General features: G+C 62.7%; 54 protein-coding genes and 3 tRNA genes (2 of these 57 running past the window's edge). 42 read left to right on the forward strand and 15 right to left on the reverse strand.

Translation table 11 applies throughout. The annotated features are described in order from the left end of the window. The 3 genes in view from AAFF19_RS09840 to AAFF19_RS09850 are tightly spaced (at most 21 nt apart) and all read right to left on the reverse strand, a layout consistent with a single transcriptional unit that may run on beyond the window. On the reverse strand, positions 1-588 hold the 5' portion of the coding sequence (locus AAFF19_RS09840; protein WP_038201664.1) for an FAD-dependent oxidoreductase. The gene continues 615 nt to the left of window position 1, outside the view; only the first 588 of its 1,203 coding nucleotides appear in the window; it begins with the start codon at positions 586-588; its stop codon lies beyond the left edge, outside the window. Positions 589-609: 21 nt separating this feature from the next. Next, the gene (locus AAFF19_RS09845; protein WP_245610635.1) at positions 610-948 is read right to left on the reverse strand and encodes a non-heme iron oxygenase ferredoxin subunit; all 339 of its coding nucleotides are present in this window, start codon (positions 946-948) and stop codon (positions 610-612) included. A 15-nt stretch (positions 949-963) separates the two neighbouring features. After that, positions 964-2,106 (reverse strand): aromatic ring-hydroxylating dioxygenase subunit alpha, encoded by a 1,143-nt coding sequence (locus AAFF19_RS09850; protein WP_038201668.1) that lies wholly within the window; start codon positions 2,104-2,106, stop codon positions 964-966. A gap of 110 nt (positions 2,107-2,216) precedes the next feature. Between AAFF19_RS09850 and AAFF19_RS09855 the strand changes: the two genes are divergently transcribed. Beyond that, positions 2,217-3,518 carry a citrate synthase gene (locus AAFF19_RS09855; RefSeq protein WP_038201670.1) on the forward strand — a complete coding sequence of 434 codons (1,302 nt, stop codon included), beginning with the start codon at positions 2,217-2,219 and terminating at the stop codon, positions 3,516-3,518. 89 nt (positions 3,519-3,607) lie between these two features. On the opposite strand, the gene AAFF19_RS09860 is transcribed toward AAFF19_RS09855, so the two are convergent. From AAFF19_RS09860 to AAFF19_RS09870, 3 genes are all read right to left on the reverse strand, one after another. Then, positions 3,608-3,892: a DUF2798 domain-containing protein gene (locus AAFF19_RS09860; protein WP_038201673.1), complete on the reverse strand. Its 285-nt coding sequence runs from the start codon at positions 3,890-3,892 to the stop codon at positions 3,608-3,610. Further along, positions 3,889-4,332 carry a hypothetical protein gene (locus AAFF19_RS09865; RefSeq protein WP_038201674.1) on the reverse strand — a complete coding sequence of 148 codons (444 nt, stop codon included), beginning with the start codon at positions 4,330-4,332 and terminating at the stop codon, positions 3,889-3,891. The genes AAFF19_RS09860 and AAFF19_RS09865 overlap by 4 nt, the downstream gene beginning before the upstream one ends. A gap of 1,212 nt (positions 4,333-5,544) precedes the next feature. Further along, positions 5,545-6,435, reverse strand: a complete 891-nt coding sequence (locus tag AAFF19_RS09870; RefSeq protein ID WP_038201676.1) for a LysR family transcriptional regulator — start codon at positions 6,433-6,435, stop codon at positions 5,545-5,547. Between the two features lie 92 nt (positions 6,436-6,527). Here AAFF19_RS09870 and AAFF19_RS09875 point away from each other — a divergent pair, with 92 nt between their 5' ends. Both AAFF19_RS09875 and AAFF19_RS09880 read left to right on the forward strand, forming a co-directional pair. After that, the gene (locus AAFF19_RS09875) at positions 6,528-8,144 is read left to right on the forward strand and encodes an FAD-dependent oxidoreductase (RefSeq protein ID WP_342721728.1); all 1,617 of its coding nucleotides are present in this window, start codon (positions 6,528-6,530) and stop codon (positions 8,142-8,144) included. 45 nt (positions 8,145-8,189) lie between these two features. Beyond that, a complete protein-coding gene (locus AAFF19_RS09880; RefSeq protein ID WP_038201683.1) occupies positions 8,190-9,179 on the forward strand; it encodes a tripartite tricarboxylate transporter substrate binding protein in 990 nt (329 codons plus the stop codon). A gap of 363 nt (positions 9,180-9,542) precedes the next feature. Here AAFF19_RS09880 and AAFF19_RS09885 read toward each other — a convergent pair whose 3' ends face one another. After that, entirely contained in the window at positions 9,543-10,433 is an 891-nt protein-coding gene (locus AAFF19_RS09885; protein ID WP_060984521.1) for a LysR family transcriptional regulator, read from the reverse strand. A 113-nt stretch (positions 10,434-10,546) separates the two neighbouring features. Here AAFF19_RS09885 and AAFF19_RS09890 point away from each other — a divergent pair, with 113 nt between their 5' ends. From AAFF19_RS09890 to AAFF19_RS09955, 14 genes are all read left to right on the forward strand, one after another. Then, positions 10,547-11,449 carry an NAD(P)-dependent oxidoreductase gene (locus AAFF19_RS09890; RefSeq protein ID WP_038201698.1) on the forward strand — a complete coding sequence of 301 codons (903 nt, stop codon included), beginning with the start codon at positions 10,547-10,549 and terminating at the stop codon, positions 11,447-11,449. Between the two features lie 7 nt (positions 11,450-11,456). Continuing rightward, positions 11,457-11,771 (forward strand): NIPSNAP family protein, encoded by a 315-nt coding sequence (locus tag AAFF19_RS09895; protein ID WP_060984522.1) that lies wholly within the window; start codon positions 11,457-11,459, stop codon positions 11,769-11,771. Positions 11,772-11,780: 9 nt separating this feature from the next. Next, positions 11,781-12,704: a VOC family protein gene (locus AAFF19_RS09900; RefSeq protein ID WP_038201701.1), complete on the forward strand. Its 924-nt coding sequence runs from the start codon at positions 11,781-11,783 to the stop codon at positions 12,702-12,704. 1 nt (position 12,705) lies between these two features. Further along, positions 12,706-13,080, forward strand: a complete 375-nt coding sequence (locus AAFF19_RS09905) for a YciI family protein (RefSeq protein ID WP_060984523.1) — start codon at positions 12,706-12,708, stop codon at positions 13,078-13,080. Positions 13,081-13,152: 72 nt separating this feature from the next. Continuing rightward, a complete protein-coding gene (locus AAFF19_RS09910; RefSeq protein WP_038201704.1) occupies positions 13,153-14,106 on the forward strand; it encodes a fumarylacetoacetate hydrolase family protein in 954 nt (317 codons plus the stop codon). 19 nt (positions 14,107-14,125) lie between these two features. Beyond that, the gene (locus AAFF19_RS09915) at positions 14,126-15,115 is read left to right on the forward strand and encodes a tripartite tricarboxylate transporter substrate-binding protein (protein ID WP_038201707.1); all 990 of its coding nucleotides are present in this window, start codon (positions 14,126-14,128) and stop codon (positions 15,113-15,115) included. A gap of 133 nt (positions 15,116-15,248) precedes the next feature. Next, on the forward strand, positions 15,249-16,421 hold the full coding sequence (locus AAFF19_RS09920) for an ABC transporter substrate-binding protein (RefSeq protein WP_245610636.1): 1,173 nt from the start codon (positions 15,249-15,251) through the stop codon (positions 16,419-16,421). Positions 16,422-16,956: 535 nt separating this feature from the next. After that, positions 16,957-17,853 carry a LysR family transcriptional regulator gene (locus tag AAFF19_RS09925; RefSeq protein WP_038201712.1) on the forward strand — a complete coding sequence of 299 codons (897 nt, stop codon included), beginning with the start codon at positions 16,957-16,959 and terminating at the stop codon, positions 17,851-17,853. A 294-nt stretch (positions 17,854-18,147) separates the two neighbouring features. Next, positions 18,148-18,221 (forward strand) — tRNA-Cys (locus tag AAFF19_RS09930). A gap of 172 nt (positions 18,222-18,393) precedes the next feature. Beyond that, a tRNA-Gly gene (locus tag AAFF19_RS09935) sits at positions 18,394-18,469 on the forward strand. Between the two features lie 156 nt (positions 18,470-18,625). Continuing rightward, positions 18,626-18,718, forward strand: a tRNA-Leu gene (locus tag AAFF19_RS09940). A gap of 13 nt (positions 18,719-18,731) precedes the next feature. Further along, positions 18,732-19,370 carry a DUF6806 family protein gene (locus AAFF19_RS09945; protein WP_034695104.1) on the forward strand — a complete coding sequence of 213 codons (639 nt, stop codon included), beginning with the start codon at positions 18,732-18,734 and terminating at the stop codon, positions 19,368-19,370. A gap of 167 nt (positions 19,371-19,537) precedes the next feature. Next, positions 19,538-20,074 carry a M48 family metallopeptidase gene (locus tag AAFF19_RS09950; RefSeq protein ID WP_342721729.1) on the forward strand — a complete coding sequence of 179 codons (537 nt, stop codon included), beginning with the start codon at positions 19,538-19,540 and terminating at the stop codon, positions 20,072-20,074. Between the two features lie 147 nt (positions 20,075-20,221). Continuing rightward, complete coding sequence (locus tag AAFF19_RS09955) at positions 20,222-21,463, forward strand: ISL3 family transposase (protein ID WP_342721730.1); 1,242 nt, start codon at positions 20,222-20,224, stop codon at positions 21,461-21,463. A 64-nt stretch (positions 21,464-21,527) separates the two neighbouring features. Here the strand turns inward: AAFF19_RS09955 and AAFF19_RS09960 are convergent, their stop codons facing one another. Together AAFF19_RS09960 and AAFF19_RS09965 are read right to left on the reverse strand one after the other, a co-directional pair. Next, positions 21,528-22,400, reverse strand: a complete 873-nt coding sequence (locus AAFF19_RS09960) for a glutamate racemase (RefSeq protein ID WP_342721731.1) — start codon at positions 22,398-22,400, stop codon at positions 21,528-21,530. A 102-nt stretch (positions 22,401-22,502) separates the two neighbouring features. Continuing rightward, positions 22,503-24,059: a fumarate hydratase gene (locus tag AAFF19_RS09965; protein ID WP_342721732.1), complete on the reverse strand. Its 1,557-nt coding sequence runs from the start codon at positions 24,057-24,059 to the stop codon at positions 22,503-22,505. 170 nt (positions 24,060-24,229) lie between these two features. Here AAFF19_RS09965 and fumC point away from each other — a divergent pair, with 170 nt between their 5' ends. Then, the gene (gene fumC, locus AAFF19_RS09970) at positions 24,230-25,639 is read left to right on the forward strand and encodes a class II fumarate hydratase (protein WP_342721733.1); all 1,410 of its coding nucleotides are present in this window, start codon (positions 24,230-24,232) and stop codon (positions 25,637-25,639) included. A gap of 146 nt (positions 25,640-25,785) precedes the next feature. Continuing rightward, the gene (locus tag AAFF19_RS09975) at positions 25,786-26,751 is read left to right on the forward strand and encodes an IS30 family transposase (protein WP_342721581.1); all 966 of its coding nucleotides are present in this window, start codon (positions 25,786-25,788) and stop codon (positions 26,749-26,751) included. Between the two features lie 126 nt (positions 26,752-26,877). Here the strand turns inward: AAFF19_RS09975 and AAFF19_RS09980 are convergent, their stop codons facing one another. Continuing rightward, the gene (locus AAFF19_RS09980) at positions 26,878-27,663 is read right to left on the reverse strand and encodes a Crp/Fnr family transcriptional regulator (protein ID WP_008906205.1); all 786 of its coding nucleotides are present in this window, start codon (positions 27,661-27,663) and stop codon (positions 26,878-26,880) included. A gap of 115 nt (positions 27,664-27,778) precedes the next feature. Next, complete coding sequence (locus tag AAFF19_RS09985; protein WP_034695101.1) at positions 27,779-28,354, reverse strand: TIGR00645 family protein; 576 nt, start codon at positions 28,352-28,354, stop codon at positions 27,779-27,781. Positions 28,355-28,578: 224 nt separating this feature from the next. Between AAFF19_RS09985 and acs the strand changes: the two genes are divergently transcribed. Both acs and AAFF19_RS09995 read left to right on the forward strand, forming a co-directional pair. Further along, on the forward strand, positions 28,579-30,573 hold the full coding sequence (gene acs, locus AAFF19_RS09990) for an acetate--CoA ligase (protein ID WP_342721734.1): 1,995 nt from the start codon (positions 28,579-28,581) through the stop codon (positions 30,571-30,573). A gap of 189 nt (positions 30,574-30,762) precedes the next feature. Next, positions 30,763-31,245 (forward strand): hypothetical protein, encoded by a 483-nt coding sequence (locus AAFF19_RS09995; RefSeq protein WP_008906202.1) that lies wholly within the window; start codon positions 30,763-30,765, stop codon positions 31,243-31,245. Between the two features lie 122 nt (positions 31,246-31,367). Here AAFF19_RS09995 and AAFF19_RS10000 read toward each other — a convergent pair whose 3' ends face one another. Then, positions 31,368-31,673, reverse strand: a complete 306-nt coding sequence (locus tag AAFF19_RS10000; RefSeq protein WP_008906201.1) for a c-type cytochrome — start codon at positions 31,671-31,673, stop codon at positions 31,368-31,370. 112 nt (positions 31,674-31,785) lie between these two features. Here AAFF19_RS10000 and AAFF19_RS10005 point away from each other — a divergent pair, with 112 nt between their 5' ends. Then, a complete protein-coding gene (locus AAFF19_RS10005) occupies positions 31,786-32,028 on the forward strand; it encodes a TIGR04438 family Trp-rich protein (protein ID WP_008906200.1) in 243 nt (80 codons plus the stop codon). Between the two features lie 107 nt (positions 32,029-32,135). Here the strand turns inward: AAFF19_RS10005 and ilvD are convergent, their stop codons facing one another. Next, entirely contained in the window at positions 32,136-33,842 is a 1,707-nt protein-coding gene (gene ilvD, locus AAFF19_RS10010) for a dihydroxy-acid dehydratase (protein WP_008906199.1), read from the reverse strand. 121 nt (positions 33,843-33,963) lie between these two features. On the opposite strand from ilvD, the gene AAFF19_RS10015 reads away from it, so the two are divergent. From AAFF19_RS10015 to AAFF19_RS10045, 7 genes are all read left to right on the forward strand, one after another. Continuing rightward, on the forward strand, positions 33,964-34,890 hold the full coding sequence (locus AAFF19_RS10015; protein WP_034695098.1) for a LysR family transcriptional regulator: 927 nt from the start codon (positions 33,964-33,966) through the stop codon (positions 34,888-34,890). 28 nt (positions 34,891-34,918) lie between these two features. Next, on the forward strand, positions 34,919-35,740 hold the full coding sequence (gene lgt / locus AAFF19_RS10020; protein ID WP_008906197.1) for a prolipoprotein diacylglyceryl transferase: 822 nt from the start codon (positions 34,919-34,921) through the stop codon (positions 35,738-35,740). A 363-nt stretch (positions 35,741-36,103) separates the two neighbouring features. Continuing rightward, the gene (locus AAFF19_RS10025; protein ID WP_008906196.1) at positions 36,104-36,772 is read left to right on the forward strand and encodes a GntR family transcriptional regulator; all 669 of its coding nucleotides are present in this window, start codon (positions 36,104-36,106) and stop codon (positions 36,770-36,772) included. Continuing rightward, on the forward strand, positions 36,772-38,256 hold the full coding sequence (locus tag AAFF19_RS10030; protein WP_034695134.1) for a malonyl-CoA decarboxylase: 1,485 nt from the start codon (positions 36,772-36,774) through the stop codon (positions 38,254-38,256). The genes AAFF19_RS10025 and AAFF19_RS10030 overlap by 1 nt, the downstream gene beginning before the upstream one ends. Before the next feature lie 87 nt (positions 38,257-38,343). Beyond that, complete coding sequence (locus AAFF19_RS10035; RefSeq protein ID WP_008906194.1) at positions 38,344-39,339, forward strand: tripartite tricarboxylate transporter substrate binding protein; 996 nt, start codon at positions 38,344-38,346, stop codon at positions 39,337-39,339. 140 nt (positions 39,340-39,479) lie between these two features. Further along, the gene (locus AAFF19_RS10040) at positions 39,480-40,283 is read left to right on the forward strand and encodes an enoyl-CoA hydratase/isomerase family protein (RefSeq protein WP_342721735.1); all 804 of its coding nucleotides are present in this window, start codon (positions 39,480-39,482) and stop codon (positions 40,281-40,283) included. A gap of 62 nt (positions 40,284-40,345) precedes the next feature. After that, the gene (locus AAFF19_RS10045) at positions 40,346-41,920 is read left to right on the forward strand and encodes a malonyl-CoA synthase (RefSeq protein ID WP_342721736.1); all 1,575 of its coding nucleotides are present in this window, start codon (positions 40,346-40,348) and stop codon (positions 41,918-41,920) included. Between the two features lie 138 nt (positions 41,921-42,058). Here the strand turns inward: AAFF19_RS10045 and AAFF19_RS10050 are convergent, their stop codons facing one another. After that, the gene (locus AAFF19_RS10050; RefSeq protein ID WP_008906191.1) at positions 42,059-42,502 is read right to left on the reverse strand and encodes a universal stress protein; all 444 of its coding nucleotides are present in this window, start codon (positions 42,500-42,502) and stop codon (positions 42,059-42,061) included. 102 nt (positions 42,503-42,604) lie between these two features. On the opposite strand from AAFF19_RS10050, the gene AAFF19_RS10055 reads away from it, so the two are divergent. From AAFF19_RS10055 to AAFF19_RS10095, 9 genes are all read left to right on the forward strand, one after another. After that, positions 42,605-45,046, forward strand: coding sequence for a cation-translocating P-type ATPase (locus AAFF19_RS10055; protein ID WP_342721737.1), 2,442 nt, complete (start codon positions 42,605-42,607; stop codon positions 45,044-45,046). Then, positions 45,046-45,183 (forward strand): cbb3-type cytochrome oxidase assembly protein CcoS, encoded by a 138-nt coding sequence (gene ccoS / locus AAFF19_RS10060; RefSeq protein ID WP_008906189.1) that lies wholly within the window; start codon positions 45,046-45,048, stop codon positions 45,181-45,183. Before AAFF19_RS10055 ends, ccoS begins: the two co-directional genes overlap by 1 nt. Positions 45,184-45,247: 64 nt before the next feature. Then, a complete protein-coding gene (ccoN, locus tag AAFF19_RS10065; protein WP_182119047.1) occupies positions 45,248-46,687 on the forward strand; it encodes a cytochrome-c oxidase, cbb3-type subunit I in 1,440 nt (479 codons plus the stop codon). A 20-nt stretch (positions 46,688-46,707) separates the two neighbouring features. Next, positions 46,708-47,340, forward strand: a complete 633-nt coding sequence (gene ccoO, locus AAFF19_RS10070; RefSeq protein WP_008906187.1) for a cytochrome-c oxidase, cbb3-type subunit II — start codon at positions 46,708-46,710, stop codon at positions 47,338-47,340. 11 nt (positions 47,341-47,351) lie between these two features. Continuing rightward, positions 47,352-47,489 carry a CcoQ/FixQ family Cbb3-type cytochrome c oxidase assembly chaperone gene (locus AAFF19_RS10075; protein WP_008906186.1) on the forward strand — a complete coding sequence of 46 codons (138 nt, stop codon included), beginning with the start codon at positions 47,352-47,354 and terminating at the stop codon, positions 47,487-47,489. Positions 47,490-47,513: 24 nt separating this feature from the next. Beyond that, entirely contained in the window at positions 47,514-48,431 is a 918-nt protein-coding gene (ccoP, locus tag AAFF19_RS10080; protein ID WP_182119048.1) for a cytochrome-c oxidase, cbb3-type subunit III, read from the forward strand. A 79-nt stretch (positions 48,432-48,510) separates the two neighbouring features. After that, positions 48,511-49,956, forward strand: a complete 1,446-nt coding sequence (ccoG, locus tag AAFF19_RS10085; RefSeq protein WP_342721738.1) for a cytochrome c oxidase accessory protein CcoG — start codon at positions 48,511-48,513, stop codon at positions 49,954-49,956. Between the two features lie 61 nt (positions 49,957-50,017). Continuing rightward, positions 50,018-50,299 (forward strand): FixH family protein, encoded by a 282-nt coding sequence (locus tag AAFF19_RS10090; protein ID WP_008906183.1) that lies wholly within the window; start codon positions 50,018-50,020, stop codon positions 50,297-50,299. 56 nt (positions 50,300-50,355) lie between these two features. Beyond that, the gene (locus tag AAFF19_RS10095) at positions 50,356-50,649 is read left to right on the forward strand and encodes a hypothetical protein (protein ID WP_034695093.1); all 294 of its coding nucleotides are present in this window, start codon (positions 50,356-50,358) and stop codon (positions 50,647-50,649) included. Between the two features lie 40 nt (positions 50,650-50,689). Here the strand turns inward: AAFF19_RS10095 and fnr are convergent, their stop codons facing one another. Further along, complete coding sequence (gene fnr / locus AAFF19_RS10100; RefSeq protein WP_008906181.1) at positions 50,690-51,412, reverse strand: fumarate/nitrate reduction transcriptional regulator Fnr; 723 nt, start codon at positions 51,410-51,412, stop codon at positions 50,690-50,692. Positions 51,413-51,597: 185 nt separating this feature from the next. Between fnr and hemN the strand changes: the two genes are divergently transcribed. The 4 genes from hemN to AAFF19_RS10120 all read left to right on the forward strand — a co-directional run. Continuing rightward, on the forward strand, positions 51,598-52,980 hold the full coding sequence (gene hemN, locus AAFF19_RS10105; protein ID WP_008906180.1) for an oxygen-independent coproporphyrinogen III oxidase: 1,383 nt from the start codon (positions 51,598-51,600) through the stop codon (positions 52,978-52,980). Between the two features lie 6 nt (positions 52,981-52,986). Continuing rightward, positions 52,987-53,733: a sulfite exporter TauE/SafE family protein gene (locus tag AAFF19_RS10110; RefSeq protein ID WP_342721739.1), complete on the forward strand. Its 747-nt coding sequence runs from the start codon at positions 52,987-52,989 to the stop codon at positions 53,731-53,733. Between the two features lie 187 nt (positions 53,734-53,920). Next, positions 53,921-55,222, forward strand: coding sequence for an HD domain-containing phosphohydrolase (locus AAFF19_RS10115; RefSeq protein ID WP_342721740.1), 1,302 nt, complete (start codon positions 53,921-53,923; stop codon positions 55,220-55,222). Next, positions 55,219-56,251, forward strand: partial view of an EAL domain-containing protein gene (locus AAFF19_RS10120; RefSeq protein WP_342721741.1) — the start only. The gene runs 1,406 nt beyond the window's last position; the window shows 1,033 of its 2,439 coding nt (coding positions 1-1,033); its start codon is at positions 55,219-55,221; the stop codon falls past the right edge of the window. The genes AAFF19_RS10115 and AAFF19_RS10120 overlap by 4 nt, the downstream gene beginning before the upstream one ends.

Raw genomic sequence — 56,251 nt, forward strand, 5'->3', positions numbered from 1 at the left:
TTCCTTGCGGTGCTTATCGAGGAGGAAATCTGAAAGCTGCGGCGGAAGCGACCTCGCGCAAAGGCGGGGCCCTGCCTCCAGCACCATGACATCGACCTGCTTCCCCCGCGCCGTTGCAGCGATCTCTAGTCCGATCCATCCGCCTCCGATGATCAGCAACCGGTTGCCGCGCACCAGCTTTCGAGCGATGGCCCGGGAATCCTCGATGGTGCGCAAGGTATACACGTTGGGCAGATCGGCTCCGGGGCATGACAGCCGGCGGGGGTGCCCCCCAGTGGCCAATACGAGCTTGTCGTAGCGGACCACCGAACCGTCCGAGCACCTGACTTCGTGATCGCCGCGATGGATTGCAACGACCTCCGTGCTCGGTCGGAAGTCCACGCGCAGGGCGTCGCTCTGCTGCGATGTCAGGAGGACGGGAGGGTGCTCCTGCGCACCGCTGAGAACGCCTTTGGACAACGCGGGGCGCTCGTAAGGCGCATGGGCCTCGCGGCCGAGCAGGGTGATGTTTCCCCCATGCCCGCTCTCCCGCAGTGACCGAGTGACCCAAGCACCAGCCTGGCCGGCTCCGATGATGACGACATCCATTGCTGGCTCCTGTACCAATGCTCAACTCACGGGCCGCAAGAAGATGAAGCCCTGCTCGACCTTGACCGGATGGCAGCGCAGCGCCTCCGTGCAGGGGGCGCCCACCGCGCGACCGCTTCTGATGTCGAACGTTCCCTCGTGCAGGGGGCATTCAATGAGGCAGGAGTCGACCACCATGCCCAGCGACAGGTCCGCATCTCCATGTGTGCACGTGCCGTCGGTGGCGAAGACTTCACCCCCGAGGTTGTAGATGCACACGCGCTTGCCGTCGATCTCTACCGAATGCGTGTCGTCTTCTTCAACATCGGCGAGGTTGCCCACCTTGATCCATCCATCGTCCATCGTGTCTCCTGCTGCCATGCTTGTGCTGCTGTCCTATGCTTGCGACGTCATCGCGTCGATGTAGTGGTTCTCCATGTGGTACAGCGCTTCCTCCAGCGGCGACATGGGCCCTGGCTTGAAGAATTTCGAGCCCGCGGTGTTCTGCATGCCCTCCACCATGACCGCGTCCTCGGCAATGATCTGGCGCACGAAGCCGATGTACTTTTCCATTTCCGCGTCGTAGTTGGGAATCGAGAAGGCGGCTTCGGGGAACAGCAGGTAGCAGATGACTCTGGTTTCCGTCGGCGAGATGGGCCAGATATGCCACATGCGCACGCTGTCGGCGCGCATCGACAGGTTCAGGTTGGGATAAATGCCCCCCTTGCAGGCAATACCGCTCGGTTTGTCTTGCGCCCAGGGCAACGTGGGGAAGACTTGGGCGCCGGACTTCGAGTGCGGGCGGGCTTCGTATTGGGTATGCCAGCCACCGTTCTCCAGCAGGTTGAAGCGAACCTGCTCGCCCTTGACGAAGCCGCCGAAGGTGTCCTTGTGGATGACGCCAACGTGGTAGATGTCGATGAGGTTCTCGATCAGGAATTTCCAGTTGCACTTGACGTCGATTTCGACCTTCTGGGCCAGCTTGCAATGGTCGGTCTGGAACCACCACAAGGGTTGCTCGAAGGGTGCGATGTACTCTTCGAAGGACATCGGCTCATCACTGAAGTTCACGAAGATCCAGCCGCGCCAGATCTTGACCTGCAACTGCCGCAGGCTGCAGTTCTTCAACTCGACCTCGGAGGCCTTCATTCCGGGCGCGACGACGAGCTTGCCGCTCACGTCGTAGAGCCATGCGTGGTAGGGACAGCTGAACTCCTTGGTATTGCCACGTCCGACGGCGATTTCCACTCCGCGATGCAGGCACTGGTTCATGTACGCGACGATGTGATCGGGCGCCGGGCGTGAAACGACGATCGACTCCTTCATCACCTGGAAGGTGTAGTAGTCGCCGACATTGGGGATCTCTTCGACGCGCCCCACGGAAAGCCAGTACTTCATGAAGATTTGCTGCTTCTCCATGTCGTAGATCTCGGGCGAGCTGTACACCTCGCCTGGCAGGTGCCGTGCGCTGAGCAGTTTCTTGCGGGTGTCCTTGAACTTGGGGCGCAGGTCCAGGAGCTGTTGTTCGGCTACTTGCATCGTGGTCGTCCTTTCAATAACGCGTTGATCGTGCGCAACGGATACTATGCAATACATTGATTTATGTATAGATCGATGTGAGAATCGATATATCTTGCCGAGAGAACCCTATGTCCCAGAAAGACCCTTCAAAGAGCGCGCGTCCTCAGCGCCAGATCAACGACGTCGACTACGTCGCCAGCGCCGAAGCCATGTCGATCCTGGGAGTGCGGCGCGAGACGCTGTACACCTACGTCAGCCGCGGGCTCATCAAAACGATGCAGCGCCCGGGCGTGAAGGCCAAGCTCTACCGCAAAGCCGATGTCGAAAAGCTCAGAAGCCGGGCCGTCGCACGCTCGGGCGGGCCACAAGTCTCGCACTCCCTGCGCTACGGGGAGCCGATCGCGCAGACGTGGATCAGCGAGATCACCGCCCACGGCCCGCGCTACCGGGGGGTGCTCGCGCGCGACCTTGTGCGCGACGGCAGGTCGTTCGAGTTCGCGAGCGAGCTCATCTGGACGGGACTGCCGCGCACCCGGGATGTCGCATGGCCTACCTTGCAGGACATCCGGCAGCCGGAATCCCTCGTCAAGCTGGCCTTGCATTCGGCCGAGCACGTCACGCCACTCAAGCTCTTGTCGATGCTGACGACCTCGCTGTCGGCGTTCGAGCAGGCCGAGGGCGACATGCAGGCGGCCGGTTTCGCGGCCTGTCGGCGGTTGTTGCAGATGCTGAGCGGCACCGCGGGCATCTTCGGCCCTAAGGCGAGGTTCTCTCCGCCCGGCGAAGGCGAGTTCGTGGCGCACTGCGTCGCCCGCGGGCTTGGTCTGGGCGAACGGCCCGATGCCGTGCGGGCCATCGACGCAGCGCTCGTGATGTCCGCCGAGCACGAGTTGTCGGCACCGACGTTCGCCGCGCGGATCTGCGCCTCGACGGGAGCAGATCTGTATGCGTGCGTCGCGACGGCGATGCTGACCCAGTCCGGGTCGATGCAGGTCGGGGGCGCCGTGGAGGTGGAGGCGCTCATCGATGCCCTGCCCAGCGGACTGCAACCGGACGATGCCCTGCCGCTGGCCGCAGCCTCAGGCTTCAAGAGCAACGAACTGCCGTGCTTCGGCCATCCCCTGTACGACGGCGAGGACCCGCGCTCGGTGGTACTGCTCGACCTCATAGGCAGCCTGGACACGTACGGACCGGACATGCCGAAGGTGCAGGCGCTGGTGGCCGGTGCACGGCAGGCCGGACAGCACCCGAATGTCTTCGCTGGTCTCGTGATCCTGTGCAAGGCGATGGGTTTGCCCAATGGAAGCGGCGCAATGCTCCATACCCTGGCACGCACCAGCGGCTGGATCGCCCATGCGATGGAACAGCGCCTGACCGGCGCCATGCTGAGGCCACGCGCCAAGTACATGGGTCAGCATCTTCCGCGGTGAGGCAACGCGCGGCCACGGCAGAGCGCCAGGTGGGAACCGGCCAGACTGGCCGACGGCTCAGCGCGCGCGAGCGAAGGTGCCCCCTGCGTTCAGTCCCGCATCACCAGCGCTGCGGTGACCCTGCGCACCAACGGCAGCGCGAGGAGCAGCGTCGGAAAGGCGATGATCCATGACAGAGCCCAGGCGCTGAGCCAAATGTAGAGGAAGCCGGGTGCCAGACCGATGCTGCGCAGCGTCGACACGGCCGACACCACGAACGTCATCAGGATCGATAGCAGCAGCGGCATCACCAACGCCGAGTAGGCGGCGGGGAGCTTTGCGAAGCCAAACACCGTGCGGGCCTGGTCGGTCGGAGTAGGACACTCGTTCTTCATGGGCAGGCCCGAGGTGTGTCGCCTACGATGCCGTCCGGACCGCGGATGGCTCGGTCCGCACTGCCGTGGAGGCACACACTCCAGCCGGTGACCATGGAACGCCAGTCCATGTTCCTGGTGTGCGTGTGCTTCTGGCGGAAAGACGGGGCGCCGCGTGCCACGCGCCGCGCGCGGGTGCCGACGGCGGTCATGCCCCGCTCCTTCGCCGCTTTGGCGCTCCATCGTCGGAACCCGATGATGGCCACATCGCCTGCGTCGCGTGGATCGGTATCGCGATCCCAGACGGGAGGCATCATGGTCGACGTGGCGCACTCCCGACCGTGCCCCCGCCGGGCGCCAAGGAAATAAGCTGCCTCTGCCGCTTGTGGGTTCTGCACGAAGGACTTGTCTGTACTGCGCCGCATCTGACGCTCGGCGTCGGGTTCGTCCTTCGTCTGCATGAGTCCTCCTTCATCGGGTTGGTTCGTTGCGCTGCGGCGCCATGGCAGCAATATTGTTAGGTTACAAACCAAAGTTACCCGTCGGATGGGAAGGTGTCAACAAGCAAAACGAGATGCCGCAGGAATCGAGGAACGAATTCGCTACTCTTCTGATGGGGGTCAAAGCACGAGCTCAGTGTGCGCGCATGCCGTGCAATCGTGGTTCGCGATGGTCGGGCATCCGCAATACGATGGCTCAACGGCTGGGCATCAAGCGAACCCCGTGCAGCGAGCACGAACTCGCGCGGGGACACCCCAGGGCAAGGCGAGTAGGCAGTGCACGACCGACTACTTCTTCGGTGCACGCCGTGGAAGTTCAAGGATGCTTGAACTGGACATGCCGCGCTCGGGACCGTGCTCCCACGCGGATCTGGGACCGCTCACCCGCGAGCTGATCGATGAGCGAGCGTGGCGCAACTGAGGAGAGTCAAGCCGCGTGGGCGCGCCGGTCGATGAAGCTTCGCATGTGCCCGCGGCTCCCCGCTCGCGTCGCATTCGAACTGGAACCAGATGCCCGCGCGGCATGCTTCATCAAAGTTCGCCTGCGTGTCTTCCCTGAGGCGCCGCTTCGGGATGCGCAGACCCGGAGGGCTGTGCGGCCAACTCGTCGCTGGTGCGAGGGCGTGGGCAAGCACCTCGTCAGGGGCGCCAGTTCGTTGACGGGGCCCAGTTGGTCCGCCAGCGCATCGTCGCCCAGCAACCGGCTGCGGGGAGCTGGATATGGCCTTGTCCATTGTCAATGGTACGGTGCCTCGGCCTGGCATGGGGACGACATCATGGGCTGGCTGGATACCTGCCTGACTAGGCAACCTTTGCCGAATCATCGTGGACGAACCATCGCCTTCAAACACCTCCAAGGCATTTCCAACGGGCTGCGCTCGGCATTGGACCTCCTGGCGCGGCAGAAGGCCGTCGCGCTGAACACCGCCATCGAGGTCGAAACCTTGCCCTTGATGAAGGATGTCGAGCTGCGCGGGTCGGCGTGGACCATGCATGCTGCGCATGGCGAGGAGCGAGGAGGTCAAGGACGGCGCCATGGTCGCCTGGGCCATCGATCAAGCGAACCATCGCGCTCGAGTTCGGGAAGAAGCACAAGCCGTCGAGCGCAGACCCCTTGGTGGCGGCCCGCATCCGGGCGCTTGCCCCGTCGCACCTGAAGCCCGGTTATGAGGCCTAGTCAAACGCGAGCTTGGCGAGCGTGCCACGCAGCCATTGGTTGGCCGGATCCTTGTGCGCCCGCCGGTGCCAGAACTGGCGCACGTCCGCTGCGGGAATCCTCAGCGGCACTGGCAGGATCTGCACGCCCCGGGCGTTGCGCGCAGCGTTGCGGGGCACGGTGACGACCAGGTTGGAGCGCTCGACGACATCCGCCGCGATGTGGTAGTGGGTCACGCGCAAGATGACGTCGCGCTTGGCGCGCATCTTCGAGAGCGCGCGCTCCACTAGGTCGTCCGCGTTGCCCGTGGCCACCGCGACGTGCTGGGCCTGCAGGAACGCCTGCAGCGAGAAGTCGGGGCCTATGGACGGATGCCGCTTGCGCGCCAGGCAGCAGTAGGGATCGCCGAACAGGCGTTGCTGGTAGAAGCCCGACTTCAGAAACGCGAGGTTGCCGATCGCGAGATCCGCCTCGCCGCTCTGTAGCAGCTGCTGGTACTGGTCGTTGGGCCGCCGTAGCGCCTCGATGCGAACGCGCGGCGCCTCCCGCAGCACCGCCGAGATCAGCCGCGGCAGGACGATGCCCTCCCCCGCGTCGGACAGGAGGATCCTGAACGTCCGCTCCGACTCCCTCGGCTCGAAGCCGTGCGGTCTCTCCAACGACTGCTGAAGGATCGCCAGCGCCTGGCGGACCGGGCCGATGAGTTCATCGGCCAGGGCCGTGGGCTCCATCCCGCCGGTGGTCCGCACGAACAGCGCATCGGAGCAGGCCTTGCGCAGCCGCAGCAGCGCGTTGCTCATGGCGGGCTGCGACAGGCCCGCCGCACTCGCGGCCCGCGACACATTGCGCTCGGCATAGATGGCGGCGAAGACCCGCAGCAAGTTCAAGTCGAACGTCTTTATATTCATGATCTGAATTCTATTTCTCTCCAATATCGATTGGACAACGATGAGCGCGCCCGTGATCATCTCCCCAACCAAACGAGAAAGGATGAGACCCCATGGGGACAGAGATCAAGACGCCCGTGCTGATTGTGGGCGGGGGGCCGATCGGCCTGTCGATTGCCATCGAACTGGGCTGGAGGGGGATCGAGTCGATCCTCGTGGATGAGGGCGACGGCACGATCGAGCATCCGCGCACCGGCCTGATCGCAGTGCGCACGATGGAGCTGTTCCGGCGCTGGGGGCTGGCGCAGCGCGTGCGCGAATGCGGATTCCCGGACGACTATGACCTTTCGATGGTGTTCTGCACGTCGCTCAACGGGCTGATGCTCGATCGCGAGAACTACCCGAGCATGCGCGAGGCGCCGACGCCGCCCGAGACACCCGAGAAGAAGCAGCGCTGCCCGCAGCTGTGGCTGCAGCCCATCCTCACCGATGCGGCACGCGCCGAACGGAAGGCCAAACTGCTCTTCAAGCACCGCTTCGTTTCGCTGCAGCAGGACGACCAAGGCGTCACGGCGGTCGTCACCGACCTGAACACGGGCAAGCCCGTCCCCATCCGCGCGGACTACCTGCTCGGCTGCGATGGCGCTACCAGCCAAGTCCGGGAACAGGTCGGCATCAGGATGGAGGGCCGGCTGCTCAGCTACTCGGTGAACGTCCTGATCCGCGCGCCGGGGCTGGTGCACAAGCACAAGATGGGGCCGGCCGAGCGCTACCTCTTCGTAGGGCCGGAGGGAACCTGGGGCAATCTGACGGTCGTCGACGGGAACGATATCTGGCGCCTGACGGTGCTCGGATCGGAAGAGAAGATGGATCTCAAGAACTTCGATCCCGCCGCTTGGGTCCGGCGCGCTATCGGGCGCGACGACGTGGAGTTCGTGGTCGATTCGGCCATCCCGTGGCGCCGTAGCGAGATGCTCGCCGATCGCTACTGCGAGGGCCGCGTCGCGCTCGTGGGCGATTCCGCCCACACCATGTCTCCGACCGGTGGCATGGGCATGAACACCGGCGCGCAGGAGGTGCTGGACATCGGCTGGAAGCTCGAGGGGCTCCTCAACGGCTGGGGCGGCCCGACCCTGCTGCGCAGCTACGAGGCCGAGCGCCAGCCCGTCGCGCAGCGCAACATCGGGTTCTCCACGCAGAACTTCAGGGCGTGGCAGGACACGCCCAGCCCGGCGGCGGTCTGCGACCTGACTCCCGAGGGCGAGAAGGTGCGCGAGGACCTCGGCAAGCGGCTGCGCGAATCCACCCGCGTGGAGTGGGAGTCGCTGGGCCTGCAGATCGGGCATCGCTACGAAAAATCTCCTATCTGCGTGCCGGATGGAACGCCGCCTACGCCGGACGACTACTCGACGTACGTCCCGACAACGCGTCCTGGCTCGCGCGCGCCCCATGTCTGGCTCGAGGATGGACGCTCGACGCTCGACTTGTTCGGCCGCGACTTCGTGCTCATGTGTTTCGACAAGCGCCTGCAGGCAGAGACGGACGCCTTCGCCAGGGCCTTCGCCGCCAAGGACGTGCCCTTCAGGACCGAGCACATCGAGCAGGCTGATGTGGCGACGGCGTACGAGGTGCCGCTTGTCCTGGTTCGGCCCGATGGCCACGTGGCATGGCGCGGCAGCCGGGCTGAGGCCCCGGGCGCCGTGGTCGATACGGTCCGTGGCGCGGTATAGATTGCTTCGTTCGCCCCCCAAAACTTACATGGAGACATCAAGAATATGAACACTGAAATGCTCGGCCGCGCGTTCAAGACGCTGGCGACCGCTATCCTCGGCTCCTGCATCGCGTTTTCATCGCACGCCAATGGCTATCCCAACAAGCCCGTCACGCTCGTCGTGCCGTTCACTCCCGGTGGCAGCAACGACGCGCTGGCCCGCGCGGTGGGTCAGAAACTCGGCGAATACTGGAAGCAGCCGGTCATTGTCGACAACCGGCCGGGCGCTGGTGGGAATGTCGGCACGAAGCAGGCGGCGAGGGCGGCGGCGGATGGCTACACCTTGCTTGTCGTCGCCAACAATTTCGTCACCAACCCGTTTCTCTATCCGGACGGACGTGCCGGCTACGATCCCGTCAAGGAATTCGTTCCCATCACCCAGTTGGGCCGGGTGCCCTTCGTCCTGGTCGTCCACCCGGGCGTGGCAGCCAAGTCCACCCAGGAATTGATCGCCCTGGCGAAGTCCCAGCCAGGCAAGCTTTCCTATGGTTCCGCTGGCGTCGGAACCCCGCACCATCTGACGGGCGAACTCTTCAAGAGCGTGGCCGGCATTGACATGGTGCATGTTCCGTACCGGGGGGCACAGCCCGTGGTGACGGATCTGATCGGCGGGCAGATCCAGGTTCTTTTTGGCGTCGCGAATTCGGTGCTTCCGCACATCAAGACCGGTGCCTTGCGCGCGCTCGCGGTTGCAGGTGAGCAGCCCTTGTCCTACCTGCCGAACGTCCCGACCGTGGCCAGTGCCGGCTTCAATGGTTTCCGAAGCGAGGTCTGGATCGGCTTGGTCGCGCCGGCTGGCACGCCGGCCGATGTCGTGGCGAAGATCGAGGAATCGGTGGGCCGGGCGCTGCGCGATCCCAATGTCAAGGCTGCACTGGAGGCACAAGGCCTCGAACCCGCCCCGTCGAACCCAGCCGCCCTGAAAGCACTTATGCAGGAAGACATGGTGCGGTGGTCCAAGGTCATCAAGGACACGGGCGCGCGCGCTGAGTGACCAGGGCGTAAAGCACGCGAGGTAGCAGCGCAAGCGGCTTTCCCGTCATTGTCTTCCGAGGAAGTTAGGTTCACTTCTCGCACGACAATGACGTGCGCCACACGGGCTGTACGCCAATCACCGCAGCCCGTCGCGCCAACCGTCGCTCCCGGCTATGCCGCATCCGTCCATCGATGATGCATTGGCCTTTCGTCCACATGCACAGTGGCAGGTGGTTCCGTCGTGGCGGTGCGGGCCCCGTGCCAAACCAATTGCGCTGGTATCCGCTGCCGCTGACCACCGCTCACGGACTTCAGCCAAGGCATGTCGACGATGGCGGGCAATGCGTCATCCTCCGTCGCCCGCACTAATACATTGCCTGGATCACTTGTGCACCTCTCCGGCGATAAAAGTCCGTAGCCACTGGTTGGCAGGCTCCCTGTGGAAGCGTTCGTGCCAATAAAGAGCAACTTCAAAGTCTGGCAACTGTATGGGCAGGCGCACTATCTTCAAGGGGAAATGCTTGGCCAATGTCTCCGCAAGGATGGCCGGTGCCATCCATAACAGGTCTGAATCGATCAAAAAGTGCGGCGCGGAGAGGTACTGCGGGATGCGTAGCTTTATACGCCGACGGGCACCCATATCCACTAATGCTCGTTCCAGCGCAAGGTGTCCGCTACCGGAGGTTTCGACCAGTAGGTGATCGTAATCCAGCAGTTGTGACGCCCCCAGTGGACGGCTCGCTAGAGGGTGGCCCTTGCGCATCACGCACACGTAGTTCTGCTTGAGCAACGTGCGCTTGTGGATGCTGGATTCAAGTGACGGCAGGAACCCCAGTGCCAGGTCAATCTGTCCTTCCGCGAGTCCGTGCACCGTTTCGTCCAAGGGTTTGAAGACCGTGCGAATTTTGACCTCCGGCGCTTCGATGGCGAGTCTTTTGATGACCGACGGCAGGCAAATCATCTCACCGATGTCACGCGTGCGGATCACAAAGCCTCGGTTGGCCGTGAGCGGATCAAAGGTCATGCGCTTGACCTGAGTTTGTCGAATCAATGCAAGCGCGTCGAGCACCGAAGGCGATATGGCTTCGGCCATGGGAGTCGGTTGCATGCGACGGCCCACGAGGGTGAAAAGCTTGTCTTGGTAGCCGTCTCGCAGTCGCTTGAGCGAACCGCTTACAGCCGCTTGGGAGACGCCCAGCCGCGTGGCTGCGGAGGTCACGGATCGGTCTAGCCAAAGCGCCTCAAACACCAGCATCAGATTCAGATCTCTCAAGATGTTTCCTTAGTACGGTCCTGAAGTATAAGTTTCGCTGATTTCAATCTATCAATGATTCGATCTAGATTGTTCTGAGGGGGCTGCCCAGAATAGAGAAAAAGGAGACAACATTGGAGACGAACCTACCCACTGTAGGACTGGTCGGCATCGGGCAGTTGGGGCTGCCGTTGGCCTGCAACCTGCTCAAGTCCAGGTATCGGGTCATCGGATACCGCCGATCACACTCGCACGAGTTCGTCGCTGCAGGCGGCATCGCTGCGGACTCCCCAGCTTCCGTTGTGCGGCAGTCGGACGTGGTCCTGATGTGTCTGCCCAGCGAAGAAGCACAGCTGAATGTGCTCGAGGGGAAGGGCGGTGTGCTGGGTGCGCTCAAGCCCTCACAACTGGTGATTGAGTTGGGCACGTACAGCCGCGCTTTCAAGGTAGAGCAAGCGCTCCGCATTCAGGCGGCAGGCGGCCGTGTGTTGGAAGCAGAGGTTAGCGGTTCGCCTCCGATGGTGGTCCAGCGCCGTGCGGCCCTGTATCTTGGTGGCGATGCCCAAGTGGTCGAGGAATGCCAGCCGCTGCTCGATGCCATAACCCCCAATCAATTTCTTCTGGGTGAATATGGCTCGGCTGTTGCCATGAAGCTGATCGCCAACTACCTGCTCACCATCCACACGCTGGCGGCGGCGGAGGCTATGAATCTGGGCAAGCGTGCCGGTTTTGATCCGCGCAAGGTGGCTGAAGTCATCGCCCAAGGTGCGGGCGGTTCAGCCATGTTTTCTTTGCGAGCACCCATGATGGCTGAACGCCGCTTCCAACCCGCACCCGGGCCGTTCGTCACGTTGGCAAAGTACCTTGAGCTCGGCTCCCGGATGGCACAGGACCTAGGCTGTGTCACACCACTGTTTACGACAGCGATGCCCTTTTTTCAGCGTGCCATCGCGCAAGGCATGGGCGACGAAGACATCGCCGCAGTGATCAAGCTGATCGAAAGTGATTCTGAGGCCCAAGGCAAAAGCGATCAATAGGACAGTCATGCTCGTCGAACAACGTACCTATGAACTGCAGCCCGGAACGCTGCATCAGTTCCTCCACGCCTACGAAACTGAAGGCTTGGCGCTGCAGTCTGCTGCGCTGGGCAATCTGCTGGGCTATTTCACCACCGAAGTGGGTGAACTCAATTGCGTGGTCCATCTCTGGGGCTTCGATTCCTATGAAGATCGGCAGCGGCGGCGATCAGAGCTGTCGGCGAACCCTGCATGGCGTGCTTTCCTTCAGAAAGCAGGATCCGCTGTCAAAGCGCAGCGCAACCAGCTTCTCAACCCGACTTCGTTTTCCCCCATTCGCTGAGGCGTCACCATGATTCGTACCTTGCTTCACGTGGGCATGACCGTTCCAGAATTGGAGATCGGCAAGGCCTTTTATGAGCTTTTTGGCTTGCAATCGCGGGTTGTCGGCAACGACCTGGTGTTCCGCTGCGAAGGTCGGGCGCAAGATCAGATCCGGCTAATGCAAGGTGCCAAGAAGAAGCTGAGCTACACAGCGTTTGGAACCGATGCCAGCGGCATGCAGGTGCTGCTGGCCAATCTCGACCGCGCCGGCGTGAACAAAGCCCCCTCTCCGTTCGGCGAAAGCGAGGGCATCTGGTTTCAGGATCCCCATGGCGATTGGATCAACGTTCAGATCGCCGAGGCGGCACCTTCAGCGCTCCAACCTCCCGTGGAGATCAACGCGCCAGGGCACTACCGACGTATCGGCGAAAGGGCTTGCGATGTCAGCTCGCTCAAGAAGCGGGCCCGTCCACGCCGCCTTGGCCACCTCATCAAGTTCACTCCCGACGTGGAGCGTTCGGTGGCGTTCTACACCAAGGTGCTGGGCATGAAGGTTTCGGATCAAGCCCAAGGTGTCCTTGCCTTCCTGCGTGGTGCGGCTGGCGGAGATCACCACATGGTCGCCTTCGCCAAAAGCTCGCACACCGGTCTGCACCACCTGAGTTTCGAGGTTGGCGACATCGATGAAATCGAAATTGGAGCGCAAACCTTGCTGCGCGCGGGTTACCGCGATGGGTTCGGGCTTGGTCGCCATGTGGGTGGATCGAACTACTTTCACTACATCCGTGATCCCTGGAACAGCTTGGTGGAGTATTTCTGGGACATCGACGTGATCGCGGAGGATGACAACACCTGGGTTCCGATGAACGTCGCTCCCGAAGAGGTTGTTGCTGTGTGGGCGCAAACCCCGCCACCGCTGGAATTCGTGGTCAATTTCGAAGAAAGGGAGTGAGATGTCTGCCAACGACGCGCAAGCTCAACTGGCTCAAATGCTCAACAAGCCCTTGTATGTGGCATTGCGTGAGCCCAAAGACCTCAATCGGATGCATGAACTGTTGTCTGCTCACCTGGCATGGGCCGTCGGTTCAGAACGACGTGGGGAGATTTTTGCTTCGGGCCCGTTCGTCGCCGAAGGATGCCCTCCGGGAACGCAAGGCGGCATGACCATTGTCCGCGCGGGTTCATATGAGGAAGCCCATCGAATTCTGTCGTTTGATCCGTTTGTAAAGGAGGGCGTTGTGACCTTCACCTTGCGCAAATGGATCTTGATGGAGGGCGGGTTCAGTGTGACTGTGCGCTTCTCCGATCAGAGTTCTCGTCTGAGCTGACCTATCCATCCGAATGTGAGGAAGCGGCTGCCCATCAGGCTAATCCGTGAAATCGCGCCTCAAGGAATTCCTTTGAAGTACCAATTGTTTTCTTATCAGTCGGCCACGGGGCCTCAAGCCGGCATCGTAGTCAGTGGCGCGAGCTTTTCACTCGGAGGCGCCCAGATTGTCAGCGATGGGATTGATGCACCGGTCTTGACGTTGGATGCCCTACTGCAAGACTGGTCATCATCACACGTCAAGTTGAGCGCACTGGCAGAAAGAATCGCTGCGCAACCCGAGCGCTTTGCAGCGGAGCGATTGGACGCTGCGCATGTGCGCTTTCTTCCACCGTTGTTGAATCCTGGGGTGATCTATGCGGCGGGTGCGAACTACCGCGATCACGTGGAGGCGATGTCCAAAGCGACCGGCGCGAAGCTGGTCCTCGATCCCAAGTCAGAAGGGGTCGATCCTTGGCATTTTATTAAGGCGGGCCGCTCGACGCTATCGCCTCACCACGGAGAGGTTGCATTTCCTGCTCATACCCAACGCCTCGATTGGGAAGCCGAGCTGGCGGTTGTGATCGGACGACACGCTTCGCGGGTGCCGGTCGATGAAGCGCTCTCATATGTGGCGGCATACAGCTGCGCCAATGACCTCTCCGCGCGGGACAACATGATTCGCCAGACTGTTGACCCGAGCTCGCCATTTCGCTTTGACTGGATTGGCCACAAATGCTTCAACGGCTCGTGCCCTATGGGGCCTTACCTGACGCCTGCCGAGTTCGTGCCGTCTCCTGAGCGCCTGGGAATTAAGCTCTGGCTTAACGGAGTGCTTAGACAGGACTCGAACACTTCCAACCACCTCTACAGCGTCGCAGAACAGATTTCGTATCTCAGCCACCGCGTGGACCTGAACCCTGGCGACGTGTTGCTGACGGGCACACCCGCAGGGGTCGGGGCCGAGGTCGGTGAGTTCCTCAAGAAAGGCGACGAAATGCGCGTCTGGATCGAGGGTTTGGGTGACCTAGACACCCGGTTGGTGTAAGCAACTATCAGGAGCCACAATGATTCCTCGCCGCACCTTTCTCTCAGCCGCAGTTGCCAGTTTCGTCCTGCCCCTGATCTTTGACCGATCGGCACACGCACAAGCCAGCAACAAGCTGGCGCATATGGTGGTGCCATTTCCCGCTGGCGGAGGCACCGACGCCGTGGCTCGCCTGACGGTCGACAAGATACGCCACGAATACCCGGCCGGGCTGGTGGTCGACAACCGCGCTGGCGCCTCCGGCCGTCTGGGCGCCGAGTTTGTGCGGAACACCGAGCCTGACGGCTTGAACATGCTGTTCACACCGGACTTCGTGATGACCATCTTCCCGCACAGTTTCCGCAAGCTGGGCTATAACCCTCTGCAGGATTTCGCTCCGGTCGCGCTGTGCTCCAAGACCGGCTATGCGCTTGCCGCCGGTCCAGGTCTGCCCGCCAGCGTGACCAACGTCCAGCAGTTCGTCTCTTGGTGCAAGGCCAATCCGACCCGAGCCTCTTTCGCCTCCACTTCTGCGGGTGCTGCGTCCCACTTCGCCGGCCTGATGTTGTCCAAGGCCATCGGCGTGGACCTGCTGCATGTGCCCTACAAGGGCGGAGCTCCCGCCCTGCAAGACTTGATGGCAGGCCAGATCCCCGTCAGCATTAACCCCATCGGCGAGGTCTTGCCCCAGCTCAAGAGTGGACGCGTGCGCGTGCTCGCAACCACCGGCACGCAACGCAGTCGTTTCCTGCCCGAGGTGCCGACGCTGTTCGAAGCGGGCTTGCGCGACATGGTCGTCGAATCCTGGCTGGGCGTCTTCATGCCGGGCAAGACCCCACCTGAGACCGTCGCCAAGGCGTCCACCTGGATCAACGCAGCATTGCAGACACCCGAATTGCGAGAAGGCTATGCAGGCATCGCCATGGAGACCGTGCAAAGTACCCCGGCTAGTTTCACCACCACCATCAAGGCCGACATCGAACGCTGGGGACCCATCGTCAAGGCTTCTGGATTCACCGCGGAGGAATGACCCCAGCACCGCCGTGTACGTCCCCCAGGACACACAAGGCGAACGGCGGCGAGTCAACCCAATCAGCCATCAAGCCCTGCCCGGGGCCGGACAACTGAAGTTTGAAACAATCGAGAGATACCAGGAGAAATTCTTGATTAAGACGACCATGAAAATGGCAATGGCCATCCTCGGTGCGGTGGCAATGGGTCACGCCAGTGCAGATGTGAAGATTGGATTCCTGGCCACATTATCTGGCCCCTCGGCTGAAAATGGCATCGACCAGCTGGACGGGTTCAATCTGGCGGTTGAGCAACTGGGAGGCTTGTTAGGGGGGGAAAAGGTAATCGTAGTAAAGGAAGACGATCAGCTAAAACCTGAAATCGCTATTGCTTCCGTCACCAAGCTGCTGGATCGTGACAAAGTGGATGTGGTCACCGGCCTGACATTTGCCAATATCTTCATGGCTTTGCAAGGAAAGATCGGCGCCACGGATGTGCCATTTATCGGATCGGTTGCCGGACCTTCTCCAACCGCTGGCGCGCAGTGCAAGCCGAATCTCTTCGTGACTTCCTGGCAAAGCGACGGCCCTGCCGAAGCAATGGGCAAGTACATGGAAGACAAGGGGCTAAAACGCATCTCGACGTTTACGCCAAACTTCGTGGGAGGTAAGGACAAGATTGCCGGTCTCAAGCGCTTTTATAAAGGACAGATCTCCGACGAGATGTACACCCCATTGAACCAGTTGGACTTCTCGGCTGAGTTGACTCAGGTCAGCGCAAACAAGCCTGACGCCATTTTCGCGTTCTATGTCGGTGGGCTTGCGCCCAGCTTTGTGCGGCAGTACCAGCAAATGGGGTTGCTTGGAAAGGTGCCACTCTACACAACGAACACCTTGGAAGGCGCGGCGATCGATGTTATGGGTTCTGCTGCGAACGGCCTTCTGGTGGCCGACGCCTGGACGCCTGGCATGAACAACCCGCAGTCGAAGCAGTTCGTCGCCGCATACGAGAAAAAATACGGTCGCATGCCGTCATCCTTTGCGGCGTACAGCTATGACACGGGAATGCTTCTGGACGCAGCGATTCGCTCTGCCAATGGCAAGGTTGACAACCGCAAGGCGTTTGCCAAGGCCATTGCGACGGCGCAGTTCAAGTCAGTTCGCGGTGATTTCCGGTTTGGCAAGAACAACTACCCCGTGCAGGATTACCACGTCTTTCAGATTTGGAAAGAAGGTAATAGGCAGCGCACGGAGTTCAAGTTGGTGGCGGAGGGGATACTCAAGGGCCACGCAGATGCATTTGCGCCTCAGTGCCCCTTGAAGTAGTCCTTGTTGACCATCAGCGGCGTGAGCGACTTCTTCGGGTTGAGTTTGTCTGGGTTGGTGCGGGTCTACTACGTCGTGTCGCCTTCGCTCGTTGGGCTCAACCTGGCGGTTGGCAACATGCGGCAGTCGTTCTTCGAAATGGCCATGCACGGAGCTTGGCTGGTCGCCTCGATTGACTTGGTATTGCACCCACCAGATTGTGGCCTATGCGCTGCCTGCCATGGTCTGTGGGCCGGCGGGTCTGCTGTTCGCTAGCCTCAATCCATACGCCTCACCCAGAAGTATGGCCTGGATGATGTCAGATGAGTTGATTGTGATGGTTATACAGGGTGGCAGCGGCACCAATGGCGCGGGTAGGGCGACGCTGAGCAGTCAGCATTCGGGCGAGCTACGCGCTCGGACGCTTCGTACTGTTTGAGAGGCAGGACTCAGAGGCTCGGCGCGCACTAAAAAGCGCAACTTCTTGGGTGCAGATTGCTTTCGCGCGCCGCAGGTTAACGGGATTCGACTGGGCTATATCCGCATCTACGCAGCCATGGACTTCAGACTACTACGCTACTTCGTTGCTGTCGCGGAGGAATTGCATCTTGGACGCGCGGCCGAGCGCTTGGGCATCGAGCAGTCGCCCGTGTCACGTGCCATGCGCGATCTTGAGGGTTCGTTGGGTGTGCAGTTGTTCGATCGCAGCACCCGCCAGACGCGGCTGACTTGGGCCGGCCAAGTATTCCTGGGCGAATGCCGCCGCGTGCTGGCGACAGTGGAGCAGGCAGTCAAGAGCGCGAAAGCAGCGGCGCAGGGCTACCAAGGGTATCTACGCATCGGCATCTGTGACAGCCTAGCGCAGCCGCGTATCGCATCTTTGCTCGCGCGCAGCCGCGAGGACGAGCCTGAGCTGGAGATTCGCGTCTTCGAGATGCCCTTCGCACAACAGCTCAAGGGCTTGCACAACGACCTGTTGGACATCGGCTTTGCGCTCTCGAATGCGGTCAACGACGGGCTGCTCGCCGAAGCGGTGTGGACTGATCCCTTGTCGGTGATCGTGCCGGCGCGCCACCCGTTGCTGGCCCATGGCCACGTCAAGCTGGACGATGCGCTTAAGTTCCCGCTGGTGCTGTGTCATCCTGAAGCGGCCTCCGGCTGTTACCATCAGATCCAGTCCGCGCTCGAAGGCGCGTCCGTCGCGCTCAAGGTGGTCGACCACGTGACCAGTTTGGGTGTGATGCTGACCTTGGTCGGAGCGGGCTATGGCATCGGCTTCGCCATCGCCTCGCAGGTGCAGGCATTGCAGCGGGCGGACATCGCTGTCCGCCCGCTGGTTGGCGTGCCGCCCACACTAACCACCTACCTGCTGCGTCGGCAAGGCGACCCCACGGAGCCAGTGAAGCGCTTCATGGAGCGGATAGCAGCTATGGCTGCACGCACGGGGCCGTGAGTTGTTGTAGGTGGCCTTGGGCGTTAGCTGGGCAGGTCCTCTCTCTGCTTTGGAGGGATGGGGTAAGCAGACATTGGTGGCGCTTCTTGGTTTGGTGTAGAATCAAAGACTTGGCACCGGTGGCCAACCTTTTTGAAGTAGTACATAATTTAGTACATCGACGGCGCCGGACAAGAAAAAAGTCCAGTGTTGTCAAGGAGTTAGAGCGGGGATTCAGGTCTCTTTTCCCGCTCCAAATTTCCAGAAAAAGGGAAGCAGTTGCTTCCCTTTTTCGTCAGAGAAGTGTGGATTGCTGGCGCGGTAGCAAAGCGGTTATGCCCCGGATTGCAAATCCGGTTAGTCCGGTTCGACTCCGGACCGCGCCTCCAGATACGGTTTGCCTTCTGACTTTTGAAGATCCTTGCGGATCGTCGCGGCCAGGAAGCTGTTGAAGAAAAGTTGGTGATTTTTTGGTCTGCAATCGGATAGAGCGAAAAATATCGATATAATGAGAGGCTAGCTGATCGGTGCTGCTGAAAGCAACATAGTCAGTTGGCAAATGCGGGAATAGCTCAGTTGGTAGAGCGCAACCTTGCCAAGGTTGAGGTCGAGAGTTCGAGACTCTTTTCCCGCTCCAAATATGTAAGGGAAGCTTCGGCTTCCCTTTTTTCTTGGTGTTGCGAGGCAAGTGGCCCGGCAGGGCGGCAGCCCTGTGACGAGAGATGCGACAGGGCATTGCGCGCATGCGCTGCCCGGGTTACGCTGCGACGCAGGTGTGCGCTCAGCAGCCGGCGCCCCGATGGTGAAATTGGTAGACACTGCGGACTTAAAATCCGCCGCTTTCCTGAAAAGGGGCGTGCCGGTTCGACCCCGGCTCGGGGCACCACGAAGATTCAATCATGTCAAGTTACAACGCTCCCTTCGAAATCCACGTCCACGGACAAGTCCAGTTGCGCGCTGATGCGAGCTTCGACCAGCTCCAGGAGGCGCTCAAACCCTTGTGGAAGTACGCGGGAGCCCGTTCGCTGGCCGATGGCGCGGCCAGTGCTTACGAAGAAGAGCCGGGCATCAAGTTCGACGCCCAGGAACACCTGTTGCAGATGTGCTGGACGGTCCGCGGTGATGAGGACTTTCGCCAGGTGCTGGATGAAATGTGCATGAGCCTCAACGAGCTGGCCGAGCACGGTGCTGCCATCGAGGTCACGTTCTACGACGCCGATTTCGATGAAGACGAGGAAGAGCAGGGCGCGGAGTCGCGTGACGACTTCCTCATGCTCTTTGTGGGCCCGACGCCCGCGGCCATCATGCAGGTGCAGCGTGATCTCCTGGTGCAGGACGTTGTGAACATGATGGAGCGTCACTTCGATGGCGCCGAACTGGGCGGTGTGGTGGCCGAGATCGACAAGCTTTTCAGCCTGCGATTTGACGCGCTGGTGAACTCGCTGGAGATCGGCAAGCCGCCGCGCGGTCCTGGAGGGGGCTCCTCCGGGAGCGGCCATGGTGGTGGAGGCGGCCGCCGTCCGCGCCACCTGCACTGATTCCTTGAGCCGACGTGCAGGTGCGCCCGAGCGGGTTTCCGCGTGCCCTGCGTGCGCCTCAGTGAAGTTTTTGAGCACCACACCGGCAATGACCGCGTGCCTGCGCACTGGCGTCCGGCCTCACCTGGGCCGTGCTCGGTGCTCTATCAGCCCCGACACCGTTTGCCATGACCTCTGACCTGCCCTATCTGCGCTCCTATCCTGCCGCTTTGCAGGAACAGGCGCGTGATCTGCTGGCGCAGGGGCGGCTCGGGGTCATGCTGCAGCGCAAGTACCCCCAGGCCCACGCTGTGCGCAGTGACAAGGCGCTGTATGACTACGCGCAGGAACTCAAGGCGCGTTACCTGCGCAATGCGGGCACGGTCAACAAGGTCCTTTTTGACAACAAGATCCACGTGGTGCGCCATGCCTTGGGGTTGCACACGACGGTCTCGCGCGTGCAGGGCAACCGGCTGGCGGCCAAGCATGAGATCCGGATCGCCTCGATGTTCAAGCAGGCGCCGGAAGAATTTCTGCGCATGATTGTGGTCCACGAGCTGGCCCATCTGCGCGAGAAGGACCACGGCAAGGCCTTTTACCAGCTGTGCGCGCACATGGAGCCGCAGTACCACCAATACGAGTTCGACCTGCGCCTGTACCTCACCCATGTGGAGCATGCCGGCGAGCGGCTGTGGAACGCGGCTCCAGATTCAGGGTCGGCCTGAGCAATCGTATTGAATACTACGATTTTTATAGCTGCTCGCGCTTTCTGGTAAAGCGCTGGAGCCTTAAAAGATGGCTCTCTTCCGTTTCGGGTGGAACGCTACAGTTCAAATAAATCCCTTGACACCCGTTAAACAGGAGCCATCCCGATGCAAGAAGCACTGTTTTGTCAGGCATTGGGGCTGGCCGCCCCCTGGGCGGTAGAGCGAGTTGCACTGGACTTGGAGCGCAGCCGTATCGACCTGTACGTGGTCTGGCAATCAGGCCATGCAACCTGCCCCGTTTGCGAAGCTGCCCAGCAGAAGCTGCATGACCACCGCCAGCGCAGCTGGCGACATCTGGATTTCTTTCAGTTTGAAGCCTACGTGCACTGCGCGCTGCCTCGGGTGTCGTGTAGCGCCTGCGGATCTACTGCCCAGCTGAACGTGCCCTGGGCGCGAGAGGGCAGCCGCTTTACGCTCATGTTCGAGGCCTTGGCCCTCACGCTGGCCCGCGAGATGCCGGTGGCCGCGTGTGGGCGCATTCTGCGCTGCGCGGACAACGCCTTGTGGCGCCAGATCGATGCCCATGTCAGCTTGGCACGGGCCAAGGAGAGCTATGCGGATGTGGCGGTCATTGGCATCGATGAGACCAGCTGCGCCAAAGGCCACAGCTACATCACCCTGGTGCACGACCTGCAGCGGGCGCGCCTGATCTACGCCACGCCCGGCAAGGATGCCAGCACGGTGCAAAGGTTTACCGAGGACTTCAAGAGCCACCAAGGTCAGACGCAGGCCATCCAGGTGGTGTGCATGGACATGTCCAAGGCCTTCATCGCAGGTGTTGGCCAGCACTTGCCCCAGGCGGCCATTGCCTTCGACGGATTCCATGTGGTGCAGATGGCCAACCGGGCAGTGGACGCTGTGCGGCGCGAAGAGGCCAGGGGCGAGCGCTGGCTCAAGAAGACCCGCTGGTGCTGGCTCAAAGACAAAGCCAGGTGGTCGGACAAAGAGCAGGCCAAGATGGATTGGCTGCCCCACACCCGATTGAAGACCGCCAGGGCGTGGCGGATGAAGGAAGGGCTGCGCGATATCTACAGGGATTCACACGCAGATGCAGCTCGCAGTGCGCAGGCCCTCAAGAAATGGCTGCACTGGGCGCAACGCAGCCGCCTGCAGCCATTCAAGGAATTGGCCAAGACAATCAAGCAACACTGGGCGGGAATACTCAAAGCGTTTGATGCCTCCCATCTGCATACTGGCTATGTGGAGGCGGTGAACTCGCTACTGCAAGCGAGCAAGGCCAAGGCGCGTGGCTATGCAACCACCGAGCACTTCGTAGCCATGGCGTTCCTGATCGCTGGCAAGCTCACTCACTTGCCGGGCAATCCTTTGCAAAAGGCAAGGGCCTGACCATGGTCCCGGTGGGGGATGTGGGGTTCCACCCGAAACGGAAGAGAGCCTAAAAGATGCCTGATCAGGGCACGGATACGGTCTCACAACAGTCTGCGGGCAGACCGAGCCAGCGCTGCGCAGCGGCCTGAAGCATGGCCACCGGCCCGGTCGTCAGCAGGCGGGTGTGCGGGGCCTCCTTGGCCTGATCGCCATTGGGCGCGGCCAGCAGGCCTGCCGTCTCCAGCAGGCGCCGCGTTTGCCGTGCCACGGGTTCACCGGTCTCGATGAACTGCACCTCGGGGCCTGCCAGCGCCCGCAGCTCGTGCGCCACAAAGATGTAGTGGGTGCACCCCAGCACCAGCGTGTCGATCTGCCCGGGTGCTGTGCCGAAATCGCCCATCGCCCCGATGTAGCGTGCGCACAGGGCGCCTGTTTCCGTAGCGCCCACCGGGGTGCCGGGCGAGGGTTCGGGTTGCGCCACGCTGCGCTCGATGGCGTGCGCCAGGCCATCACAGGGCTGCACCACAAACTCCGCCTGGCCGGCCAGCGAGCCCAGCAGCTTGTCGAACTTGGCGCTGGTGAGCGTGCCTCGCGTTCCGATGACTCCCACGCGCCCCGTGCGGGTCACCGCCAGGGCGGGCTTGATGGCGGGCTCCAGGCCGACCAAGGGCAGGGCGGGGTAGCGGCTGCGCACCTCATGGATGGCTGCGGCCGTGGCGGTGTTGCAGGCCACCACCAGAGCCTTGATGTGGTGCTGCTCGAGCAAATACTGTGTGATGGCGTGGGTGCGGGCACCCACATAGGCGTCGCCGCGCTCGCCGTACGGCGCGTGGGCACTGTCGGCCAGGTACACAAAACGCTCATGGGGCAGTGCGGCACGCAGGGCGCGCAGCACGCTCAGGCCGCCCACGCCGCTGTCAAATACGCCGATGGGAAGTTGCCGTGCCTCGGACATGGATGTTGTCAAACCGGACTGGGAGAGAAGTCGGGAGGGAACCCGGGCGGAAGGGGCAGGCGCCAGCGCGCTCCCCAACCGCTCGGGCCGGCATTGGCAGGATCAGGCCGCGGCGACGCCGATGCCCTTGAATTCGCCCGTGGCGATGCGCTTTTGCCATTCGGCGGGCCCGGTGATGTGGGCGCTGGTGCCACCGGCGTCCACGGCCACGGTCACGGGCATGTCCACCACGTCGAACTCGTAGATCGCTTCCATGCCCAGGTCCTCAAAGCCGACGACCTTGGCGGTCTTGATGGCCTTGCTCACCAGGTAGGCAGCGCCGCCCACGGCCATCAGGTAGGCGCTCTTATGGTTCTTGATGGACTCAATCGCAACCGGGCCGCGCTCGGCCTTGCCGATCATGGCGATCAGGCCGGTCTGCTCCAGCATCATCTCGGTGAAGCCGTCCATGCGTGTGGCGGTGGTGGGGCCAGCAGGGCCCACGGCCTCGCCCTTCACGGGGTCCACAGGGCCCACGTAGTAGATGACGCGGTTGGTGAAGTCCACAGGCAGCTTCTCGCCCTTGGCCAGCATGTCCTGAATGCGCTTGTGCGCGGCGTCGCGGCCGGTCAGCATCTTGCCGTTGAGCAGCAGCGTGTCGCCGGGCTTCCAGCTGGCGACTTCTTCCTTGGTCAGCGTGTCGAGGTTGACCTTCTTGCTCTTGTTGTAGTCGGGCGCCCAGTCCACGTTGGGCCACAGGTCCAGGCTCGGGGGCGTGAGGTACACGGGGCCCGAGCCGTCCATCACGAAGTGCGCGTGGCGTGTGGCGGCGCAGTTGGGGATCATCGCAATCGGCTTGCTGGCCGCGTGTGTGGGGTACATCTTGATCTTGACGTCCAGCACCGTGGTCAGGCCGCCCAGGCCCTGTGCACCGATGCCCAGGGCGTTGACCTTTTCAAACAGCTCCAGGCGCAGCTTTTCGACATTGTCGAGTTCGGCCCCGCTGGCTTGCTTGGCCTGCAGTTCGTACATGTCCAGGTCGTCCATCAGGCTTTCCTTGGCCATCAGCACCGCCTTTTCGGCCGTGCCGCCAATGCCGATGCCCAGCATGCCGGGCGGGCACCAGCCCGCGCCCATGGTGGGCACGGTCTTGAGCACCCAGTCCACCACGTTGTCGCCGGGGTTGAGCATGTACATCTTGGACTTGTTCTCCGAGCCGCCGCCCTTGGCTGCCACAGTGATGTCCACGGTGTTGCCGGGCACGATCTCGGTGAAGATCACGGCGGGGGTGTTGTCCTTGGTGTTCTTACGGGCGAACTGCGGGTCGGCCACGACCGAGGCGCGCAGGGTGTTGTCGGGGTGGTTGTAGCCACGGCGCACGCCTTCGTTGATGGCGTCGTCCAGGCTGCCGGTAAAACCTTCCCAGCGCACGTCCATGCCCACTTTCAGGAAGACGTTGACGATGCCGGTGTCCTGGCAGATGGGGCGCTGGCCGGTGGCGCTCATCTTGCTGTTGGTGAGGATCTGGGCGATCGCATCCTTGGCCGCCGGGCTTTTTTCGCGCTCGTAGGCGCGGGCCAGGTGGGCGATGTAGTCGGTGGGGTGGTAGTAGCTGATGTACTGCAGTGCGCCGGCAATGGATTCGATCAGGTCTTCTTGGCGAATGGTCGTCGTGGTCATGGCGGTGGGGTTTTAAGGGAAAACGCGAACCCCTAATTATCCCTTGCCGGGCTTGCGCGGGCCTGTCGGGGGAGAAGAGGGGTGGTAGGGCGCCGTGGCCTGGGGTGGGTATGCTGCGGTCTGGTGTTTCGTTCCACTCCCATTCGCTCGCTGAGCGGCAAGGCCCACCCGTGAAGACTTCCACACCCGCCCCACCCGCAGTCCGCATCGAAAAAGATACCTTCGGCCCCATCGAAGTGCCAGCCGAACGATTGTGGGGGGCACAGACGCAGCGCTCGCTGCACCACTTTGCTATCTCGGGCGAGCATATGGCGCCCGAGCTGATCCGCGCGCTGGCCCAGGTCAAGCGGGCCAGCGCCTATGTGAACAACGCGCTGGGCCTGCTCGATGCGGCCAAGACCACGGCCATCGTGGCGGCGGCAGACGAGGTGATCGAAGGTGGTCACCTGCAGGAGTTCCCGCTGGTGGTGTGGCAGACCGGTTCGGGCACGCAGACCAACATGAACATGAATGAGGTGCTGGCCAACCGCGCGAGCGAGCTGCTGGGTGGCCCGCGCGGCGAGGCGCGCTTGGTGCACCCCAACGACGAGGTGAACCGGAGCCAGTCGAGCAACGATGTGTTCCCCACCGCCATGCACCTGGCGGCGGTGGACGCGCTGATGCACCGCCTGCTGCCCGCGCTGCACGGCCTGCGCACCACGCTGGCGGCCAAGGCCGAGGCCTTTGCCGGCATCGTGAAGATTGGCCGCACGCACCTGCAGGACGCCACGCCGCTGACCTTGGGCCAGGAGATCTCGGGCTGGGTGGCGCAGCTGCAGCATGGCGAGCGGCATGTGCGCGCCGCGCTGCCGCACCTGTGCGAACTGGCCCTGGGCGGCACGGCCGTGGGCACCGGGCTCAACGCCCCCGCCGGTTATGCCCAGGCGGTAGCGAAAGAACTGGCCGACCTCACCGGCCTGCCGCTGGTCACCGCCCCCAACAAGTTCGAGGCGCTGGCCAGCTGCGATGCGCTGGTGCATGCCCATGGTGCGCTCAAGACGCTGGCGGCCAGCCTGATGAAGATTGCGAACGATGTGCGCTGGCTGGCCAGCGGCCCGCGCAGCGGGCTGGGCGAGATCACCATCCCCGAGAACGAGCCGGGCTCGTCCATCATGCCGGGCAAGGTCAACCCCACACAGTGCGAGGCGCTGACCATGCTATGCGCGCAGGTGCTGGGCAACGACGTGGCCATCAACATCGGCGGGGCCTCGGGCAACTTCGAGCTGAACGTGTTCCGCCCGATGGTGATCCATAACTTTCTGCAAAGCGTGCGCCTGTTGGCCGATGGCATGGCCAGCTTCAACGAGCACTGCGCCGTGGGCATCGAGCCCAATCAGGCGCGCATCAACCACCTGGTGGAGCAGTCGCTGATGCTGGTAACGGCGCTGAACCCCCACATTGGCTACGACAAGGCGGCCTTCATTGCCAAGAAGGCGCACAAGGAAGGCACCAGCCTGCGCGCAGCGGCCATCGCCTCGGGACATGTCACGGCGGAGCAATTTGACCAGTGGGTGGTGCCGGGCCAGATGGTGGGGCCTTGACCTGCCCCTGTGCCGTTGCCACGATCTGGCAAGGCAGAGATTTTGATGAGGCGGATTCAAGTACGAAGTGCAACGCAAGTAAACCGAGTTGGGCCAAGAGTGCATAGGATGCATTTTTGTGACCAGCCAGTCCCAAACGTTGCACCATGACCTATACCCACTTGACCCGAGAAGAACGATACCAAATCCACGCACTGCGTCGTCAAAACATAAGCTTGGCAGTGATAGCCGCACAGCTCAATCGAAGCCGCTCGACCATCACCCGCGAGCTCAATCGCAACGCTGGAGCCCAAGGCTACAAACCCGCCCGCGCTCATGAGCGAGCCCGTGCCCGCCAAAGGGCACGGCGCAATGCACGCCAGTTCAATGCGCAGCAGTGGAGCCAGGTGCACCGCTATCTGCGCCTTGAGCTCTCTCCCGAGCAGGTCAGCGGACGGCTGCGGCTGGAGGGCGTGCTGACCATCAGCCACGAATGCATCTACCAGCACATCTATGACGACAAACGCAAAGGCGGTGAGCTGATCAAACACCTGCGCTGCCAGAAGGTGCGACGCAAGCGCTACGGCAGCGGACAAGAGCGGCGCGGCACACTCAAAGATCGGCTCTGCATAGAGCAGCGCCCCGCCATCGTTGACGCACGCAGCCGCATAGGTGACTGGGAGGGTGACACCGTGGTCGGCAAGGGCCACCAAGGGGTACTGGTGACCTTGGTGGAGCGCAAGTCCCGCTACACACTGGCGCAGCAACTGGACTCGCGCCACAGCGCAGGGGTGACCGAGGCTGTGATCGCACTGCTGCGACCTCACAAACACCTGTGCGAAACGATCACGTTCGACAATGGCAAGGAGTTTGCTGAGCATGCATTCATCGCCGCCAGTCTGGGGGCGGATGTGTACTTCGCGCATCCCTACCACTCATGGGAGCGTGGGCTCAACGAGAACACCAATGGCCTGTTACGCCAGTATTTCCCCAAGTGCACCAACCTGCGCCGGGTCTCGCAGCACGAAGTTGACGATGCGCTCTACCGGCTCAACCACCGACCCCGCAAGTGCCTCAACTACCGCACTCCCCACGAGGTGTTCATGGGCTTGAAGATTCGTCCGTTACACTGAAATTCGGTGCACTTTGTAGTTGAATCTGCGTGAAAATAGGGCTCTAGCGCTTGTCAGTAAAGCGCAGGTAGCTATCATTTTTGAAGAGGCGTCTGTTTCGCGGTGCCGGGACCGCGCAGCACCCGCCTAGCTGCGGCCGTCAGGGCCCTCCTGCTGGGCAAGCGCTTCCAGCTGGTCCTGCTGGTACACCACGATGTTGCGCTGGTGAATGCCGATGATGCCTTCGCGCTCCATCCACTTGAGCTCCACGTTGATGCGTTGGCGGGAGCCACCGAGCAACTGGGCCAGCTCGTCCTGCACCAGCGACAGCCCGATGGGGCCGCGCTGGCCTGGCACGGCAGCGCGTTCGCCAAAGCGGCGCAGCACGTGCAGCAGCTGTTTGGCCAGCCGCGCGCGCAGGGGCAGCGTGGCCATGTCTTCCATCATCCAGTACAGGTAACGCATCCGCCGTGCCTGAAGGGTGAGCAGGGCTTCCCCGAATTCAGGGTGCTGGCGCAGCAGCTGGCGGAACACGCCCTCCGCCACGCTCAGCACCGTGGTGGGTCCATGGGCATGCGCGTCGTAGGTGTTCGGGCCGCGGTGCAGCACTTCGGCCTCGCCCACCCAGATGCCTGGCTCCACGTAGGCAAGCGTTACCTGTTTGCCCGATGGGGTGGTACGCCGGAACCTTATCGCGCCGCTGGCGCAGCTGAACCAGTCTTGCGCCAGCTCACCCTGCTCCACGATGAGCTGGCCGTGTGTGTAGCGGGTGACCCGGCCCAGCCGGAAGATGTCGTGCCGCAGCGAGGGCGTGAGCGCGGCAAACCAGCGTCCACGGTTGATCGCTTCGCGCTCCTGCGGGCTCAGAAAGGGCCGCTGCGGACTGCGGTCCGTCTCGTGGTCAGGAGGCTCGGGGCTAGGGTTGGGGGGCATGGTCGGGCGCTCTCAGGGGCCTTCGCACCATGCAGCTGCAGCAATGTGCGTCAGGGCAGGGCGGGCAGGGCTGCGAGTTTACCCAAGCGGCCGTCACGGCGGTACTCGCCCGTGATCAGTGGCTCGGGCCCGGGGGCGGCGTGTGCGTCATGAGCCGGTCAGTGAGTGCAATGGCCAGCGCGCTCAGCAGGAACACCACGTGGATGATGGTTTGCCACATCAGAACCTTGAGGTCGTAGTTGGCAGCGTTGATAAAGGTCTTGAGCAGGTGGATCGAGCTGATGCCAATGATGGCGGTGGCCAGCTTGACCTTGAGCACCGACGCATTCACGTGGCTCAGCCATTCGGGCTGGTCGGGGTGGTCTTCCAGGTGCAGACGCGAGACGAAGGTTTCGTAGCCGCCCACGATCACCATGATCAGCAGGTTGGAGATCATCACCACGTCGATCAGCGCCAGCACCACCAGCATGATGATGGTCTCGTTGAGCGAGGTCACCTCGAAATCGCTCTTGTAGCCGATGCTGGACACCAGCAGCTTGAGCGCATCGGTGTTGCCAAAGGCCGCCTCGATCAGGTGCACCAGCTCTACCCAGAAGTGGAAGACGTACACCGCCTGCGCCAGAATCAGGCCCAGGTACAGGGGCAGTTGCAGCCATCGGCTGGCAAAAATCAACGAGGGCAGTGGGCGCATGGGGGAGGGGGTGGCGGGGTTTTTGGGAAGTGACATGAAATGGGGGGGAGGGGCTGCTGGGACGCGCGATTTTAGGCGCCCGGCCTGGCAACCCCTGGAGCCTTGTGCATTCCCCGTGGCGGCGGTCCCGTATTCTGTAAGCTTCGTGCCAGTCAGTGGCTTGTAAGTGCTGCGTCCGACAGTACCGCCCAATTCCAATTCCATCAGACCCAGGAGACAACACCATGAGTGCGCCATCATCTGCGATCGAATCCGTACTGGTTGAGAACCGCGTGTTCCCGCCTTCCGATGCGGTCGTCAAGGCCGCCCGCGTGTCCGGCATGGCGGGCTACGAGGCGCTGTGTGCCGAGGCCGACAAGGACTTCGAGGGCTTCTGGGCACGCCTGGCGCGCGAAAACGTGCAGTGGACCAAGCCCTTCACGCGCACGCTGGATGAGTCCAACGCGCCGTTCTACCAGTGGTTTGCCGATGGCGAGCTCAACGCTTCTGCCAACTGCCTGGACCGCCATATCGGCACGCCCACCGAGAACAAGACCGCCATCATCTTCGAGGCGGACGACGGCGCTGTCACACGGATCACCTACAAGGAGCTGCTGGCGCGCGTGAGCCAGTTTGCCAACGCGCTCAAGGCCCACGGGGTGGGCAAGGGTGATCGGGTGCTGATCTACATGCCCATGACCATCGAAGGCGTAGTGGCCATGCAGGCCTGTGCCCGCATCGGCGCCACGCACAGCGTGGTGTTTGGCGGCTTCAGTGCCAAAGCGGTGCACGAGCGCATCATCGATGCCGGTGCCGTGGCCGTGATCACCGCCAACTACCAGATGCGAGGCGGCAAGGAGCTTCCGCTCAAGGCCATCATCGATGAAGCCCTGGCGACCGGCGGCTGTGACACCCTGCGCCACGTGTTCGTATATGAACGCACGCCCACGGCCTGCAACATGGTCGCGGGGCGCGACAAGACCTTCACCGAGGCCCTCGCAGGCCAGAGCACCGACTGCCCTCCCGTGGCCGTGGGGGCAGAGCACCCGCTGTTCATCCTGTACACCAGCGGCTCTACCGGCAAGCCCAAGGGCGTGCAGCACAGCACGGGCGGCTATCTGCTGTGGGCCAAGCTCACGATGGACTGGACGTTTGACCTGCGCCCTGACGACGTTTTCTGGTGCACGGCCGACATTGGCTGGATCACTGGCCACACCTACGTGGCCTATGGCCCCCTGGCCGCGGGTGCCACGCAGATCGTGTTTGAAGGCATCCCCACCTTCCCGAATGCGGGCCGTTTCTGGCAGATGATCGAGAAGCACAAGTGCACGATCTTCTACACCGCACCGACGGCCATCCGCTCGCTCATCAAGGCTGCCGAGGCCGACGCGGCAGTGCACCCGGCGCGCTCCGACCTGTCGAGCCTGCGCATTCTGGGCAGCGTGGGCGAGCCCATCAACCCCGAAGCCTGGATGTGGTACCACCGGAACGTGGGCGGCGAGCGCTGCCCCATCGTGGACACCTTCTGGCAGACTGAAACGGGCGGCCATGTGATCACCCCGCTGCCGGGCGCCACCCCCCTGGTCCCTGGCAGCTGCACGCTACCGCTGCCCGGTATTACCGCCGCCATCGTGGATGAAACCGGTAATGACGTCGCCCATGGCGCGGGCGGCATCCTGGTCATCAAGCGGCCGTGGCCCAGCATGATCCGGACCATCTGGAACGACCCCGAGCGCTTCAAGAAGAGTTACTTCCCCGAAGAGCTCAGGGGCTACTACCTGGCCGGCGACGGGGCCGTGCGCAGCGCCGACCGGGGCTATTTCCGCATCACCGGCCGCATTGACGATGTGCTCAACGTGTCGGGCCATCGCATGGGCACGATGGAGATCGAGTCTGCCCTGGTCTCCAAGACCGACCTCGTGGCCGAAGCCGCCGTGGTGGGGCGTCCGGACGATGTGACGGGCGAAGCCATCTGTGCGTTCGTGGTGCTCAAGCGCTCCCGCCCCACCGGGGAAGAAGCCAAGCAGATTGCCAACGAACTGCGCAACTGGGTGGCCAAGGAAATCGGCCCCATCGCCAAACCCAAGGACATCCGTTTCGGCGACAACCTGCCCAAGACCCGCAGCGGCAAGATCATGCGTCGGCTGTTGCGCAGCATCGCCAAGGGCGAGGCCATCACACAGGACACCAGCACGCTGGAGAATCCGGCCATTCTGGACCAGTTGTCCAAGCCCAACTGAGCGGGCCAGCCCCCACCCTCGCGCTGGCCGCGAGGTGGGGGCAACCGGGCGGTAGCTCCAGCGGTCATCCTGTAGGACAGGGACTGAAATCGCGGCGCATTGGCCTTAGCCCGGCGCCCTGTGCGGTACAACCCTGCATGCGCCCGCTTGCAGAATGTTCTGCCTGTGGGTTTCCACAGGAGAATTTTCATGCATCTGCGTTCCATCGTCCTGCTGCTGACAGTCGTCGCCATCGCCGCGCTTGCAGCACTCAACTGGGCTACGCTGGCAACTCCATCGACCGTGTCTCTGGGCGTGGTGGTATTTGAAGCGCCACTGGGGCTCATCATGCTGGCCCTCACCACGCTGCTAGGGGTGTTTTTCATCGCTTATGTGCTTGCGCTCCAGGGCTCGGTGCTGATGGAAACGCGCCGGCACACGAAAGAGCTGCAGGCCCAACGCGAACTTGCCGACAAGGCGGAAGCCTCGCGTTTTACCGAGTTGCGTGCGTTTCTGGATGCGCAGCACCAACAGGCGCACGCCACGGTGCTGGCGCGGCTGGATGAGCTGGAGGCGCACCTGGCTGCCCGTGCCACAGAGTCTGACAATGCCACCGCCGCGTATGTGGGCCAGCTGGAGCACCAGCTGCGCACGCGCAGCATGGACGCTTCACCAGAGCTTCGCCGGGTTTGACGCCAGCCTGCGGGATCAGAAGCAGACAGCAAATCTGGCGGCATAAACGCAAATGGCCGCGTCACTGTATGTGGCGCGGCCATTGACCAATCGGCCCGCCCACCAGGGCGGAAGGCGTGGGATTACTTGTGGGTCATCACCCAGGCTGCAAGCTTCTTCGCATCGGCGTCGTTCACCTGGGCGTTGGCAGGCATCGGCACGGGCCCCCACACACCAGAACCGCCCTTGATGATCTTTGCAGCCAGCTTGTCCACAGCGTCTTTCTGGCCCGCGTACTTGGCCGCCACATCCTTGTAGGAGGGGCCCACCAACTTCTTATCCACTGCGTGGCATGCCATGCAGTTTTTCGACGTTGCCAGCGCCATGTCGGCCATGGCGGGTGCCGCAACCGACAGCGTCATGGCAAGGGTGATCAGGGTACGCTTCATGGTGGGATTTCCTGTGGTTGGGTTACAGTTCTTCAATGGGATTGTAGTGTCTTGGGTTGACACGGGATTGCGCGGGGTCAACCAGGTTTTTCGGCTTTTTCAGGAGATCGCGATGTACCTGCTGGGTCTTTCATTGGTGTTGCTTGCGCTGAAGTATTTCGAGATCGGTCCTGTGGCCGCCTGGTCCTGGTGGTGGGTGCTGGCGCCGTTTGGGCTTACGGTCTTATGGTGGGCCTGGGCTGATTCCACGGGATATACGAAACGTAAAGCTGTGGAAAAGATGGAGCAGCGCAAGCAGGACCGCATCAACAAGAACAAGGAAGCTCTGGGCATCCGCCCGCGCAAGCCGCGCTAGGCGCCTGACGCCTTTGGCAAGCGGCAGCCGTCTGTCCCGGCTGGCCGCTCATCATAAAAAATGCCCGGTGTGCCTTACACACCGGGCATTTGTATTGTTGGCAATGCTTAATAAGCGTCCAGCACCGCGCCCTTGCTCGCGCTGGAGGCATTGAACGCAAACTTGGCCTGCACGCCGCGGGTGTAGCGGGGCGCCGGAGCCGTCCACGCGGCGCGGCGCTTGGCAATTTCTTCCTCGCTCACGTTGAGCTCCAGCAGCAGCTGGCGCGCATCGATGGTGATGCTGTCGCCTTCGTTGACGAAGGCAATCGTGCCGCCGGCCGCCGCTTCAGGCGCCACGTGGCCTACCACCATGCCCCAGGTGCCGCCGGAGAACCGGCCGTCGGTGATCAGGCCCACGCTCTCGCCCAGGCCCGCGCCGATCAGCGCGCCGGTGGGGGCCAGCATTTCGGGCATGCCCGGGCCGCCCTTGGGGCCCAGGTAGCGCAGCACCATCACATCGCCGGCCTTGATCTTGCCGTCCAGGATGGCCTGCAGGGCCGACTGCTCGTCGTCGAACACGCGGGCAGGGCCGGTGATGACCGGGTTCTTCAGTCCTGTGATCTTGGCCACGGCACCCTCGGGGCTCAGGTTTCCCTTCAGGATGGCCAGGTGGCCCTGCGCGTACATGGGCTTGTCGATCGGGCGGATCACGTCCTGGTCGGCGCGCGGCTCGTCCGGCACGTCCCTCAGCACTTCGGCAACCGTCTTGCCAGAGATGGTGATGCAGTCGCCGTGCAGCAGGCCGGCATTGAGCAAGATCTTCATCACCTGCGGGATGCCGCCCGCGCGGTGCAGATCCACGGCCAGGTATTTGCCGCTGGGCTTGAGGTCGCACAGCACGGGGGTCTTCACGCGCACGCGCTCGAAGTCGTCGATGCTCCACTCCACGCCCGCTGCATGTGCAATGGCCAGGAAGTGCAGCACCGCGTTGGTCGAGCCGCCCGTGGCCATGATGACGGCCACGGCGTTCTCGATGGATTTGCGCGTCACGATGTCGCGCGGCTTCAGATCCATCTTGATCGCCTCGATCAGCACCTTGGCCGATTCCTTGGCCGAGTTCATCTTCTCGTCGTGCGGGTTGGCCATGGTGGACGAATACGGCAGGCTGATGCCCAGTGCCTCGAAAGCGCTGGACATGGTGTTAGCGGTGTACATGCCGCCGCACGAGCCGGTGCCGGGGATGGCGCGTTTTTCGATCTCCTTGAGGTCAAAGTCGCTGAGCTTGCCGGCGGCGTTCTCCCCCACGGCCTCGAACACGCTCACGATGTTCAGGTCCTTGCCCTGGTAGCTGCCGGGCAGGATGGTGCCGCCATACACGTAGATGGCGGGCACGTTGGCGCGCAGCATGCCCATCAGGCCGCCCGGCATGTTCTTGTCGCAGCCGCCCACCACCAGCACCCCGTCCATCCACTGGCCGCCCACGCAGGTCTCGATGCAGTCGCTGATCACCTCACGGCTCACCAGGCTGTATTTCATGCCTTCGGTGCCCATGGCCATGCCGTCGCTGATGGTGGGCGTGCCGAACACCTGGGCGTTGCCGCCGGCTTCTTCAATGCCTTCAATGGCAGCATCGGCCAGCTTCTGCAGGCCGCTGTTGCAGGGGGTGATGGTGCTGTGGCCATTGGCCACGCCCACCATGGGTTTCACGAAGTCGCCTTCCTCGTAGCCCATGGCGTAGTACATGGAGCGGTTGGGCGCGCGCGACTTGCCTTGCGTGATGTTGGCGCTGCGGCGGTTGATGGGCTGGATCGGGATGACTTTGTTGTCTGCCATGGTGTGTTTTCCTTCGTGGAGCGAATCTTGTGGGTGGGGAAACTTTTCGCAGCCGCGAGTATGCGGCGATTGGTGGGCGTCATCCAATCCATTTGTACAGGGCGATTAATATGTACGGCATATGAAAGAGCCATTCATTGATATGCGTTTGTGGCGGCAGTTTGCCGCAGTGGCCCAGGAACTGCACTTTGGCCGGGCGGCGCAGCGCTTGCACATGACACAACCGCCGCTCACCCAGGCCATTGCCGGGCTGGAGCGCACGCTGGGCCTTCAGCTGTTCGACCGCACCAAACGCAGCGTGCAGCTGACCCCCGCCGGTGCAGCCCTGTTGCCGCAGGTGCTGGATCTGCTCGAACGCGCCCAGGCGCTCCCTGCGCAGGCACGCGCGGCGGCGGCGGGCGAGGTGGGGCGGCTGCGTCTGGCCTTTGTCTCTACGGTGGGTTTCGGCCTGCTGCCGCAATGGGTGCGTGCCTTCCGGGCCCAGTGGCCCGGGGTACGGCTGGAGCTGATCGAGGCGACGGGCGATGTGCAACTGCAGGCGCTGGCGCGGGGGGAGATTGATGCCGGGCTGCTGTTGCACACGCCCGGCGGCGCGCCACCGGCGCTGCAAAGCCTGTGCGTGGCGCAAGAGCCGCTGGTACTCGCGCTGCCCGAACACCACGCGATGGCGCACCGGCCCACCTTGTGTTTCTCCGATCTGCAGCAGGAGCCCCTGGTGATTTTTCCCCGCCCCATCCTGCCGTCGCTGTACGACGCCATCGTGGCGCTGTATCACGCGGCAGGGCAGGAGCCACAGGTGGCGCAAGAGGCCATCCAGATGCAGACCATCGTCAATCTGGTGTCGGCCGACCTGGGGCTGGCCTGGGTGCCTGCCAGCGTGCGGCAGTTTCAACGGCCGGGCGTCGTCTACCGCGAACTGGACGGCAAGTCGGCACCGGTGCCGGTCTGTGAAACCAGCTTGGTCTGGGGCGCCGCCGTGCCGCCCGCACTGGCACGGTGGATCGACTTTGTGGCCCAGGAGGTGCAGGCCAGCGCCCTGAAAGCGTAGGGCTTGCTTCGCGTGCACAATCGCCCCCATGCTGACCTATCCCCACATCGACCCCGTTGCCCTGCAGATCGGCCCGCTGGCCATCCACTGGTATGGCCTGACCTACCTCGCGGCCTTTGGCCTGTTCATGCTGCTGGGCATCCGGCGCCTGCGGCACGAGCCATTTGCCTCCATCACCGGGCCCGGCGCGTGGTCGCGCAAGGATGTGGAAGACATTCTCTTTCTGGGTGTGGCGGGTGTGGTGATTGGCGGGCGTCTGGGCTACTGCCTGTTCTACAAACCTGCGTATTACCTCAGCCATCCGCTGGAGATTTTTGCCGTATGGCAAGGGGGAATGGCCTTTCACGGCGGCCTGCTGGGCGTGATCGTGGCCATGTTGTGGTTCGCACATTCGCGCAAGCGCCCCTGGCTGCAGGTGGCCGACTTTGTGGCGCCCTGCGTGCCCACGGGTCTCGCCGCGGGCCGGGTGGGCAATTTCATCAATGGCGAGCTGTGGGGCCGTTTTGCCAGCCCGGACCTGCCCTGGGGCATGGTGTTTGCGCACAGTGGGTCCATGCAGCCGCGCCACCCGTCGCAGGTCTACCAGTTTCTGCTGGAAGGGCTGCTGCTGTTCATTTTGCTGTGGCTGTATGCGCGCAAGGAGCGTCGCCAGGGTCAGGTGGCCGCAGCGTTCCTGATGGGCTACGGCGTGTTCCGCTTCATCGCCGAGTATTTCCGTGAACCCGACAGCTTCCTGGGGCTGCTGTCGCTGGGCATGAGCATGGGGCAATGGCTGTGCCTGCCGATGATTGCCGCGGGCGTGGCCCTGTGGGTGTGGGCCCAGCGCCAGCCTGTGGCTAAGAAAATTTGATAAAAATGGCCTCTAGCGCATACTGGATAAGCGCTGGCAGCTATAAAAAATGTAGTTAATTGCGGTGATGGGCAGCGGTGGGCCTCAGCGGCAATGGGGGCACCCGCGGGAGAAACGGCATCACACCGTCGGCGGGAGCGACGTCTTGGGCTCACATTCCTTGTTGCGGCGCTGCATCAAGTGAGCCCCTTGTGCGGGTTCCCGTGGTCGGATGCGGGTTTGTTTGCTTGTAATTTTTCATAATTATGAGAAATTACGTGGCATCAGAGGCCTGCACCCACTTTGCATACCGTTAGCGGTGTGTTGGATGCCAAAGACGACCACTCCGGTCGCGGCCTTTGCGCTATGGAGTCCACCTGTACCATGCGTCCGGTTCCCAATTCTCTGCACGACGAAGCGGCGTCACGCCTGCGCGAGCAGATTTTTGCCGGCGCGTTGCCGCCGGGCAGTTTTCTGGACGAGGCGGCCCTGTGCGAGCGGCTGGCAATTTCGCGCACACCCCTGCGTGAAGCCCTCAAGGTGCTGGTGGCAGAAGGCCTGTTGCGCCATGAGCCCCGCCGGGGCTGCTTTGTGGCCGAGATCACCGAACAGGATCTGGATGACATATTTCCCGTGATCGCCTTGCTGGAGGGCCGCGCCGCCCATGAGGCCACACGCAAGGCGGGGGCGGCCGACATCGCGGCGCTCGACGTGTTGCACCAGCGGCTGCAGCAGTTTGCAGCAGAGGGTCGCATTGCGGATTACTACGAAGCCAATTACGCCATCCACGAGGCCTTCATCACCCTGGCAGACAACCGCTGGCTGGCCCAGGTGATTGGCGATCTGCGCAAGATCCTGCGGCTGGCGCGGGCGCAGACCCTGCACGTGCCGGGCCGGTTGCAGCAAAGCCTGGCCGAACACCTGGCGGTGTTTGCCGCCCTCAAGTTGCGCGACTGCGAAACCGCCGAGCAGACCATGCGCGACCATCTTTTGCGCCAGCGTGACGCGCTGCGCGATGTAGCCCGCAACCAGCAATCGAGGTTGACACCATGATCAACAGTACCCCTGAGTGGATCGCACGCAGCGTATCGCGCCTGCGCACGGCAGCACCGCCTGCCGACAAGGTGGTGGACAAATCCGCCAAGGCTGTGCTCGACAAAACCGTGACCGATGTGGTCGCCAAGGTGGCGGTGCCGCGATCTACCCATGAGCGCCTGCAGGCCACACTGCGCCGCGGGCAGGAGGCCTTGTCGCCGCGCGCGCTGCGCCGCCTGCTGGCCGACCTGCAGGAGGTGGTGGCCCCGCAGGTGAGCGAAATCGAAGGGGGCCGCCGCGCCCAGGCCGTGGCCGAGTGGTACGCCAAGGCCGAGCCCGAAGAGCGCCGCGATATGTGGCTGTTGATGTGCGAGCAGTTTGCCCCCGATGCCACGCGCTTCAAGTCGGCCCGCCAGCGTTACGAAGCCGCAGCCGGCACGGCCGAAGAAGGCCAGGCCGAGATCAGCCTGCGCCGCGCACTGGTGTCGCCACGCACGCGGCTGCTGCAGCGGTTTTCGGTGTTTCCGCAAGGCATGCGCTTTTTGCTGGACATGCGTGCCGAGCTGCTGCCCCTGCTCAAGGCCGACAAGCGGCTGCTGGCGCTCGATGCCGAGCTGGAACACCTGTTCTCCACCTGGTTCGACGTGGCCTTCCTGGAACTGCGCTGCCTGTCGTGGGACTCGCCGGCCTCGCTGCTTGAAAAGCTCATCAAGTACGAAGCCGTGCACGACATCCGCAGCTGGGCCGACCTGAAAAACCGGCTGGACAGCGACCGCCGCTGCTACGGTTTCTTTCACCCGCGCCTGCCCAACGAGCCCTTGATTTTTGTGGAGGTGGCGCTGCTGGACAAGATGTCTGCCAGCATCACGCCGCTCCTGGACGAGGCAGCGGCGCCCGTGGACATCTCGCGGGCCACCACGGCGATCTTCTATTCGATCAGCAACACGCAGACGGGGCTGCGCGGCGTGAGCTTTGGCGATTCGCTCATCAAGCACGTGGTGGAGACCCTCACCTCCGAATTTCCCCGGCTGCGCACCTTTGCCACGCTGTCGCCGATCCCGGGTTTTCGCGCATGGCTGGGCAAACATGCCGGGGCCATGCTGGAGCGCCTGGACGACAAGCGTCGCAGCGAGCTGGGCCGGGCCGTGGGTTTTGAACCCCCGCAGGCCACCCATTTGCTTGCGGCACTCGACAAGGTCACCGACCTGGACGCCAGATCGCCTGTGCGCCAGATGTTGCTGGAGTGTGCCGCGTGGTACCTGGCGCGGGAGCTGCAAGACGGCAAACCGGTGGACCCCGTGGCCCGTTTTCACCTGGGCAACGGCGCGCGGGTGGAACGGCTGAACTGGGCCGGGGACCCGTCCAGCAAAGGGCAGAAACAATCGTACGGGCTGATGGTGAATTACCTGTATGACCTCAAGCGCATCGACAAGCACCGCAGCTTGCTCGCGCAGGGCAAGGTGCCGGTGTCGGGGGATATCGACAGCCTTTGCCGCGACTGACGACCCGGCGTGCATCGGATCTGTGGTCCTGGAGGCCACAGATCCAGCCACCAGGAAATTTTTTACAACGACGACAGGAGACAAGAGATGAAGAACGTGCGAATCCAACGCAGAGAGGTGTTGCTGGGTGCAGCGGCGGCAGGCCTGGGCCTGGCCAGCGGCTCCGGCTGGGCGCAGGGTGCGGGCTGGCCCACCAAACCGGTGAACCTGGTGGTGCCTTTCCCGGCCGGGGGCGGCACCGACGCGTTTGCCCGCCCGCTGGCGGCGCAGTTTTCCAAGGCGACCGGCAAGACACTGGTGATCGACAACCGCGGGGGTGCGGGGGGCACCGTGGGTGCCAGCTACGCCGCCAAGGCCGCACCGGACGGCTACACCCTGTTCATGGGGGCCGTGCACCATGCGATCGCCCCCTCGATGTACCCCAAGCTCGACTACGACATCGAGAAAGACTTCATCCCGCTGTACCTGCTGGCCAATGTGCCCCAGGTGGTGGTGGTCAACCCCAAGAACGTACCGGTCAGCAACTTCCAGCAGTTCATGGAGTACGTCAAGCGCAACCCCGCCAAGCTCAACTACGGCTCGGCCGGTGCGGGCACGTCGCATCACCTTGCGGGCGAGCTGTTCAAGCAGCAGACCGGCACCTTCATCACCCACATCCCCTACCGGGGCGCGGGCCCTGCGCTGCAGGATCTGATCGGCGGGCAGGTGGACATGATGTTTGATGGTCTGGGCTCATCGGCCTCGCACATCAAGGGCGGCCGCATCAAGGCGCTGATGGTGTCGGGGCCCAAGCGCAACCCGGCATTCCCGGATGTGCCTTGCGCTGCCGAGGTGGGCCTGCCCGACTACACCGTCACCACCTGGTACGGCCTGTGGGCGCCCAAGGGCACGCCGGCCGACGTGCAGGCGCGCATCGTGGAAGAAATCCGCAAGCTCGGCACCGCCGAGGAGCTCAGGACCATCTGGGCGAACAACGGCGCCGAATACGGCGGGATGACCCAGCAGCAGTTTGCAGGCATGGTCAGCAGCGAAGTCAAGCGCTGGGCGGCAGTGGTGAAGGCCTCTGGCGCAAAACTTGATTAACCCCCTGAGTCGCTTCGCGCCTTCCCCCTGAAGGGGACGCCACCCGTGGCCTGGCAGAGCCAGTTCCACGGTGGCACTGGCGATGGCGCAGCCCCAGTTGTTGCGGGCAGGGGACTTTGCAATCGTGATGGGCAACGAATATGTCGGGTGAAGTGTTGATGGATGCGGGTGAGGGCGGTGTGGTGCGTGTCACCCTGCGCCACGCCGGGCGGCTGAACGCCATGTCGCGCGCGATGTGGCGGCAGCTGCGTGCGGTGTTTGAAGGCCTCCAGCCGCGCAGCGACGTGCGCTGTGTGCTCATTGCGGGCGAGGGCGGGGCGTTCTGTGCGGGTGGCGACATTTCGGAATACCCCGGCTTCCGGTTTGACGCCACTGCCCTGCGCGACTTCCATGAGAACGATGTCTGGGGCGCCCTGAACGCCATGCTGTTGTGCGATGTACCCATCGTGGCGCAGGTCAGCGGTGCCTGCATGGGCGCGGGCGTGGAGATTGCCAGCTGCTGCGACATCCGCATCGCGGGCACGTCGGCACGCTTTGGTGCCCCCATCGCCAGGCTCGGCTTTCCCATGGCCCCGCGAGAGGCGCAACTGGTGGCAGGGGCTGTGGGCGATGTCACGGCGCGGCAGATGCTGCTGGAGGCCGCCACGTTCAACGCCGCCGAGATGCTGGCGCGCGGCTTTCTGAGCCGCGTTGTGGCGGACGACCTGGTGCCTGCGGAAGCGCAGGGCAGTGCCCAGCGCATTGCTGCACTGGCTCCCCAGGCGGCACGCATGAACAAGCAAACACTTCGGGCATTAAAAATGCCTTTAGCGCTTGATGGTAATGCGCCTAATGCTATAAAAAACATAGTATTTGAATTGCCTGACCCCTATGCCTACGCGGACAGTGCAGAGCACCGCGAGGGCATCACCGCATTCCTGGAAAAGCGCGCCCCCCTGTTTTGACGGGCGCCGCCTGCCGTTGTTGATCTGATGATCTGAATGAACCCCTCAAACCGCCCACTGCCATGAGCCAACACAATCTTTTCAGCGCACTGCGCGCAGCCTTTCCCGCCGACCTGAGCAGCACCGCCGTCGAGGCCACAGCGCCCGATGGCGCCCCGCTGCTCTACACCTGGGCCGATCTGGACCACGCCAGTGCGCGCATCGCCAACCTGCTCGCATCACTGAAGCTGCCCGAAGGCAGCCGCGTGGCCGTGCAGGTGGAAAAGTCGGTCGAAGCCATGCTGCTGTACCTGGCCACCTTGCGCGCGGGCTATGTGTTTTTGCCGCTCAACACGGCGTACCAGAGCGCCGAGATCGAGTACTTCATCGGCAATGCCGAGCCTGCGGTGGTGGTTTGCAGCCCCGGCAACTTCGGCTGGGTGTCCAAAATCGCCTTCACGCTGGGCACCCAGCATGTCTTCACGCTGGGCGACGACCGCACCGGCAGCCTGCTTGAGCGCGCCGCGCACCATGGCGACGCCCACACGCCCGAGCCCCGCAAGGCCGATGACCTGGCGGCCATCCTGTACACCAGTGGTACCACCGGCCGCAGCAAGGGCGCGATGCTCACCCACGGCAACCTGCTGTCGAATGCGCAGGTGCTCAAGGAGTATTGGGGTTGGACGGCAACCGGAGGGCCTGATGGCCGTGGGGATGTGCTGATCCACGCGCTGCCCATCTTCCACGTGCATGGCCTGTTTGTGGCCATCCATGGCGCGCTCATCAACGGCAGCAAGATGATCTGGATGGCCAAGTTCGACCCCAAGGCCGTGCTGGCTGCCATGCCGCGTGCCACCGTCTTCATGGGGGTGCCCACGCTGTATGTGCGCCTGCTGGCCGAGGCAGGGCTGAACAAGGAGGCCGCCCGCAACATGCGCCTGTTCATCGCAGGCTCCGCACCGCTCTTGATCGAGACCTTCAATGAATGGCAGCAGCGCACCGGCCACACCATTCTGGAGCGCTATGGCATGAGCGAGACCATCATGCTCACGTCCAACCCCTACGCCGCCGATGCGCGCCATGCGGGCCAGACCGAGCGGCGGGGCGCCACCGTGGGCTTTCCGCTGCCCGGCGTGGGCCTGCGTGTGGTGGACGACGCGGGCAAACCCCTGCCCGTGGGCGAGATCGGCAACATCCAGGTGCATGGCCCCAACGTGTTCAAGGGCTATTGGCGCATGCCCGAGAAGACGGCCGAAGAGTTCACCGCTGACGGCTGGTTCAAGACCGGCGATGTGGGCAAGGTGGACGAGCGCGACTACGTCAGCATCGTGGGCCGCAGCAAGGATCTCATCATCAGCGGCGGCTACAACGTCTACCCGGCCGAGATCGAGGGCTACATCAACGAGATGCCCGGCGTGGCCGAGAGCGCGCTGGTCGGCGTGCCCCACCCGGACTTTGGCGAGGTGGGCGTGGCGGTGGTGATCGCCAAACCAGGAGCACAGATCAACCCGGACTCCATCGTGGCGCAGCTCAAGTCGCAACTGGCCAACTTCAAGATTCCCAAGAAGTGCTTTGTGGTGCCCGAGCTTCCCCGCAACACCATGGGCAAGGTGCAGAAAAACCTGCTGCGTGATCAGTACAAGGATTTGTTTGCGTGAGGGGCGGGATGCCCGTCAGACAACAATGGGGCCCATGGCCCCATTGATAGCACTAAATTGCTTCTTATTTGATAGCTGCTGGCGCTTATTCAGCAAGCGCTAGAGGCCAATTTCATTCAAATTTCGGCCGCCGAAGCATCAGCGCAGTACCAGCACCGGAATGTGCGAGTGGGTGAGCACGTGCTGCGTTTCGCTGCCCAGCAGCAGGCGCTTGATGCCTTTGCGCCCGTGCGACGCCATCACGATCATGTCGCACTTGTGCTTTTTCGCGGCCGAGATGACGGCTTCTGCCACCAGGTCGGACTTGGCGACGATGGCTTTGACCGTCACACCCTGGGCGCTGCCCTGGGCTTTCACACCATCGACCATCGCTTGCGCTGCATTGCCCCACTGGGTCTCGATGCGCTTCACATCGTTGGCATCCACCGGCATGCCACCTTCAAAGTAGCTGCGCGGATAGCGGGGCACCACCTTGAGGGCCACCACGGTGGCACCCGTGAGGGCTGCGAGCGACAGTCCGTGTTCGACGGCCTTGTCCGAGAGGGGGGAGCCGTCTGTTGCGATCAGGATGCGTTTGTACATGAAAGATCTCCTCAAAGTGATGGAACAAGCTTAGGATGAATCATGTTCCGGGACTTGATGCAGGTCAATGTACCTGTCATGTTCCAACGATAGGCTTGAACCATGTCAACGTTTCAACCCGGATCACCGGATTTATCTCCGGCGCATCCGCTTGGTACACCACCGCCAGCAGCGTCGCCCGCGCAGGCCGTTCTTCTTGACGATCCCCAGGAGTGGTCGGCCTTTGGCCGCCCCGTGCCCGCCGCCAGTGGTGCTGGCGCCGACCCCCGTGCCTGCACCTGGGATTCCCAGGTCGTGCTGGAAGGAATGCACTGCGCAGCCTGCGCGCTCACCATTGAAGATGCCCTGCGCAGCGTGCCCGGCGTGCTGCAGGCCGACGTGAGCGCGGCTACGCGCCGTGCGCGGGTGGTGTGGCAGCCCTCAGAGGTGCAGCCCTCGCAGTGGATAGGCGCTGTGCACAAGGCCGGTTATCGCGCCATGCCCGCTATGGATGCCTTTGCCCGCGAGCAGCGCCAGCGCGAGAACCGCCGCGCCCTGTGGCGCTGGCTGGTGGCCGGCTTTTGCATGATGCAGGTCATGATGTACGCGTGGCCCGCGTATGTGGCGCAGCCCGGGGATCTGACGGGCGAGATGGAGCAACTGCTGCGCTGGGCCTCGTGGGTCATCACGCTGCCCATGGTGGTGTTCTCGTGCGGGCCATTTTTTTCCAGCGCGCTGCGCGACATCCGCCTGCGCCGCGTCAGCATGGACCTGCCTGTGGCGCTGGGCATGGCCATCACCTTCGTGGTCAGCACGGCGGGCACGTTTGACCCTGCAGGCATCTTCGGCAAGGAGGTGTACTACGACTCGCTGACGATGTTTGTCTTCTTCCTGCTCACGGGCCGCTGGCTGGAACTGCGCCTGCGCGACCGCACCGCCGGCGCGCTGGAGGCCGTGATGAACCGCCTGCCCGACAGCGTGGAGCGGCGTGCGCCCGATGGCAGCTTTGCGCGCGTGGCCACGCGGCGCCTGGTGGCGGGCGACACCATTCGCGTGCTGCCGGGTGAGGCGTTTCCGGCCGATGGCCGCATCACGCTGGGCAGCACCCATGCCGACGAATCCCTGCTGACGGGTGAATCCACACCCGTGGCCCGCCCCGTGGGCAGTGTGGTCACGGCAGGCAGCTACAACCTGCGGGCGCCGGTGGAGGTGCTGGTGGAGGGCACGGGCGGGCAGACCCGCTTCGCGCAGATCGTGGCGCTGATGGAAAGCGCGTCGCTGCAAAAGCCCAGGCTGGCGCAATTGGCGGACCGCATTGCGCGGCCCTTCCTGATCGCCGTGCTGGTGGCGGCGGCGCTGTCGGCCGTGTACTGGTGGCCATCCGACCCGGGCCATGCGCTCATGGTGGCGGTGGCGGTGCTGATCGTCACCTGCCCGTGTGCGCTCTCGCTGGCCACGCCGGTCGCCATGCTCACGGCCGCCGGCACGCTGGCGCGCCACGGCGTTCTGGTGCGCAATCTGCAGGGGCTGGAGGCGCTGGCCCATGTAGACACCGTGGTGTTTGACAAGACCGGCACGCTCACGCGCGACGGCATGGCGCTGCAGGCCGTGCACACGGCCAGCGGCTGGAGCGCACACGATGCCCTGGGCCTTGCCGCCAGCCTGGCCCGCCATTCGATGCACCCGGCATCACGTGCGCTGGCCGCTGCGGCAGGCGAGGGCGATGGCCCCTGGGCCGTGACAGACCTGCACGAGGCAGCGGGGCTGGGCCTGGTGGCGCAGGTACGCAATGTTCATGAACCACGCGAGGCGGCGCGCAGGGTTCATCTCGGTTCTGCGCGCCACGCGGGCGTTGCGCCCAGTGATGCCAACCCGGCGCTGCAGGTGGTGCTGTCGGAGCATCTGGCCGACGGCAGGGTACTGGAGCTGGCCCGGTTTGACCTGATGGAGGACTTGCGCACCGAAGCCCCCGCCGTGGTGGCTGCGTTGGAGCAAGCGGGAGCGTCGGTGCAATTGCTATCGGGCGACCGCATGGGTGCGGTGCTGCGGGTGGCATCCCAATCGGGCATCGCCCAGGCCACCGGCGAATGCACCCCGCAGGGCAAGCTGGATGCACTGCAGGCATTGCAGGCTGCTGGCCGCCATGTGGCCATGGTGGGCGACGGACTCAACGATGGCCCGGTGCTGGCGGGTGCGCATGTGTCGTTCGCTTTTGGCCGCGCGGTGCCGTTGGCGCAGTCCCAGGCCGACTTTGTGGTGCTGGGCGACGGCCTTGCGCTGGTACCGCAGACCGTATTGCTGGCACGGCGCACATTGCGCGTTGTGCGCCAGAACCTCTGGTGGGCGGCGGGCTATAACGCGCTGTGCGTTCCGCTGGCCGTGGTGGGCTGGATGCCCGCCTGGCTGGCCGGGCTGGGCATGGCGCTCAGTTCGCTGCTGGTGGTGCTCAACGCCGCGCGCTTGGCGCGGGATCTTCCTGCACTGCCGTCGTCGGGATTGGCACAACAGCGCCCGCAAGGTACCGCACCCATAGATATCACCAAGCCACGGCTGGAGGCCGCCTGATGGACATTCTTTATCTGCTGATTCCGCTGTCGGTCGTTCTGGTGCTGATGATTCTGGCGGGGCTGTGGTGGGCCGTGTACCACGGGCAGTTCGAAAGCGTCGAGCAGGAGGGGGAGCGGATTCTCCGAGACGGTTGACTTGTGTCAATGCCCAAAAAAGCTGAATACAACAAACTCTTATCGCTATACAAAGAGGTGCCCGATGGATCTTCCAAAAACAAATACTGCGCACTACAACGATACGGTGGTGCGACAGTTCTCGATCATGGCCGTGGTGTGGGGGGTGGTTGGCATGCTGGTGGGCGTCATCATCGCCGCCCAGCTTGCCTGGCCTGAACTCAATTTCGGCATTCCCTGGCTCAGCTACGGGCGCTTGCGCCCCTTGCACACCAACGCGGTGATTTTCGCGTTTGGCGGATGCGCGCTGTTTGCCACCAGCTATTACGTGGTGCAACGTACCTGTCAGGTCCGGCTTTTCGCCGGGCCTCTGGCGGCCTTCACCTTCTGGGGCTGGCAGCTCGTCATCGTGGCGGCAGCCATCAGTCTGCCGCTGGGCTACACCTCCGGCAAGGAATACGCCGAACTGGAGTGGCCCATCGACATCCTGATCACACTGGTGTGGGTGTCTTACGCGATCGTGTTTTTCGGCACCATCGGTGTGCGCAAGGTCAAGCACATCTACGTGGCCAACTGGTTCTTTGGTGCGTTCATTCTCGCCGTGGCGCTGCTCCACGTGGTGAACAGTGCGGCCATTCCCGCAGGCTTCATGAAGAGCTACTCGGCCTATGCCGGGGTGCAGGATGCCATGGTGCAGTGGTGGTACGGCCACAACGCCGTGGGTTTCTTCCTGACCGCTGGTTTCCTCGGGATGATGTATTACTTCATCCCCAAGCAGGCGGGCCGTCCGGTGTACAGCTATCGCCTGTCCATCGTTCACTTCTGGGCGCTGATCTTCACCTACATGTGGGCAGGTCCCCACCACCTGCACTACACCGCACTGCCAGACTGGACGCAGTCGGTGGGCATGGTGTTCTCGCTGATCCTGCTGGCACCCAGCTGGGGCGGGATGATCAACGGTGTGATGACGCTGTCGGGTGCCTGGCACAAGCTGCGTGACGACCCCATCCTGCGCTTCCTGATCGTGTCGCTGTCGTTCTACGGCATGTCCACGTTCGAAGGTCCGATGATGTCCATCAAGACAGTCAACGCGCTCTCGCACTACACCGACTGGACCGTGGGCCACGTGCACTCGGGTGCCCTGGGCTGGGTGGGCCTGATCTCCATGGGTTCGCTGTACTACCTGGTTCCCCGCCTTTTCGGCAAGGACAAGATGCACTCCATCAAGGCCATTGAACTGCACTTCTGGATGGCCACCATCGGCATCGTGCTGTACATCGCCGCCATGTGGATCGCCGGTGTGATGCAAGGTCTCATGTGGCGCGCCATCAACCCCGACGGTACGCTGACCTACACCTTTGTCGAAAGCGTGAAAGCCACGTATCCCTTCTACGTGATCCGTGTGGCTGGCGGCCTGCTGTACCTGGGCGGCATGATCATCATGGCCTGGAACGTATGGGTGACAGCGATATCGGGCCGTTCGGTCAAGGTGGCCATTCCGGCTGTGAACGCTGCCCACGCCTGAACGCGAAGGAGAGATAACTTATGTCCGATAACAAAACGTCTGCTTCGACCGGCTTCACCCACGAAAAGGTGGAAACCAACAACTTCCTGATGATCGTGCTGATCCTGGTGGTGATTGCCATTGGTGGCCTGGTCGAAATCGTGCCCCTGTTCTTCCAGAAGTCCACGACCGAAGCCGTCAAGGGAGTGGAGCCCTACAGCTCGATGCAGCTGGTGGGCCGCGACATCTACATCCGCGAGGGTTGCTACAACTGCCACTCGCAGATGATCCGCCCCTTCCGCGCCGAGACGCTGCGCTATGGCCACTACTCGGTGGCGGGCGAGTTCGTGTATGACCACCCCTTTCAGTGGGGCAGCAAGCGCACGGGCCCCGATCTTCACCGCGTGGGGGGCAAGTACAGCGACGAGTGGCATCGCATCCACCTGAACAATCCGCGTGACGTGGTGCCAGAGTCCAACATGCCCGCCTACCCCTGGCTGGAGAAGAGTGCCGTGGACCCGGCCAGCGTTGCTCCGCGCATGAAAGCGCTGCGCACGATTGGTGTGCCTTACACCGACGAGCAAATCGCCGCATCGGCTGCCGATGTCAAGGGCAAAACCGAGATGGATGCCCTGATCGCGTACCTGCAGGTCATGGGCCGCGCGCTCAAGTAAAGGAGATAGCGATGGACATCACCACCATGCGCATCGTCGCCACGCTGGCATCGCTGGCCTGCTTCATCGGCATCTGGGTCTGGGCCTACCGTGGTCGCAACAAGGCCCGGTTTGACGAGGCCGCACGGGTGCCCTTTGAGCAAGATTGACCTTCATCAGAACGAGAACACCCCATGAGTGACTTCACCAGCAATTTCTGGTCGGTCTTTGTGACCACGCTGACCCTGGTCGGCATCATTGCCTGCGGCATCCTGCTCTGGATGGCCGGGCGTAAAAAGGTCGCTGCTACCTCTGACAACACCACAGGGCATGTCTGGGACGAGGACCTGGTCGAGATGAACAACCCCCTGCCGCGCTGGTGGGTGTGGCTGTTCGTGATCACCATCGTTTTCGGCCTGGCTTACCTTGCGGCCTATCCCGGTCTGGGCAGCTTTTCGGGCAAGCTCAACTGGACCCAGAAGGGCGAGTACGAGGCCGAGATGGCCAAGGCCAAGTCTGAGCTGGAGCCTCTGTACGCTCGATTTGCTTCGATGAAGCCTGAAGACATTGCCAAGGACCCACAAGCCCAGGCCATTGGTGAGCGACTGTTCATGAACAACTGCGCACAGTGCCATGGCTCCGACGCGCGTGGCAGCAAAGGCTTTCCCAACCTGGCCGATGGCGACTGGCTGCATGGGGGTGCACCGGAGAAGATCCGCGAGACGATCGAAAAGGGTCGTGTGGGGAACATGCCGCCCATGGCTGCAGCGGTGGGCTCGTCGGAAGACGTGCGCAATCTCTCGCACTATGTCCTGAGCCTGTCCGGCAGCCCGCACGACTCGCTGCGCGCCTCTCTGGGCAAAACCAAGTTCACGGCGTGCGCTGCGTGCCATGGCATGGATGGCAAGGGCAATCAGGCCTTGGGAGCGCCCAACCTGACTGACGACATCTGGTTGCACGGCTGGGGCGAGGCCGCCATCACGGCCATCGTCAACAATGGCAAGGTCAACGAAATGCCCCCGCAGGCCGACAAGCTGACAGAAGCACAAATCGGCGTGCTGTCTGCCTACGTCTGGGGCCTGTCCAACGGCAACCAGGCGGCCGCGCGGTAAGTCCATCGCCGCCATTTTCAGTCATTGCTGCCAAACGCCCCGGGGTTGACGACCCCGGGGCACACGGATCGACACCACCATGAAGCCACCCAGCGAGCCTGCTCGCAAGGTCATCCCGATCAACCCGGTTGCCTCCGATGCCTCATCGCAGGTGGAGATCGTGTCGCTGTACGAAGCGCAGAAGAAGATCTATCCACGCTCGATCAGCGGTCTGTTTGCGCGCTGGCGCTGGGGCATGGTGTTCCTCACGCAGCTGATCTTTTACGGTCTGCCGTGGCTGGAATGGGGTCAGCGCCAGATGGTCCTGTTTGACCTGGGCGCGCGGCGGTTTTACATCTTCGGGCTGGTTCTGTACCCGCAAGACTTCATCTACCTCACGGGACTGCTGATCATCTCGGCGCTGTCGCTGTTCCTTTTTACGGCAGTGGCGGGGCGCTTGTGGTGCGGGTTTGCATGTCCGCAGACGGTCTACACCGAAATGTTCATGTGGATCGAGCACAAGATTGAGGGTGACCGCAGCGCGCGTCTGCGCCTGGACAACGGCCCCTGGACCTTTGAAAAAATCCGCAAGAAGTTTTTCAAGCAGGTGGTTTGGGTCTCGGTGGCGTTGTGGACCGGGTTCACGTTTGTGGGCTACTTTGTGCCGATTCGCGAGCTTGGCGCAGAGTTGCTGGCGTTCCAGGGCAGCTGGCAGATCTTCTGGGTGCTGTTCTACGGCTTTGCCACCTATGGCAACGCAGGGTACATGCGTGAGCAGGTGTGCAAATACATGTGCCCGTATGCCCGTTTCCAGAGCGCGATGTTCGACAAGGACACCCTGATCGTGAGTTACGACGTCGAACGCGGTGAGCCACGCGGCCCCCGCAACAAGACGATCGACTACAAGGCCAAGGGCCTGGGTGACTGCATCGACTGCACCCTGTGTGTGCAGGTTTGCCCCGTGGGCATCGATATCCGCAAAGGTCTGCAGTATGAGTGCATCGGCTGCGGCCTGTGTGTGGATGCATGCAACACGGTGATGGACAAAATGCACTACCCGAGAGGGTTGATTCGCTTTTCCACACAGAATGGCGTCGCACAGCGCTGGAGCCAGTCCCAGATTTTGCGCCGCGTCCTGCGTCCGCGCGTTCTGATCTACAGCACCGTGCTCGTCGCGCTGTGCGTGGGCATGATGGCCAGCCTGGTCACGCGCACGCCACTGAAGGTGGATGTGGTTAGAGACCGTGCCGCCCTGTCGCGCATTGTGGCCGGGGGCAAGCTGGAGAACATCTACCGCCTGCAGATCATGAACGCTACAGAAGGCCCGCAGCGCTACCGCATTGACGCACGCGGCCTTGAGGGGTTGGTGGTCGCTTCGGATGCAGAGGTGGAGATTGGAGCTGCTGAATCCAGGTGGGTCGCTGTCAGGCTGCAGATTCCCTACGGGTCAGCGCCAGCGGGTTCCCATGCGGTTCAGTTCGACGTTCAGGCCTTGGGTACTGCGAGCCATGTGACCGAGAAATCGGTGTTTCTGGTCCCGCGCTAGGATGATTGTTTTGTGATGGCACTGTGTGCTCTCAGCCGACTATTTTTCAGGAGTTAACACCATGCCAACCAGTTCTGCACTCAGTGCTGAGCCTTCCGTCCCAGAACCGTGGTGGAAGTTCGGCCATGTCTGGCTGATCATTGCTGGGCCGCTCATCGTGATCGTCGCGGGATTTGTGACGTTGTGGCTGGCGATTTCACGGCCTGATCCCGTGGTGGCCGAGGACTACTATCGCCAGGGCATTGAAATCAACAAGAACCTTGCGGAACCCGAGAAGAGCCTCGCACCCGCGATGAAGGGCCGCAACCATGCGGCTACGCCAGCGCAAGACCAGCCGCGCTGATACACAACGGGCCCCTGCGGCTCATGGCTTGCAAGGGCTTACCCGGAGACAAAACAATGTGGACCCAACGGTTGATGTGGATTGCGTGGCCAGCGTTTCTGATGGCTGGTGTGCTGGAGATGCTGGTCTTTGCCATGGTGGATCCGCAAGATCTGCATTGGTTTGGGCAACCGCTCGCGCTGTCACGGCAGGGGGTCTACACGCTGGCCTTTTTTGCGTTCTGGGCGATCACGATGGCGTCCAGTGCGCTGACCACACTGCTGGCCATGTCACCCTTCGAGCTCAACCGTTGCCCTGTGCCGGAGGGGGAGCGCCCCGATGATTGCCGCAAGACGACTTCCTGCTCCTGAAGGGCTTGCAGGTTGCGGATGGCAGCGCAGTGTTGGCGGGTCAATGGCAGGCGGGCTGGTTGTTCACGATGCGCTTGAGTGCATCGGTTTCGAGAATGCGGACATGGCGCTGTTTGACCTCCACAATGCCTTCTTCCACGAACTTTGAAAAAGTCCGGCTCACCGTCTCGAGCTTCAGGCCGAGATAGCTGCCGATTTCCTCCCGGGTCATGCGCAGCACGAGTTCGGACTGCGAAAAACCTCGCGCATGCAAACGCTGAACCAGGTTCAGCAGAAAAGCTGCGAGGCGTTCTTCAGCACGCATGCTGCCCAGCAACAGCATCACGCCGTGCTCGCGAACGATTTCGCGGCTCATGATCTTGTGCACATGGTGCTGCAGCGCATTGACTTCACGCGACAGTTCTTCGATGCGGTCAAACGGCATGACACAGACTTCTGCGTCTTCCAAAGCCACCGCGTCACACGTATGGTGGTCATTCACGATGCCATCGAGGCCGATGATTTCGCCAGCCATCTGAAAACCCGTCACTTGGTCGCGGCCGTCTTCCGTAGCGACGCAGGTCTTGAAGAAACCGGTGCGGATCGCATACAAGGAGGTAAAAGACTCGCCGTTGCGAAAAAGCGTGCCTCCGCGCTTGATCTTCCTACGCACCGCAACAATTTCATCAATACGCTGAAGTTGCTCGTCGTTCAGGCCAACTGGCATGCACAACTCACGCAGATTGCAGTTGGAGCAGGCGACTTTGATGGTGAGCGGATTCATAAGCACAGGAACAGGTTGGATGTGAGCAAAGGCTCAATATGCCACCGCAGCGGCACTGTGGCGTACGGTTGGGCGACTGACTTACATCAAATTGTCGTCGAAGGGGTCAGTTCTTCGCTTGACGCAGGTCAAGGACAATGGCCTCAGCGTAAGGCACAGTTGCAGTGTACGCAAGGAAATCTCCCATGACCGTTGTCACACCCGACCTGTTGCGCCGCTTTGATGTGCCGGGTCCTCGTTATACCTCTTACCCCACTGCCGACCGATTTGTCGAGGCCTTCGGGAAGGATGACTATGCGCTTGCACTGGAGCAACGGCGCCTGGGCTCGATGGCGAAGGCCTTGCCGCTGTCACTGTATGTGCACATCCCGTTTTGCGAGTCACTATGTTACTACTGCGCCTGCAACAAGATCATTACCAAACACCATGACCGCGCGGAGGTCTATCTCCGCTACCTCAGTCGCGAGATCGACCTGCACACTGCCCACTGCGGGCTGGGCCAGGTCGTGAGCCAGTTGCACCTGGGGGGGGGCACGCCCACTTTCCTGACGGATGATGGGCTGCGTGAGTTGATGGCGATGCTCAAGCGAAGCTTCACGCTCGCGCCAGGCGGAGAGTATTCGATCGAGGTGGATCCGCGCACGGTCAATGCGGACCGCCTTGCGGTGCTGGCGGAGCTGGGTTTTAACCGCTTGAGTTTTGGTGTGCAGGACTTCGATCCGGAGGTTCAGAAAGCAGTCCATCGCATTCAGCCCGCAGAGCAGGTGTTCTCGCTGGTGGAGTCTGCGCGGTCACTGGGTTTTGAATCCATCAATGTGGATCTGATCTACGGACTTCCCCGCCAGACCCCAGAGTCCTTTGATCGTACCCTGGCCCAGGTCGCCCAACTACGGCCGGACCGCATCGCACTGTATGCGTATGCACATCTGCCCGAACGTTTCAAGCCACAGCGTCGCATCGCGTCGGTCGAGCTGCCCACTGCGGCGGGGAAAGTCTCGATGCTTTCCCGTTCCCTGGACGCCTTCATGGGCGCGGGCTATGTGTATGTGGGCATGGACCATTTTGCGTTGCCTGAAGACGCGCTGGCAGTGGCAAAACGGCAGGGGCGGCTGCATCGCAACTTCCAGGGTTACAGCACCCAGCCGGACTGCGACCTGATTGGCCTGGGCGTTTCAGCGATTGGCCGTGTGGGGGCGACCTACAGCCAGAACGCGAAAACCTTGGAGGAATATTACGACCTGCTCGACCAGGGGCGGTTGCCTGTGGTGCGCGGGTTGGCGCTGACACGGGACGATCTTGTTCGCCGTGCCGTCATCATGGCGTTGATGTGCCAGGGTGAGCTGTTGTTCGAACCGATGGAACAGGCCTGGTTGATTGACTTTAGGCAATATTTTTCGAGCGAACTGGTGCAATTGGAAGCCATGGCAGAGCAAGGACTTGTCGTCCTGCGGCCTGACGGGATTGAAGTCACGGCGATGGGGTGGTTCTTTGTGCGTGGAATTGCGATGGTCTTCGACCGCTATCTCCAGGCAGATCGCAATCGGGCACGGTTTTCCCGCATTATCTGAACGATCATGATGATCGCGGTGGCATCGACTGCCTTCTTGATGGGGCTTGTCGGAGGCACTCATTGCCTGGCGATGTGCTCAGCGCCCTGTGGTGCGCTGGTGGGGCAGGGGCGGGAGCAAAAAGCTTCTGCCACTGACCGGATGGCACCATCGCCCGGGACTCACACCGTGCAGTGGATGCCGCGGGGTGGCATTTTTCGGCGCGCGGCGGCTTTCCATGTCGGACGCCTGCTCGGTTACTCGCTGGCGGGTTGCCTGGCAGCATGGGCAATGGACAGTCTGGCGTGGCTTACCCAGCACACGACCGCCTTGCGTCCCGCTTGGACGCTCATGCATGTCGCCGTGATGGCCTGGGGTGTGATGATGATGGTGCAGGCACGCCAGCCGCAATGGCTGGAGAACGCGGCCCGAGCCGTATGGGCGCGCGCCCGTCCCATGGTCAGTGCCCCTTCCGGGGTTTTCTTTGCGGGTGGGCTGTGGGCGCTCATGCCCTGCGGCTTGCTCTATTCGGCATTGCTGGTGGCCGCCCTGAGCGGAGGTCCTCTCGAAGGCGCAGTGACCATGGCACTGTTTGGGCTGGGCAGCGGGGTGTGGCTTGCGGGAGGGCCATGGGTCTGGACCCAACTGAAAACAAGGCTGAACACAGCCCGCGCGGACTGGGGAACGCGGGTGGCGGGAGGCCTGCTTTTCGGAATCGCCTGCTGGGCACTCTGGATGGATCTGGTCTATAAGCCTTCGCTGTGGTGCCGGTAGGCGGCTGCTTCAGGCGTCCAGGGACCATCCTGATTGCGCTCGTCCCTGCGGCGGGCCTTGCTTTGTGTGGCGACTGTTGCCGTTAAGCTGCGGCAACCGATACCCCTCGCTGATGCCTCGGTGGAACTGGCGATAATTTGTGTAACCATTGGTGGCATCGACGTCACGATGTTGCACACGCCCGAAAGTGAATTCTTCCATCCTCATTGACATCAGCCAACTGCGCGTCGGCATGTACATCCAGCTTGACGTGGGCTGGTTGCACCATCCTTTCCCGGTGAGCAGTTTTCGGGTTGCCTCGGCGGAGCAGATCGCTGCGTTGAGGGAGCTGGGGCTGACGGAAGTGCGTTACCTCCCGAAGAAGAGTGATCCGGAACTGAGGGATCTGGTGCCGGCGGCCTGGGATGTGCCGGAAATGAACGATACGGTATCGGGCAGACAGGTGGATGCAGCCGGGGCGCCAGTCCTGGTGGACGCTGAGGCCCAACGACGGCGTGAACTGCTCGACGCCCAGAACCGCGCCCTGGCAGCGTGCGACAAGCGGTTTGGTGAGGCCTCAAGGCAGTACCAGGCGCTCGAACGGGTCGTGACCGCCCAGCCCGAGGAAGCCCGTGCAAAGGGTGATGCGCTGGTGTCCGGCTGTGTTGCAGAACTTCTTGAAAATGGTGACTCGGTCATCCGGCTTCTGTCGGAGGGCGTGGGCGAGCGCAATGCGCTCCATCCCATCAATGTGATGGTGATTTCACTGCTCCTGGGGCGGGCTCTCGGCATGAAGAGTGCCGAACTGTTCGACCTTGGCATCGCGGCGCTGATCCATGATCTGGGAAAGATCAAGCTGCCTCCCAATCTCCGGCAGCCCACCGCTTCCATGATTCCGCAAGAGCGTTTGCGCTACGAAAGCCATGTCGCAGAATCAGTGACCTTTGCCAAGCGCATGGGGCTGAGCGAGCCCGTGTGGACTGCTGTCGCCCGGCACCATGAGATGGCTGACGGCAGCGGGTTTCCGCTGCGGCTGTCGGGCCCTGATCTGGGCCGGTCGAGTCAGGTTCTCGCGCTGGTCAACCGCTACGACCGGATGTGCAATCCTGCCAACGGTGTGGACGCGCTCACGCCGCACGAGGCGTTGTCCGTCATCTTTGCCCAGCTGAAGGTACGTTTCGACTCCGTGGTGCTGGGGGCATTCATCCGCATGATGGGCGTCTATCCGCCCGGCTCCATCGTGCAGCTGGTCAACGACCGTTATGCCACGGTGGTCTCCGTGAACTCCTCACGTCCGTTGCGGCCCAAGGTCATCGTGCATGACCCCCGCGTTCCCAAGGACGAGGCACAGATTCTGGATCTTGAAACGGTGCCTGAGCTGGGTATCCGTCGTAGCCTCAAGCCGGCGCAGCTGCCGCGGGATGCGCTGGACTATCTCTCTCCTCGCCAGCGCATCTGCTACTTCTTTGAGCGCGCCGTCGCCCCGGGGCCTGACGAGGCTGAGTCGTGACAGCTTCCCCGTCTCACGCCTGGCTGGACGGATTGCAGGAGGCTGTGTGGCTGGTGGAAGAGACCGGCCTGCACATCCTGCACGCAAATGCTGCTGCCCAGCGCCTGGTGGGCCTGACCTTGGCCGACATGGTAGGTACGTCGGTGTTGCGCCTGGCCTGCACGCCGCAAGACGTGGCGTTCTGGGGTGAGCCGGCCGAGGTGCTTGCAGACGGCATCCATTCCCATACCAGCCTTTTACGAACCGACGGCACACTGGTGCCGGTGGATCGCAGGGTCACGCGGGTTCCCGGCGACGATCCTGCGCTTTCGGTCTTCATGGTCACCATGCTCGATCGCAGCGTACAGGAGTCCACCGAGCGCGAGCTGGAGACATTGCTGTCCGAACTGCGGGCCACGCTCGACTCTGCAGCTGACGGGATGCTGGTGTGCAACCTCGAGGGAACGGTGCGTGCATTCAACCAGCGGCTGGCGCAACTCTGGAACATCCCTAACGAGCTGTTGGTGGAGCGCGATGACGCGGCGGTTTATGCACACATGGTGGCGCAGACACAGGATGCACGCGCTTACGTGGAGCGCATGGCGGCCCTTGTACGCGAGCCCATGCTGGAAAGCACCGACATCGTGACGCTGCGGGATGGGATGGTCCTGGAGATGCGCACGGTGCCCCAGTTCATTCAGGGACGACCGGTCGGACGCGTGTATTCGTACCGCGACATTACCCGCCAGACCGAGATACAGGCCAGCCTCCGACTGGCTGCCCGCGTTTTCGAGTCCAGTCTCGACGCCATTTTTATTGCTGACAGCCAGCACCGTGTGCTGCGCATGAACCCCGGTTGCGAACGCCTTGTAGGCCCGTCTGCGAAGGCGTTTGAAGGCTGCGTGGCAGCTTCCCTGTTTGGCGGCGGTTCGGATGCAGCGTTCATGGAGCAGGTTTTGCAGGGCTGGGCCCATGAAGGTTTCTGGGAGGGCGAGCTCTGGCTGCCCCGTGACAATGGCACCTACTGCGCCGTGCAGCTGTCCTGGGTGG

Source organism: Acidovorax sp. FHTAMBA, assembly GCF_038958875.1.
Classification (GTDB): Bacteria; Pseudomonadota; Gammaproteobacteria; order Burkholderiales; family Burkholderiaceae_C; genus Acidovorax.

Coding starts and splice junctions, on each gene's coding strand:
- AAFF19_RS09845 (WP_245610635.1), bottom strand. CDS start 948: ATGGCAGCAGGAGACACGATGGACGATGGATGGATCAAGGTGGGCAAC.
- AAFF19_RS09850 (WP_038201668.1), bottom strand. CDS start 2,106: ATGCAAGTAGCCGAACAACAGCTCCTGGACCTGCGCCCCAAGTTCAAG.
- AAFF19_RS09855 (WP_038201670.1), top strand. CDS start 2,217: ATGTCCCAGAAAGACCCTTCAAAGAGCGCGCGTCCTCAGCGCCAGATC.
- AAFF19_RS09860 (WP_038201673.1), bottom strand. CDS start 3,892: ATGAAGAACGAGTGTCCTACTCCGACCGACCAGGCCCGCACGGTGTTT.
- AAFF19_RS09865 (WP_038201674.1), bottom strand. CDS start 4,332: ATGCAGACGAAGGACGAACCCGACGCCGAGCGTCAGATGCGGCGCAGT.
- AAFF19_RS09870 (WP_038201676.1), bottom strand. CDS start 6,435: ATGAATATAAAGACGTTCGACTTGAACTTGCTGCGGGTCTTCGCCGCC.
- AAFF19_RS09875 (WP_342721728.1), top strand. CDS start 6,528: ATGGGGACAGAGATCAAGACGCCCGTGCTGATTGTGGGCGGGGGGCCG.
- AAFF19_RS09880 (WP_038201683.1), top strand. CDS start 8,190: ATGAACACTGAAATGCTCGGCCGCGCGTTCAAGACGCTGGCGACCGCT.
- AAFF19_RS09895 (WP_060984522.1), top strand. CDS start 11,457: ATGCTCGTCGAACAACGTACCTATGAACTGCAGCCCGGAACGCTGCAT.
- AAFF19_RS09900 (WP_038201701.1), top strand. CDS start 11,781: ATGATTCGTACCTTGCTTCACGTGGGCATGACCGTTCCAGAATTGGAG.
- AAFF19_RS09905 (WP_060984523.1), top strand. CDS start 12,706: ATGTCTGCCAACGACGCGCAAGCTCAACTGGCTCAAATGCTCAACAAG.
- AAFF19_RS09915 (WP_038201707.1), top strand. CDS start 14,126: ATGATTCCTCGCCGCACCTTTCTCTCAGCCGCAGTTGCCAGTTTCGTC.
- AAFF19_RS09925 (WP_038201712.1), top strand. CDS start 16,957: ATGGACTTCAGACTACTACGCTACTTCGTTGCTGTCGCGGAGGAATTG.
- AAFF19_RS09945 (WP_034695104.1), top strand. CDS start 18,732: ATGTCAAGTTACAACGCTCCCTTCGAAATCCACGTCCACGGACAAGTC.
- AAFF19_RS09950 (WP_342721729.1), top strand. CDS start 19,538: ATGACCTCTGACCTGCCCTATCTGCGCTCCTATCCTGCCGCTTTGCAG.
- AAFF19_RS09955 (WP_342721730.1), top strand. CDS start 20,222: ATGCAAGAAGCACTGTTTTGTCAGGCATTGGGGCTGGCCGCCCCCTGG.
- AAFF19_RS09960 (WP_342721731.1), bottom strand. CDS start 22,400: ATGTCCGAGGCACGGCAACTTCCCATCGGCGTATTTGACAGCGGCGTG.
- AAFF19_RS09965 (WP_342721732.1), bottom strand. CDS start 24,059: ATGACCACGACGACCATTCGCCAAGAAGACCTGATCGAATCCATTGCC.
- AAFF19_RS09975 (WP_342721581.1), top strand. CDS start 25,786: ATGACCTATACCCACTTGACCCGAGAAGAACGATACCAAATCCACGCA.
- AAFF19_RS09980 (WP_008906205.1), bottom strand. CDS start 27,663: ATGCCCCCCAACCCTAGCCCCGAGCCTCCTGACCACGAGACGGACCGC.
- AAFF19_RS09985 (WP_034695101.1), bottom strand. CDS start 28,354: ATGCGCCCACTGCCCTCGTTGATTTTTGCCAGCCGATGGCTGCAACTG.
- acs (WP_342721734.1), top strand. CDS start 28,579: ATGAGTGCGCCATCATCTGCGATCGAATCCGTACTGGTTGAGAACCGC.
- AAFF19_RS09995 (WP_008906202.1), top strand. CDS start 30,763: ATGCATCTGCGTTCCATCGTCCTGCTGCTGACAGTCGTCGCCATCGCC.
- AAFF19_RS10000 (WP_008906201.1), bottom strand. CDS start 31,673: ATGAAGCGTACCCTGATCACCCTTGCCATGACGCTGTCGGTTGCGGCA.
- AAFF19_RS10005 (WP_008906200.1), top strand. CDS start 31,786: ATGTACCTGCTGGGTCTTTCATTGGTGTTGCTTGCGCTGAAGTATTTC.
- ilvD (WP_008906199.1), bottom strand. CDS start 33,842: ATGGCAGACAACAAAGTCATCCCGATCCAGCCCATCAACCGCCGCAGC.
- AAFF19_RS10015 (WP_034695098.1), top strand. CDS start 33,964: ATGAAAGAGCCATTCATTGATATGCGTTTGTGGCGGCAGTTTGCCGCA.
- lgt (WP_008906197.1), top strand. CDS start 34,919: ATGCTGACCTATCCCCACATCGACCCCGTTGCCCTGCAGATCGGCCCG.
- AAFF19_RS10025 (WP_008906196.1), top strand. CDS start 36,104: ATGCGTCCGGTTCCCAATTCTCTGCACGACGAAGCGGCGTCACGCCTG.
- AAFF19_RS10035 (WP_008906194.1), top strand. CDS start 38,344: ATGAAGAACGTGCGAATCCAACGCAGAGAGGTGTTGCTGGGTGCAGCG.
- AAFF19_RS10040 (WP_342721735.1), top strand. CDS start 39,480: ATGTCGGGTGAAGTGTTGATGGATGCGGGTGAGGGCGGTGTGGTGCGT.
- AAFF19_RS10045 (WP_342721736.1), top strand. CDS start 40,346: ATGAGCCAACACAATCTTTTCAGCGCACTGCGCGCAGCCTTTCCCGCC.
- AAFF19_RS10050 (WP_008906191.1), bottom strand. CDS start 42,502: ATGTACAAACGCATCCTGATCGCAACAGACGGCTCCCCCCTCTCGGAC.
- AAFF19_RS10055 (WP_342721737.1), top strand. CDS start 42,605: ATGTCAACGTTTCAACCCGGATCACCGGATTTATCTCCGGCGCATCCG.
- ccoS (WP_008906189.1), top strand. CDS start 45,046: ATGGACATTCTTTATCTGCTGATTCCGCTGTCGGTCGTTCTGGTGCTG.
- ccoN (WP_182119047.1), top strand. CDS start 45,248: ATGGATCTTCCAAAAACAAATACTGCGCACTACAACGATACGGTGGTG.
- ccoO (WP_008906187.1), top strand. CDS start 46,708: ATGTCCGATAACAAAACGTCTGCTTCGACCGGCTTCACCCACGAAAAG.
- AAFF19_RS10075 (WP_008906186.1), top strand. CDS start 47,352: ATGGACATCACCACCATGCGCATCGTCGCCACGCTGGCATCGCTGGCC.
- ccoP (WP_182119048.1), top strand. CDS start 47,514: ATGAGTGACTTCACCAGCAATTTCTGGTCGGTCTTTGTGACCACGCTG.
- ccoG (WP_342721738.1), top strand. CDS start 48,511: ATGAAGCCACCCAGCGAGCCTGCTCGCAAGGTCATCCCGATCAACCCG.
- AAFF19_RS10090 (WP_008906183.1), top strand. CDS start 50,018: ATGCCAACCAGTTCTGCACTCAGTGCTGAGCCTTCCGTCCCAGAACCG.
- AAFF19_RS10095 (WP_034695093.1), top strand. CDS start 50,356: ATGTGGACCCAACGGTTGATGTGGATTGCGTGGCCAGCGTTTCTGATG.
- fnr (WP_008906181.1), bottom strand. CDS start 51,412: ATGAATCCGCTCACCATCAAAGTCGCCTGCTCCAACTGCAATCTGCGT.
- hemN (WP_008906180.1), top strand. CDS start 51,598: ATGACCGTTGTCACACCCGACCTGTTGCGCCGCTTTGATGTGCCGGGT.
- AAFF19_RS10110 (WP_342721739.1), top strand. CDS start 52,987: ATGATGATCGCGGTGGCATCGACTGCCTTCTTGATGGGGCTTGTCGGA.